This window comes from Actinosynnema sp. NPDC053489 (genome assembly GCF_044544865.1).
Classification (GTDB): domain Bacteria; phylum Actinomycetota; class Actinomycetes; order Mycobacteriales; family Pseudonocardiaceae; genus Actinosynnema.
Map to the genome: position 1 here is coordinate 430611 of NZ_JBITXT010000003.1, position 56893 is coordinate 487503.

The 56893-nt window shown below is 73.1% G+C and carries 52 protein-coding genes and 2 tRNA genes (1 of these 54 running past the window's edge); 31 read left to right on the forward strand and 23 right to left on the reverse strand.

Going from position 1 to position 56893, the window contains the following annotated elements; all coding sequences use genetic code 11:
* Positions 1-187: 187 nt before the first annotated feature.
* Genes ACIGNX_RS08810 through purH form a run of 3 tightly spaced genes read left to right on the forward strand, consistent with a single transcriptional unit; the run spans position 188 to position 4063 of the window.
* On the forward strand, positions 188-1792 hold the full coding sequence (locus tag ACIGNX_RS08810; RefSeq protein ID WP_396537815.1) for a DUF6350 family protein: 1605 nt from the start codon (positions 188-190) through the stop codon (positions 1790-1792).
* A 55-nt stretch (positions 1793-1847) separates the two neighbouring features.
* Positions 1848-2483 (forward strand): phosphoribosylglycinamide formyltransferase, encoded by a 636-nt coding sequence (gene purN / locus ACIGNX_RS08815; RefSeq protein ID WP_396538194.1) that lies wholly within the window; start codon positions 1848-1850, stop codon positions 2481-2483.
* Positions 2480-4063, forward strand: coding sequence for a bifunctional phosphoribosylaminoimidazolecarboxamide formyltransferase/IMP cyclohydrolase (purH, locus tag ACIGNX_RS08820; RefSeq protein ID WP_396537817.1), 1584 nt, complete (start codon positions 2480-2482; stop codon positions 4061-4063). Before purN ends, purH begins: the two co-directional genes overlap by 4 nt.
* Before the next feature lie 58 nt (positions 4064-4121).
* On the opposite strand, the gene ACIGNX_RS08825 is transcribed toward purH, so the two are convergent.
* Positions 4122-4838 carry a hypothetical protein gene (locus ACIGNX_RS08825; protein ID WP_396537819.1) on the reverse strand — a complete coding sequence of 239 codons (717 nt, stop codon included), beginning with the start codon at positions 4836-4838 and terminating at the stop codon, positions 4122-4124.
* Positions 4839-6372: 1534 nt separating this feature from the next.
* Here ACIGNX_RS08825 and ACIGNX_RS08830 point away from each other — a divergent pair.
* The 3 genes from ACIGNX_RS08830 (at position 6373) to ACIGNX_RS08840 (ending at position 11728) form a co-directional block, all read left to right on the forward strand.
* Positions 6373-7992 (forward strand): DNA polymerase Y family protein, encoded by a 1620-nt coding sequence (locus tag ACIGNX_RS08830; protein WP_396537821.1) that lies wholly within the window; start codon positions 6373-6375, stop codon positions 7990-7992.
* Positions 7993-8091: 99 nt separating this feature from the next.
* On the forward strand, positions 8092-8322 hold the full coding sequence (locus tag ACIGNX_RS08835) for a hypothetical protein (RefSeq protein ID WP_396537823.1): 231 nt from the start codon (positions 8092-8094) through the stop codon (positions 8320-8322).
* 106 nt (positions 8323-8428) lie between these two features.
* Entirely contained in the window at positions 8429-11728 is a 3300-nt protein-coding gene (locus ACIGNX_RS08840; RefSeq protein ID WP_396537825.1) for an error-prone DNA polymerase, read from the forward strand.
* A 190-nt stretch (positions 11729-11918) separates the two neighbouring features.
* Here the strand turns inward: ACIGNX_RS08840 and ACIGNX_RS08845 are convergent, their stop codons facing one another.
* Positions 11919-12482 carry a dihydrofolate reductase family protein gene (locus tag ACIGNX_RS08845; protein ID WP_396537827.1) on the reverse strand — a complete coding sequence of 188 codons (564 nt, stop codon included), beginning with the start codon at positions 12480-12482 and terminating at the stop codon, positions 11919-11921.
* A 76-nt stretch (positions 12483-12558) separates the two neighbouring features.
* Here ACIGNX_RS08845 and ACIGNX_RS08850 point away from each other — a divergent pair, with 76 nt between their 5' ends.
* On the forward strand, positions 12559-13122 hold the full coding sequence (locus ACIGNX_RS08850) for a TetR/AcrR family transcriptional regulator (protein WP_396537829.1): 564 nt from the start codon (positions 12559-12561) through the stop codon (positions 13120-13122).
* On the opposite strand, the gene ACIGNX_RS08855 is transcribed toward ACIGNX_RS08850, so the two are convergent.
* From ACIGNX_RS08855 to ACIGNX_RS08870, 4 genes are read right to left on the reverse strand one after another with little or no spacing between them, the layout of a single operon-like run.
* Positions 13123-13416, reverse strand: a complete 294-nt coding sequence (locus ACIGNX_RS08855; RefSeq protein ID WP_396538196.1) for a DUF3017 domain-containing protein — start codon at positions 13414-13416, stop codon at positions 13123-13125.
* 19 nt (positions 13417-13435) lie between these two features.
* Positions 13436-14284, reverse strand: coding sequence for a bifunctional methylenetetrahydrofolate dehydrogenase/methenyltetrahydrofolate cyclohydrolase (locus ACIGNX_RS08860; RefSeq protein WP_396537831.1), 849 nt, complete (start codon positions 14282-14284; stop codon positions 13436-13438).
* A 16-nt stretch (positions 14285-14300) separates the two neighbouring features.
* Positions 14301-15218 carry a DMT family transporter gene (locus tag ACIGNX_RS08865; RefSeq protein WP_396537833.1) on the reverse strand — a complete coding sequence of 306 codons (918 nt, stop codon included), beginning with the start codon at positions 15216-15218 and terminating at the stop codon, positions 14301-14303.
* Positions 15219-15222: 4 nt separating this feature from the next.
* The gene (locus tag ACIGNX_RS08870; protein ID WP_396537835.1) at positions 15223-16422 is read right to left on the reverse strand and encodes an MFS transporter; all 1200 of its coding nucleotides are present in this window, start codon (positions 16420-16422) and stop codon (positions 15223-15225) included.
* Positions 16423-16533: 111 nt separating this feature from the next.
* Between ACIGNX_RS08870 and ACIGNX_RS08875 the strand changes: the two genes are divergently transcribed.
* From ACIGNX_RS08875 to ACIGNX_RS08900, 6 genes are all read left to right on the forward strand, one after another.
* Entirely contained in the window at positions 16534-17037 is a 504-nt protein-coding gene (locus tag ACIGNX_RS08875; protein ID WP_396537837.1) for a YbaB/EbfC family nucleoid-associated protein, read from the forward strand.
* Positions 17034-17345 carry a WXG100 family type VII secretion target gene (locus tag ACIGNX_RS08880; protein ID WP_396537839.1) on the forward strand — a complete coding sequence of 104 codons (312 nt, stop codon included), beginning with the start codon at positions 17034-17036 and terminating at the stop codon, positions 17343-17345. The genes ACIGNX_RS08875 and ACIGNX_RS08880 overlap by 4 nt, the downstream gene beginning before the upstream one ends.
* 11 nt (positions 17346-17356) lie before the next feature.
* Entirely contained in the window at positions 17357-23572 is a 6216-nt protein-coding gene (locus tag ACIGNX_RS08885) for a glycohydrolase toxin TNT-related protein (RefSeq protein WP_396537841.1), read from the forward strand.
* The gene (locus ACIGNX_RS08890; RefSeq protein WP_396537843.1) at positions 23535-24026 is read left to right on the forward strand and encodes a hypothetical protein; all 492 of its coding nucleotides are present in this window, start codon (positions 23535-23537) and stop codon (positions 24024-24026) included. Before ACIGNX_RS08885 ends, ACIGNX_RS08890 begins: the two co-directional genes overlap by 38 nt.
* On the forward strand, positions 24023-25540 hold the full coding sequence (locus tag ACIGNX_RS08895) for a TNT domain-containing protein (protein ID WP_396537845.1): 1518 nt from the start codon (positions 24023-24025) through the stop codon (positions 25538-25540). Before ACIGNX_RS08890 ends, ACIGNX_RS08895 begins: the two co-directional genes overlap by 4 nt.
* Positions 25541-25623: 83 nt before the next feature.
* Positions 25624-28368 (forward strand): TNT domain-containing protein, encoded by a 2745-nt coding sequence (locus tag ACIGNX_RS08900; RefSeq protein WP_396537847.1) that lies wholly within the window; start codon positions 25624-25626, stop codon positions 28366-28368.
* On the opposite strand, the gene ACIGNX_RS08905 is transcribed toward ACIGNX_RS08900, so the two are convergent.
* On the reverse strand, positions 28365-28916 hold the full coding sequence (locus ACIGNX_RS08905) for a pentapeptide repeat-containing protein (protein ID WP_396538198.1): 552 nt from the start codon (positions 28914-28916) through the stop codon (positions 28365-28367). The two genes, ACIGNX_RS08900 and ACIGNX_RS08905, sit on opposite strands and share 4 nt — an antisense overlap.
* Before the next feature lie 191 nt (positions 28917-29107).
* Here ACIGNX_RS08905 and ACIGNX_RS08910 point away from each other — a divergent pair, with 191 nt between their 5' ends.
* Both ACIGNX_RS08910 and ACIGNX_RS08915 read left to right on the forward strand, forming a co-directional pair.
* Positions 29108-30097, forward strand: a complete 990-nt coding sequence (locus ACIGNX_RS08910) for a malate dehydrogenase (protein ID WP_396537849.1) — start codon at positions 29108-29110, stop codon at positions 30095-30097.
* Positions 30098-30163: 66 nt separating this feature from the next.
* Positions 30164-30973 carry an inositol monophosphatase family protein gene (locus ACIGNX_RS08915; protein ID WP_396537851.1) on the forward strand — a complete coding sequence of 270 codons (810 nt, stop codon included), beginning with the start codon at positions 30164-30166 and terminating at the stop codon, positions 30971-30973.
* A 228-nt stretch (positions 30974-31201) separates the two neighbouring features.
* On the opposite strand, the gene ACIGNX_RS08920 is transcribed toward ACIGNX_RS08915, so the two are convergent.
* The 7 genes from ACIGNX_RS08920 to ACIGNX_RS08950 all read right to left on the reverse strand — a co-directional run bounded on the left by ACIGNX_RS08920 (position 31202) and on the right by ACIGNX_RS08950 (position 35192).
* Positions 31202-31426: a DUF1918 domain-containing protein gene (locus tag ACIGNX_RS08920; RefSeq protein ID WP_396537853.1), complete on the reverse strand. Its 225-nt coding sequence runs from the start codon at positions 31424-31426 to the stop codon at positions 31202-31204.
* Positions 31427-31493: 67 nt separating this feature from the next.
* Entirely contained in the window at positions 31494-31889 is a 396-nt protein-coding gene (locus ACIGNX_RS08925) for a bacteriophage spanin2 family protein (protein ID WP_396537855.1), read from the reverse strand.
* A gap of 39 nt (positions 31890-31928) precedes the next feature.
* On the reverse strand, positions 31929-32882 hold the full coding sequence (locus tag ACIGNX_RS08930) for an ATP-binding cassette domain-containing protein (RefSeq protein WP_396537857.1): 954 nt from the start codon (positions 32880-32882) through the stop codon (positions 31929-31931).
* On the reverse strand, positions 32879-33676 hold the full coding sequence (locus ACIGNX_RS08935) for an ABC transporter permease (RefSeq protein ID WP_396537859.1): 798 nt from the start codon (positions 33674-33676) through the stop codon (positions 32879-32881). The genes ACIGNX_RS08930 and ACIGNX_RS08935 overlap by 4 nt, the downstream gene beginning before the upstream one ends.
* Positions 33669-34382 carry an ABC transporter permease gene (locus tag ACIGNX_RS08940; RefSeq protein WP_396537861.1) on the reverse strand — a complete coding sequence of 238 codons (714 nt, stop codon included), beginning with the start codon at positions 34380-34382 and terminating at the stop codon, positions 33669-33671. The genes ACIGNX_RS08935 and ACIGNX_RS08940 overlap by 8 nt, the downstream gene beginning before the upstream one ends.
* A gap of 124 nt (positions 34383-34506) precedes the next feature.
* The gene (locus ACIGNX_RS08945; protein ID WP_396537863.1) at positions 34507-34878 is read right to left on the reverse strand and encodes a hypothetical protein; all 372 of its coding nucleotides are present in this window, start codon (positions 34876-34878) and stop codon (positions 34507-34509) included.
* Positions 34875-35192 carry an ArsR/SmtB family transcription factor gene (locus ACIGNX_RS08950; protein ID WP_396537865.1) on the reverse strand — a complete coding sequence of 106 codons (318 nt, stop codon included), beginning with the start codon at positions 35190-35192 and terminating at the stop codon, positions 34875-34877. The genes ACIGNX_RS08945 and ACIGNX_RS08950 overlap by 4 nt, the downstream gene beginning before the upstream one ends.
* Before the next feature lie 75 nt (positions 35193-35267).
* Here ACIGNX_RS08950 and ACIGNX_RS08955 point away from each other — a divergent pair, with 75 nt between their 5' ends.
* A complete protein-coding gene (locus tag ACIGNX_RS08955) occupies positions 35268-36458 on the forward strand; it encodes an MFS transporter (protein WP_396537867.1) in 1191 nt (396 codons plus the stop codon).
* A gap of 64 nt (positions 36459-36522) precedes the next feature.
* Here ACIGNX_RS08955 and ACIGNX_RS08960 read toward each other — a convergent pair whose 3' ends face one another.
* From ACIGNX_RS08960 to ACIGNX_RS08970, 3 genes are all read right to left on the reverse strand, one after another.
* Positions 36523-37104, reverse strand: coding sequence for an HhH-GPD-type base excision DNA repair protein (locus ACIGNX_RS08960; protein WP_396537869.1), 582 nt, complete (start codon positions 37102-37104; stop codon positions 36523-36525).
* Positions 37105-37231: 127 nt separating this feature from the next.
* The gene (locus tag ACIGNX_RS08965) at positions 37232-38410 is read right to left on the reverse strand and encodes an LLM class flavin-dependent oxidoreductase (protein ID WP_396537871.1); all 1179 of its coding nucleotides are present in this window, start codon (positions 38408-38410) and stop codon (positions 37232-37234) included.
* Positions 38411-38501: 91 nt separating this feature from the next.
* Positions 38502-39611, reverse strand: a complete 1110-nt coding sequence (locus ACIGNX_RS08970; RefSeq protein ID WP_396537873.1) for a DnaJ domain-containing protein — start codon at positions 39609-39611, stop codon at positions 38502-38504.
* A gap of 58 nt (positions 39612-39669) precedes the next feature.
* Here ACIGNX_RS08970 and ACIGNX_RS08975 point away from each other — a divergent pair.
* The 3 genes from ACIGNX_RS08975 to ACIGNX_RS08985 all read left to right on the forward strand — a co-directional run bounded on the left by ACIGNX_RS08975 (position 39670) and on the right by ACIGNX_RS08985 (position 40144).
* Positions 39670-39741 (forward strand) — tRNA-Ser (locus tag ACIGNX_RS08975).
* A tRNA-Pro gene (locus ACIGNX_RS08980) sits at positions 39742-39815 on the forward strand.
* A gap of 71 nt (positions 39816-39886) precedes the next feature.
* Positions 39887-40144, forward strand: a complete 258-nt coding sequence (locus ACIGNX_RS08985) for a Prokaryotic metallothionein (protein ID WP_396537875.1) — start codon at positions 39887-39889, stop codon at positions 40142-40144.
* Positions 40145-40208: 64 nt separating this feature from the next.
* Here ACIGNX_RS08985 and ACIGNX_RS08990 read toward each other — a convergent pair whose 3' ends face one another.
* Together ACIGNX_RS08990 and ACIGNX_RS08995 are read right to left on the reverse strand one after the other, a co-directional pair.
* Entirely contained in the window at positions 40209-40688 is a 480-nt protein-coding gene (locus tag ACIGNX_RS08990) for a hypothetical protein (protein ID WP_396537877.1), read from the reverse strand.
* A gap of 140 nt (positions 40689-40828) precedes the next feature.
* On the reverse strand, positions 40829-41635 hold the full coding sequence (locus ACIGNX_RS08995) for a metal-dependent hydrolase (RefSeq protein ID WP_396538200.1): 807 nt from the start codon (positions 41633-41635) through the stop codon (positions 40829-40831).
* A gap of 280 nt (positions 41636-41915) precedes the next feature.
* Between ACIGNX_RS08995 and ACIGNX_RS09000 the strand changes: the two genes are divergently transcribed.
* The 11 genes from ACIGNX_RS09000 to yhjD all read left to right on the forward strand — a co-directional run bounded on the left by ACIGNX_RS09000 (position 41916) and on the right by yhjD (position 52264).
* A complete protein-coding gene (locus ACIGNX_RS09000; protein ID WP_396537878.1) occupies positions 41916-43136 on the forward strand; it encodes an NADP-dependent isocitrate dehydrogenase in 1221 nt (406 codons plus the stop codon).
* Between the two features lie 174 nt (positions 43137-43310).
* Entirely contained in the window at positions 43311-43628 is a 318-nt protein-coding gene (locus ACIGNX_RS09005) for an SH3 domain-containing protein (protein WP_396537880.1), read from the forward strand.
* Positions 43629-43640: 12 nt separating this feature from the next.
* Complete coding sequence (locus ACIGNX_RS09010) at positions 43641-43859, forward strand: hypothetical protein (protein WP_396537881.1); 219 nt, start codon at positions 43641-43643, stop codon at positions 43857-43859.
* A gap of 9 nt (positions 43860-43868) precedes the next feature.
* The gene (locus tag ACIGNX_RS09015; RefSeq protein ID WP_396537883.1) at positions 43869-44675 is read left to right on the forward strand and encodes an exodeoxyribonuclease III; all 807 of its coding nucleotides are present in this window, start codon (positions 43869-43871) and stop codon (positions 44673-44675) included.
* Positions 44676-44708: 33 nt separating this feature from the next.
* A complete protein-coding gene (locus ACIGNX_RS09020) occupies positions 44709-45017 on the forward strand; it encodes a nucleotidyltransferase family protein (RefSeq protein WP_396537885.1) in 309 nt (102 codons plus the stop codon).
* Between the two features lie 42 nt (positions 45018-45059).
* Complete coding sequence (locus tag ACIGNX_RS09025; protein ID WP_396537887.1) at positions 45060-45182, forward strand: hypothetical protein; 123 nt, start codon at positions 45060-45062, stop codon at positions 45180-45182.
* A gap of 223 nt (positions 45183-45405) precedes the next feature.
* Positions 45406-47085, forward strand: coding sequence for a TIGR03767 family metallophosphoesterase (locus ACIGNX_RS09030; protein ID WP_396537889.1), 1680 nt, complete (start codon positions 45406-45408; stop codon positions 47083-47085).
* A gap of 81 nt (positions 47086-47166) precedes the next feature.
* Positions 47167-49686 (forward strand): bifunctional FO biosynthesis protein CofGH, encoded by a 2520-nt coding sequence (locus ACIGNX_RS09035; RefSeq protein WP_396537891.1) that lies wholly within the window; start codon positions 47167-47169, stop codon positions 49684-49686.
* Between the two features lie 162 nt (positions 49687-49848).
* Positions 49849-50136, forward strand: coding sequence for a hypothetical protein (locus ACIGNX_RS09040; RefSeq protein ID WP_396537893.1), 288 nt, complete (start codon positions 49849-49851; stop codon positions 50134-50136).
* Between the two features lie 69 nt (positions 50137-50205).
* Positions 50206-51228, forward strand: a complete 1023-nt coding sequence (gene trpS / locus ACIGNX_RS09045) for a tryptophan--tRNA ligase (protein WP_396538202.1) — start codon at positions 50206-50208, stop codon at positions 51226-51228.
* A 25-nt stretch (positions 51229-51253) separates the two neighbouring features.
* Entirely contained in the window at positions 51254-52264 is a 1011-nt protein-coding gene (gene yhjD / locus ACIGNX_RS09050) for an inner membrane protein YhjD (RefSeq protein ID WP_396537895.1), read from the forward strand.
* A gap of 3 nt (positions 52265-52267) precedes the next feature.
* Here yhjD and ACIGNX_RS09055 read toward each other — a convergent pair whose 3' ends face one another.
* Both ACIGNX_RS09055 and ACIGNX_RS09060 read right to left on the reverse strand, forming a co-directional pair.
* Complete coding sequence (locus ACIGNX_RS09055; protein WP_396537897.1) at positions 52268-52612, reverse strand: hypothetical protein; 345 nt, start codon at positions 52610-52612, stop codon at positions 52268-52270.
* A 27-nt stretch (positions 52613-52639) separates the two neighbouring features.
* The gene (locus ACIGNX_RS09060) at positions 52640-52876 is read right to left on the reverse strand and encodes an SCO4848 family membrane protein (RefSeq protein WP_396537899.1); all 237 of its coding nucleotides are present in this window, start codon (positions 52874-52876) and stop codon (positions 52640-52642) included.
* A gap of 60 nt (positions 52877-52936) precedes the next feature.
* Here ACIGNX_RS09060 and ACIGNX_RS09065 point away from each other — a divergent pair, with 60 nt between their 5' ends.
* Positions 52937-54226 (forward strand): D-alanyl-D-alanine carboxypeptidase family protein, encoded by a 1290-nt coding sequence (locus ACIGNX_RS09065; protein WP_396537901.1) that lies wholly within the window; start codon positions 52937-52939, stop codon positions 54224-54226.
* Between the two features lie 213 nt (positions 54227-54439).
* Here ACIGNX_RS09065 and ACIGNX_RS09070 read toward each other — a convergent pair whose 3' ends face one another.
* Both ACIGNX_RS09070 and sdhA read right to left on the reverse strand, forming a co-directional pair.
* On the reverse strand, positions 54440-55222 hold the full coding sequence (locus ACIGNX_RS09070) for a succinate dehydrogenase iron-sulfur subunit (RefSeq protein WP_396537902.1): 783 nt from the start codon (positions 55220-55222) through the stop codon (positions 54440-54442).
* Positions 55222-56893: the 3' portion of a succinate dehydrogenase flavoprotein subunit gene (gene sdhA, locus ACIGNX_RS09075; protein WP_396537904.1), read on the reverse strand. Its footprint extends 80 nt past the window's final position; the window shows 1672 of its 1752 coding nt (coding positions 81-1752); its start codon lies off the right edge, out of view; its stop codon occupies positions 55222-55224. Before sdhA ends, ACIGNX_RS09070 begins: the two co-directional genes overlap by 1 nt.

Sequence of the window (56893 nt, forward strand, 5' to 3'; positions counted from 1 at the left end):
TCGCTCTCGCGCGCCTCCCCCCCCCCCCCCCCCCCCCCCGCCGGCGCCCGGGGGGGGGGGGGGGGCCCCCCCCCCGGGGGCGGCGCCGGGGGGGGGGGGGGGGCCGCGGGCCCCCCCCCCCCCACCCCTCTTCGCGTGTCCGGCGCGTCTCGCCCGGACGGCTCACCGCTACTGGGACAGTGGGAGGATGTCGGTGCAGCAAACGACCTCGCACGGCGTCGTGACGGACTCCGTGCGCCCGCCCGAGTTCTCCCGCGCCGAACACGTGCGGGTGCTCACGATGACGGCCGCCGGTTCGGTGGTCATCGGCTACGCGGGCGTGGCCGCGCTGCTCGCGCTGATCTCCTCGACGGCCGCGCACGCGTCGTTCTCCACGACCGGCGTGCTGACCGCCGCCGCGCCGGGCTGGCTGGCCGCGCACCACGTGCCGCTGCGCTTCGACGGCGGCCAGCTCGGCCTGCTGCCGCTGCTGCCGACGGCGCTGGTGATGCTGCTGGTGTACCGGGCGGCGGCCGGCGCGGCGGACCGGCTGGGGCTGTTCGAGCCGTTGCAGGCGCGGTCGGTGGTGTTCGGCATCGCCGGGGCGCACGCCGGGGTCGGTGGGCTGATCGCGTTCCTGATGGGTGACGAGGGCCCGGTCCGGGCCACGCCCGCGGTGGCGTTCTTCGGCTGCGCCGCGGTGTCGGGGGTGGCGGCGGTCGCCGGTGTGGCACAGCGCTGCGGCCTGGTGGAGGTCGTGTTCGAGCGGATCGACCCGGTGGCGCGGCGCGGGTTGCGCGCGGGGGCGGCGGCGTTGTTCGCGCTGGCCGCGACGGGCGCGCTGGTGCTGGCGCTGGGGCTGTTGTCCTCGTGGTCGACCACGGCGTCGCTGTTCGACCAGACGGGCGGCACGATCGGCACCGGCCTGGGCATCTGGCTGCTGTGCCTGGCGTACCTGCCCAACGCGGTGATCGGCGCGCTGTCGTACGTGGTCGGCTCCGGGTTCTCGATCGGCGCGGTGCTGGTCGGCCCGCTGGAGTTCACCGGCGGCCCGGTGCCCGCCGTGCCGCTGCTGGCGGCGCTGCCCGAGCAGCAGGCGGGCTGGCTGCCGCTCGTGCTGGTGCTGCCGGGCGTGATCGCGGTGCTGGTCGGGTTCTCGCTGCGCGACGCGGCGGAGACGCCCCGGGCCCGGGTGCGCGCGGTGCTGGTCGCGGCGGTCACCGCGGGCGTCGGCACGCTCGTGCTGGCGGCGGTGGCCGGCGGCGCGCTGGGCGGCGGGGTGTTCAGCCCGGTCACGATCCCGGCGGGCCTGCTGGCCGTGCTCACGTTCGGTTGGCTCGCCGTGCCGGGCGCCGCAGTGGCCTGGTTCGCCGGCCCCCGGCCGCCCCGCGCGGTGCCGCCCGCGCCCGTCGCGGAGGAGGACGCCGCCGAGGACGCCGCCGAGGACGACGCCGCCGGGGAAGACGCCGCGGTGGACGACCCCGACGAGGACTACGACGACGAGGATTACGACGACGAGGACGACGAGGACGACGAGGTCCGGTACGACGAGGACGACGAGGAGTACGAGGACGAGGCCGAGGAGGAAGAGGACGACGAGGAGGACGAGGAGGACGACGGGGAGTTCGACCACGAGTTGGACGAGTACGACGACCTCGAGGAGTTCGACGCGTTCGAGGACGAGGCCGACGTCGACCCCGCGGACGACCCCTCCGACGATCCCGCGGCCGAGTCCCCGGACGATCCCGGGTCCGGCGGCGACCCGGGTCCCGGTGGCGACGCGGACCCGGACCTGGCCGACAAGCCCCGCTAGGCAACGCCTAGGCTGCTCTTGAGCTGCTGTGACAGTCCCCAGCAAGGAGAGCACGCTGAGCGCCGCGACCACACTCCGGCTTCCCGTCCCCGCCAGGGTCGTCGTCCTCGTCTCCGGTTCCGGCACCCTGATGCAGGCGTTGCTGGACGCGGCGGCCGACCCCGGATACCCGGTCGAGGTGGTCGCCGTCGGCGCGGACCGCGACGGCATCGAGGGGCTCGACCGCGCCGCCCGCGCCGGCGTCCCCTCCTTCTCGGTGAAGCTGCGCGACCACGCCGACCGCGAGGCGTGGGACACCGCGCTGGCCGACGCCGTCGAGGCCCACGAACCCGACCTGGTGGTCTCCGCCGGGTTCATGAAGATCCTCGGACCCGCCTTCCTGGCCCGCTTCGGCGGCCGGATGGTCAACACCCACCCCGCGCTGCTGCCCGCCTTCCCCGGCGCGCACGGCGTCCGCGACGCCGTCGACTACGGCGTGAAGGTGACCGGTGCGACCGTGCACCTGGTGGACGGTGGCGTGGACACCGGGCCGATCCTGGCCCAGGAGGCGGTCGTCGTCGCCGATGACGACGACGTCGAGAGCCTGCACGAGCGCATCAAGGTGGTGGAGCGGCGGCTGCTGGTCGACGTGGTCGCCCGACTGGCCCGCGAGGGCTGCACCGTGAACGGACGAAAGGTGAGCATCCCGTGACCACTCCTGCCGAGAGGCGACCGGTCCGCCGGGCCCTGATCGGGGTTTCCGACAAGTCGGGGCTGGTGGAACTGGCCACCGGCCTGCACGCGGCCGGGGTCGAGATCGTCTCGACCGGCGGCACGGCGCGCGCGCTGGCCGACGCGGGCGTGCCCGTCACGCCGGTGGAGCGGATCACCGGGTTCCCGGAGGCGCTCGACGGCCGGGTGAAGACGCTGCACCCCGGCGTGCACGCGGGCCTGCTCGCCGACACCCGCCGCCCGGAGCACGTGGAGGAGCTGCGCGGGCTGGGCATCGAGCCGTTCGACCTGCTCGTGGTGAACCTGTACCCGTTCGCGCGGACGGTGGCGTCCGGCGCGTCGGCCGACGAGTGCGTCGAGCAGATCGACATCGGCGGTCCGGCGATGGTGCGCGCGTCGGCGAAGAACCACGCCAGCGTCGCCGTCGTCGTGGACCCGGACCGGTACGCGTGGGTGCTGGAGCAGGTGCGGGCCGGCGGCTTCACGCTCGCCGACCGGCAGGGGCTGGCCGTGGACGCGTTCCGGCACACCGCGTCCTACGACGTGGCCGTGGCGTCGTGGCTGGGCAACGTCGTCGCGCCCGACGACGAGGGCTCCGGCTTCCCGGGCTGGGTCGGCGCGACCTGGAACCGCAAGCAGGTGCTGCGCTACGGCGAGAACCCGCACCAGCGGGCGGCGCTGTACACGCAGGGCGACGGCCGGACCGGGCTGGCGACGGCGGAGCAGCTGCACGGCAAGGAGATGTCCTACAACAACTTCGTCGACGCCGACGCGGCGTGGCGGGCGGCGTGGGACCACGAGCTGCCGTGCGTGGCGATCATCAAGCACGCCAACCCGTGCGGCATCGCGGTGTCCCGGGTGGACGGTCCCGGCGCGATCGCCGAGGCGCACCGCAACGCGCACGCGTGCGACCCGGTCAGCGCGTTCGGCGGCGTGATCGCGGCGAACCGCGAGGTGACCGTGGAGATGGCCGAGCAGGTGGCGGAGATCTTCACCGAGGTCGTCATCGCGCCCTCCTACGCCGACGGCGCGGTGGACGTGCTGACGCGCAAGAAGAACGTGCGCATCCTGGTCGCGCCGGAGCCGGTGCGCGGCGGCGTGGAGACGCGCGCGGTGTCCGGCGGGTTGCTGGTGCAGACCTCGGACACCATCGAGGCCGAGGGCGACGACCCGGCCAAGTGGACGCTGGCGTGCGGCACGCCGCTGGACGAGGACGGCCTGGCCGACCTGGCGTTCGCGTGGCGGGCCTGCCGGGCGGTGAAGTCCAACGCCATCCTGCTCGCGTCCGGCGGTGCGACCGTCGGCGCGGGCATGGGCCAGGTCAACCGGGTCGACGCGGCCCGGCTGGCGGTGGCCCGCGCCGGTGACCGCGCGCGGGGCTCGGTGGCGGCGTCGGACGCGTTCTTCCCGTTCCCGGACGGGTTGGAGGTGCTGCTGGAGGCCGGTGTGCGCGCCGTCGTGCAGCCGGGTGGGTCGGTGCGCGACGCCGAGGTGATCGCGGCGGCCGAGGCGGCCGGGGTGACGGTGTACCTGACGGGCACGCGGCACTTCGCGCACTAGGGTTCGCCGGTCCGGGGGCTCCTCGCCGCGCGCGGGGAGCCCCCGGACCGTTCCCGGGCTACTCCGTCAGCTCCTCGGCCGTTCGGACGGCCACGGCCTCGGCGTCGGCGAGCGGGAAGGCCGAGTCGGTGAAGAAGCCCTTGTCGTGGCCCTGGTAGCGGATGTTCCACACCACCGTGCCCTTGCGGACCAGCAGGTTGACCTCGGTGAGGTCGGCGGGCGAGGACGGGATGACGATCATCGCCTCGTCGCCGACGTCGAGGGGCTTGGCCTGGTCGCCGGTGGCGTAGGAGGTGAGGCTCGCGTAGTTGCCGCGCGCCTGCTCGGCGTTGCGGTCCGGCTTGTCGGAGAACGTCGTGAAGTCGTAGACGAGGAAGCTGAGGCGGCGCGGGTCGCGGCCGTCCCTGCCCTTGGTCTGCTCCCAGGCGCAGTGCGCCTGCTTCATGCCCTTCCTGGCGTCGGTGGGCGCCTGGATGAGGCGGAAGCTGCTGACGTGCGCCTGCGACTTGAGGTCGTCGCTCAGCCGGCACTGGGCGATCGGGTCGGTGCCGGGGCCGCCGCCGGGTTCGTCGACGTAGGCGAGGTAGCGCGCACCGAGGACGCCGGCGGCGGCGAGCGCGATCACGGCGATGACGATGCCGGCGACGAGGCCGCCCCGCTTCTTGCGCCGCGGTGCGGGCTGCCGGAGCCCGGGGCCGCCGGGTGCCGGGCCGGTGTGCTGCGGCCAGTGCTGCGGGTACCGGGGCTGGTGTTGGTGCGGTTGCGGCGAGTTCACGGTTCCCCCCGTGGTGCGGTCGGTGCGCGCGGAGCAGTCTGCCGGCCACTCGATCGGGGACACGTCCGCCATTGACAGCGGGTGGCCGGTCCGCGATAAGATCATGCTGTCGTTCGAACACGTGTTCGACAGACAGGTCGCCGAACTTCCCACGGCGGTCCGCGCACAGGGGTGCGCGCGGATCAGTGGGAGGAGGGCGGGTGTCCAGGTCGGCAACGGCGACGCTGACCGCGCTCGGGGTAGGCGCGGCGAGCGAGCTGACCGCGGCACCGGCTCGGGCCCTGCCGGTTCGCGGGGAACTGGCAGGGCTCCTCCCGTGGGGTGGCCTGCGGCGGGGCAGCACGGTGTCGGTGCGAGGGTCGACGTCGTTGCTGCTCGCGCTGATGGCCGAGGCGACGGGTGAAGGATGCTGGGCGGCCGTGGTCGGCCTGCCGGGGTGTGGGGCACTCGCGGCGGCCGAGCTCGGCGTGGCCGTCCACCGGCTCGCCCTGGTCCCCCGACCTGGCCGGGACCAGGGCGAGGTCCAGAAGACGGTGGCCGCGCTGCTGGACGGGTTCGACCTCGTGGCGCTGGCCGGCCCGGTCTCGCCCGCGACGGCGCGCAAGCTCTCGTCCCGGGCGCGCCACCGCGAGTCGGTCCTGCTGCCGTTCGCGACCCCGTGGCCGGGCGCGGACGTGGAGCTGGAGGTCACCTCGGCGAGGTGGGCGGGCCTGGGAGCGGGCCACGGCCTGCTGACCACGCGGACCGCGACCGTCCGGGCGACGGGCCGGGGAGCCGCCGCCCGGCCGCGGCACACGACCCTGGCACTGCCCGGCCCGGCCGAAGCGCCGCGGAAGCGCCTGTTCCCCTTGACGACCGCCGAACTCGCGAGCCAACCGCTCCCGACCGCCACCGCCTCGGCCGGCCGCGTCGCCGACGCCCGGTTATCCACCGCACCCACCACCCGTTCACGGGCGGCCGATCTGCCGCCCGGCGCGCTCTCGGCGGCGGGTGACGCTCCGGGTGAAGGTGCGCCTGCCGAGCGCCCGCTGGTCGTGCTCTCCGATTCGCCAACCGGCGTCGGTGTCGTCCTGGTCGCGCTCGCTCCGGTCGCCGGTGCGCCTGCCGGGTGTTCCTTGGCCGGGTGTTCGCCGGCCGGGTGTTCGCCGGTCGGGTGTTCGCCGGTCGGGTGTTCGCCGGTCGGGTGTTCGCCGGTCGGGTGTTCGCCGGTCGGGTGTTCGCCGGTCGAGTGTTCGCCTGCCGGGTGTTCCCTGGTTGGGCGCGGGCCTGTCGGGAGTTGGCCTGTCGGGAGTGGACCTGTCGGGAGTGGACCTGTCGGGTGTGCCTCAGTCGGGTGGGCGGCGCCCGACCTGCCTGCCGCGGGGTCGTCGCGCTCGGCCGACCTGTCCGCCGGCGAGGTGCCCGTCGGTCCGGTGCCGCGGGTCGGCTCGGTCCCGCTCACCGCGAGGCGTTCCTGCGGCGTCGGCCGCCGATCGCGGCGTGCGGCGCTGTCGTCGCGGGGTGAGCCGTGCCCGTCCCGAATTCGATCGAAGAGGTGAATCCGCTGTACACGCTCGCCGTGTGGTGCCCGGACTGGCCGGTGGTGGCCGCTTCCGCCGAGGCGTCGTTGGCGCCGCACCTGCCTGCCGCCGTCGTCGCGGCGGGCGAGGTCGTCGCCTGTTCGGCGGTCGCGCGGGCGGAAGGGGTGCGGCGGGGGATGCGTCGGCGCGCGGCCCAGGCGCAGTGCCCGGAGTTGGCCGTCTTCGAGCACGACGAGGTGCGCGACGCGCGGTTCTTCGAGCCGGTCGCGGCGGCGGTGGAGGAGCTCGCGACGGGGATCGAGGTGGTGCGACCAGGGCTGGTGGTGGTCGCCGCCCAGGGCCCCGTCGGGTACTTCAAGTCCCCCGAGTCGGCCGCCGAACGCCTGGTCGACCACGTCGCGGTCCGCGCCGGCGTCGAGGCGCAGGTCGGGTTCGCCGACGGGCTGTTCGCGTCGACGCTGGCCGCGCACCGCGGGGTGGTCGTGCCGCCCGGTCGGGCCCGCGACTTCCTCGCGCCACTGGGCGTCCACGAACTCGACCAACCCGCCGAGCACCGGGCCGACCGAGCCGCGCTGGTCGACCTGCTGCGCCGCCTCGGCCTGCGCACGCTGGGCGCGTTCGCCGCCGTCCCCGAGCGGGACGTCGCCACCCGCTTCGGCCGTGCCGGGGTGATGGCGCACCGACTGGCCGCGGGTCTGGAGGAACGTCCGAGGTCACGCCGCCGCCCGCCGGCCGACCTGTCGGTCACCCGGGAGCTGGACCCGCCGGTCGACCGGGTCGACGCGGCCGCGTTCGCCGCCAAGGGCCTCGCCGAACACCTGCACGCCGGCCTCGCCGGCCGCGGCCTGGCGTGCACCCGGCTGGGCATCCGGGCCACCACCGAGAACGGCGAGGAGCTGCACCGCGTGTGGCGCTGCGCCGACCCGCTCATCCCGCAGGGCATCGCGGACCGGGTCCGGTGGCAGCTCGACGGCTGGCTCACCAGGGCCAACCTCGCCGGGGCCGACCTCACCAGGGCCGGTCTCACCGGGACCGGACCCACCGCCGGCATCCGGCAGCTCCACCTCGACCCCGAGGAGGTGGTCGACGCCACCGCGCTGCAACCGGGTCTGTGGCCGGGCGCGGGGCAGGACCAGGGCGAGGCGGCCGAACGCGCGGCGCGCGCGATGGTGCACGTCCAGGGCCTGCTCGGACCGGACGCCGTGCTCACGCCCGTGCTCGGCGGCGGGCGCGGACCGGTGGAGCGGGTGCGGCTGGTGCCGTGGGGCGACGAGCGCACCCCGGCGACGAACCCGGACCAGCCGTGGCCGGGACGACTGCCCGCGCCGTCGCCCGCGACCGTGTTCCCCGAACCGGAGCCGGTCGCGCTGCTGGACGAGTCGGGCGCGGACGTCGTGGTCACCGGCTACGCCGAGCTGGTCGTGCGACCGCACCGGATCGTGCACGGCGGGCGGGCGCGGCAGGTCGTGGCCTGGTCGGGGCCGTGGCCGGTGGACGAGCGCTGGTGGGACGCGGAGACCGCGCTGCGCGGTGCCCGACTGCAGGTGCTGGGAACCGCGGCGGACGGTGAGGAGCAGGCCTTCCTCCTGATCCGCTCGGGTGGCAAGTGGGCGGTGGAAGGGGTGTACGACTGATGAGCGGTGACTTCTTCGAGCAGGATCGCGATCGCCGTGGTCTGGCCGAGTGGTTGAACGCCCGGGCTGTCGAGGGCCCGGACGGGGACGCCTGGAGCGGTGGTCGCGCTGCGGGTGGCGGGCCTGAGAGAGACGAGGCTGCGGGTGGTGGCGCTGCGGGGAGCCGTGCTGTGGACGACCGCGCTGCGGATGACCGTGCCGCGGATGCCCGTGCTGCGGGTGATCAGACCGCGGGCGATCAAGCCGCGGATGCCCGTGCGGCGGGCGAACGGGCGGCGCGTGAGCGGCGTGATGCGGCCGATCGCGTCGGCGGGCCGGCGTACGTGGTGAGCTTCGGTTGGTTGCCGTCGTGGTTGCCCCCGGAGGAGCCGGCGTTGGCCATCCCGGTACCTCGGCGCCCGCAGGACGACCTGCCCCGCTGGCGCGAACCGCGCTGATGGGCTGGAACAACCCACCGGTCCGGTGGACCGAGCTGGAGCGCGCGCTGTCGGGGAAGCCCCCGGTACCCGACGGCGGCGACAGCCCGGCGTGGACGTACCGCCGCGACCGGTACGAGGCACCGCCCGACTTCACGGTCAAGGTGGACGACCTCGGCGCGACCCGCGCCCGCGTGCCGTACGTCGAGCTGCACTGCCACTCCAACTTCAGCTTCCTCGACGGCGCGAGCCACCCGGAGGAACTGGTGGAGGGCGCGCAGCAGCTCGGGCTGGACGGCCTGGCGCTGACCGACCACGACGGCATGTACGGCGTGGTGCGGTTCGCCGAGGCCGCCAAGGAACTCGGGGTGCGCACGGTGTTCGGCGCGGAACTGAGCCTCGGGCTGTCCGCGCCGCAGAACGGCGTGCCCGACCCCGAGGGCGAGCACCTGCTCCTGCTCGCCACCGACCGCGCCGGCTACCACGCGTTGTGCCGCACGATCACCACCGGCCAGCTCGCCGACGGCAGCGAGAAGGGCCGCCCGGTCTACCGGTTGGAGGAGGTGGTCGCCGACACCCGGGACGACTGCGTCGTGCTCACCGGCTGCCGCAAGGGCGCGGTGCGCCGGGCGTTGGCGCGGGAGGGACCGGAGGCGGCGTTCGCGCAGCTGCGCAGGCTCGTGGACCTGTACGGCGCGGACCGGGTGTTCGTCGAGCTGACCGACCACGGCTACCCCGAGGACGGCCCGCGCAACGACCTGCTGTGGGGCATGGCCCACGACCTGGGGCTGCCGGCCGTGGCGACGAACGCCGTGCACTACGCGGTGCCCGCCCGCGGCCGGTTGGCGGCGGCGATGGCGGCGGTGCGGGCCCGGCGCAGCCTGGACGAGCTGGCCGGGTGGCTGCCGCCCGGCCGCACGGCGTGCCTGCGGTCCGGCGAGGAGATGGCCCGCCGGTTCGCCCGGTTCCCCGGCGCGGTGCACCGCTCGGCCGTGCTCGGCCTGCAGTGCCAGTTCGACCTCAAGCTGATCGCGCCGCAACTGCCGCCGTTCGACGTGCCCGCCGGGCACGACGAGAACAGCTACCTGCGGCACCTCACCTACGAGGGCGCCGCCCGCCGCTACCGCTCCATCGGCGAGAACCCCAGGGCCTACCAGCAGGTCGAACACGAGCTGAAGATCATCGAGAAGTTGGACTTCCCCGGTTACTTCCTCGTCGTGCACGACATCGTCTCGTTCTGCCGGCGCAACGACATCCTCTGCCAGGGCCGCGGCTCGGCCGCGAACTCCGCGGTCTGCTACGCCCTCGGCATCACCAACGTCGACGCCGTCCGCTTCGACCTCCTCTTCGAACGATTCCTGGCACCGGCCCGCGACGGGCCTCCCGACATCGACCTCGACATCGAGTCCGACCGCCGCGAGGAGGTCATCCAGTACGTCTACCGCAAGTACGGACGACGCCACGCCGCCCAGGTCGCCAACGTCATCAGCTACCGCGGCCGGTCGGCGATCCGGGACGTCGCACGGGCTCTCGGCCACTCGGTCGGCCGGCAGGACGCGTGGAGCAAGCAGATCGACCGCTGGGGACCGCTGAGGTCCACGGTGGAGGAAGGCGGCATACCGCGCCCGGTGCTGGAGCTGGCCGCCGAGCTGGAGAACTTCCCGCGCCACCTCGGCATCCACTCCGGCGGCATGGTCATCTGCGACCGGCCGGTCAGCGAGGTGTGCCCGGTCGAGAAGGGCCGGATGACCGACCGCACGGTGTTGCAGTGGGACAAGGACGATTGCGCCTCCATCGGGTTGGTGAAGTTCGACCTGCTCGGCCTGGGCATGCTGTCGGCGTTGCACTACGCCATCGACCTGGTGCGCGAGCACGAGGGCGTCGAAGTCGACATCGGCAACCTCGACCTGAACGACGCGAACGTCTACGAGATGTTGCGGCGCGCCGACTCGGTGGGCGTGTTCCAGGTGGAGAGCCGCGCCCAGATGGCGACCCTGCCCCGGCTCAAGCCGCGGACGTTCTACGACCTGGTGGTGGAGGTGGCGCTGATCCGCCCCGGCCCGATCCAGGGCGGCTCGGTGCACCCCTACATCCGCCGCCGCAACGGCGAGGAGAAGTGGGACTACGACCACCCCCTGCTGGAGGGCGCGCTCAAGAAGACCCTCGGCGTGCCGCTGTTCCAGGAACAGCTCATGCAGATCGCCGTCGACGTGGCCGACTTCAGCCCCGCCGAGGCCGACGAACTGCGGCGCGCCATGGGCGCCAAGCGCTCCACTCACCGCATGGAACGCCTCCGTGAACGTTTCCACGAGGGAGCCAAGGCCAACGGCATCGGTCACGAGCTGTCCGGGAAGATCTACGCGAAGCTCTTGGCCTTCGCCAATTTCGGCTTCCCCGAGAGCCACGCGCTCAGCTTCGCGCACCTCGTGTTCGTCAGCGCCTGGTTCAAGCTCTACCACCCGGCCGCGTTCTGCGCGGCGTTGCTGCGTGCTCAGCCCATGGGCTTCTACTCCCCTCAATCGTTGGTCGCGGACGCCCGCCGCCACGGCGTGCGCGTGCTCGGTCCGGACGTGAACGCCGGCCTCGCCCACGCCACCCTGGAACTGGTGGACGGTGCCCAGGCCGTGCGCATCGGCCTGGGCGGCATCCGCACCATCGGTCGGCAGGTCGCCGAGGACGTCGTCGCGCAACGGGAGTCGGGCGGCCCGTTCCGCGACATGGCGGACTTCGGCGCGCGGGTCCGCCTGACCACGGCGCAGGTGGAAGCCATGGCCACGGCGGGCGCGTTCGGGTGCTTCGGGGTGGACCGGCGCGCCGCCCTGTGGTCGGCCGGTGCCGTGGCGAGGAACCGACCTGACCGCCTGCCCGGCACCGCTGTCGGCACCGAGGCACCCGCCCTGCCCGGGATGGACGACATCGAGCTGGCCGTCGCCGACGTCTGGGCGATGGGCCTGTCACCGGACAGCTTCCCGACCGAGTTCATCCGGGACCGCCTGACGGCGCTGGGGGCCCTGACCACCGCGGACCTGGCCGAGGTCCCCAACGGCACCAGGGTGTTGATCGGCGGCGCGGTGACCCACCGGCAACGACCCGGTACCGCGGGCGGGGTCACGTTCCTCAACATCGAGGACGAGACCGGGATGGTCAACGTCGTGTGCACCAAGGGCTTGTGGGCCCGCTATCGGAAGGTCGCCCGGACCAGCCCCGCCTTGCTGATCCGGGGGGTGGTGGAGTCGGCGGAAGGGGTGATCAGCGTTCGGGCGGAGCGGTTGCAGCGGTTGGACTTGCGCATTCCTTCGCGGTCGCGGGATTTCCGGTGATCGAGGTGTTGGTTTTGGGTTGAGGTCAGGTTGAGGTGGGTGGTTGCGTTCCGACTCCGACCAGCCTGAGGAACCCGAACCCGGTCAAGTCGGGGCTTGGTGGGCGGTTCCGGTTTTGCGATTGGCGGGTGGGTTCGCGAACTGTCGTGGGGTGGCGGGGACGGTGCAGTGGTGGACAGGTTGTGGGTGGTTAGGGGTCGGGTTTGGTGTAGGTGGTGAAGGTGACGCCCGTGTCGAAGGTTCTCGTGGTGGATTTCGTGAAGCGGGTGGTGGGGGAGTCGCCGGCAAAGAGGGGGATTCCCCTCCCGAGCACGATCGGGTGGGTTTTCAGGATCAGTTCGTCGATCTCCGGCAGGAGGGTGGCGGCCAGGCGGCCACCACCGCGCAGCCAGATCCCCAGACCCGGCTCTTCCTTCAGTTCGCGGACCTTCGGCAGCGGGTCGGCGATCACTTCGACGTCGGGTGGGGTGGTGGTCAGCCTGGTGGACACGACGTATTGGCGCAGGTGTGGGTAGGGGCTCGGCGGGCCGCCCGGGACTTGGTAGGTGGCGCGGCCCATCAGGACCGTGTCGAAGTCCTTGGTGGGGGTGTCGATGCCCATCGCCTCGCGGACCTGGGCGGGCAAGGTGTCGGGGTACTCCTCGACCACGGCGGTCATGTGGTCGCCTTCGAGGAGGAAGTCGCCGGAGCCGCCCTTCGGGTCGGCGATGAAGCCGTCGAGCGAGGTGGCGACGAAGTAGGTCAGGGTCCGCATTTCCTTCTCCTTCGGAGGTTGGGTGACCACTACGAATGTAGTACTATGGCTGTAGTGGTTGTCAAGGAGGGATCTTGTGCGTAACCCGAACAGGCGTGTCGCGCTCGTCAACGCGGCAATCGAGGTGCTCGCGCGCGAAGGGGCGCGAGGGCTGACGTTCCGGGCCGTCGACCAGGAGGCCGAGGTCCCCAACGGGACGGCTTCGAACTACTTCGCCAGTCGTGACGACCTGTTGCGGCAGGTCGGGGAGCACGTCCACGTGCGGTTGTCACCGGATGCGCGGAGGTTGGCCGAGGTGGCGGCCGGGCCGCCCGACCGGAGCGTCGCGGTGCGGCTGTTGCAGGAGCTGCTGGAACAACGCCTCCAGGTCGACCGCACGGGTTACCTGGCGCTGCTGGAACTCCGGCTGGAGGCGACGAGGCGGCCGGAGCTCCAGGCCGCGCTGACCAGGACGATCAGCGAGAGCCTGGAGCGGAACGTCCGGTTCCACCTGGACGCGGGGTTGCCGGGCGACCGCACGACGGCGGTGTCGCTCTACCTCGCCCTGAGCGGGCTCGTGGTGGAGCGGTTGACGTTGCCCGACGTGCTGCCCGAGGCCGAGGTGGCGGAGGTGATCAAGGCACTCGTCGAACGGGCGTAGTCAGCGGTCCAGGGGGCCGCCGATGATGGTCATTGCCACGAAGATCACGGCGACGCCCAGTCCTGAGTAGAGCATCGCGTCCACGCTGCGACCCCGGATGGCGATCAGGCCCGCCTGCTCGTCGGTCACCAGGACCCGCAGCAGCGCCGCGACGAGCAGGGCGAGGCCGATCAGCACCGCGCCCTGCCGCCAGTGGTACTGCACGATCCGGAGCAGGCCCAGACCGACGACCGCGAGCACCAGCGCGAACGGCAGGTGCTTGCCCGCCGCGGACCGCCAGCGCTGTTCCGGCAACAACTCCACCGCTTCCGCCTCAGGCCGTGCGCTCGGCTGCCTCGACCGTGTTGGTCAGCAGCATCGCAATGGTCATCGGACCCGCGCCACCCGGGATCGGCGCGAGGAAGCCCGCCACCTCCGCCACGGCCGGGTGAACGTCGCCCACCAGGCCGGCCTCGGTGCGGGTGATGCCGACGTCGACCACGGCGGCACCGGGCTTGACCATGTCCGCGGTGATCAGGCCGGGGCTGCCGGCGCCGGCGACCACGATGTCCGCCCGGCGCACCTCGGCGGCCAGGTCCTTCGTGCCCGTGTGGCACAGCGTGACGGTGGCGTTCTCGGACCGCCGGGTCAGCAGCAACCCGATCGGGCGGCCGACCGTCACGCCGCGGCCGACGACGGTGACGTTCGCGCCGGACAGCGGCACGTCGTAGCGGCGCAGCAGCTCCACCACGCCGCGCGGGGTGGCGGGCAGCGGGGCCTCGTCGCCCAGCACCAGCTTGCCCAGGTTGACGGGGTGCAGTCCGTCGCCGTCCTTGCGCGGGTCGATGCGCTCCAGGACGGGGTTCGGGTCGAGGTGCCCGGGCAGCGGCAGCTGCACGATGTACGCGGTGCACGCCGGGTCGGCGTTCAGCTCGTCGATGACCTCTTCGAGCTGTGCCTGCGTGGTGTTCGCGGGCAGGTCGCGGCGGATCGAGGTGATGCCGACCTTCTCGCACGCCAGGTGCTTGCCCCGGACGTACGAGTGCGAGCCCGGGTCGTCCCCGACCAGCACGGTCGCCAGCCCCGGCGCCACCCCCCGCTCGCGCAACGCGCCGACCCGCGCCCGCAGGTCTTCGAAGATCGCGTCCCGGGTGGCCCTGCCGTTGAGGATCGTCGCAGTCACGTGCCTCATCCTCTCATCACCGCCGGCCGGGCAGCGCGGCGACCACCACCGCGATCAGCGTCAACGCCGTGCCGACCAACGCGTACGCGGACACGTACCCACCTGCGGCGGGAGCGACGACGTCCACCAGCAGCGCGCCGACGAGCTGCCCCGCCACCTGGCACAGCCCGACCAGCAGCACGCCCAGCCACCGCACCGCCAGCACGGCCGAGCCGATGGTGCAGATCCCGAGCGCGCCACCGGCGTAGAACCACGGCTCCGCGGGCGCGGCGGTGGGCAACCCGCGCACGGCCACGTCGATCGCGCACACGACGAGCAGCACGGCGGTCCCGGTGCCGAAGTTGACCAACGTCGTCACGCGCGTGCTCCGCGCCGCCTCGCGCACCAGCCCGTTCACCGCCTGCTGCCAGCCCAGCCCGACCCCGGCGAGCGCGGGCAGCAGCGCGAGCCACAGCGCCGACGGGTCGCCCAGCTCGTCCCACACGGCCACCGCGACCGCCACCACGGCCAGCGCCGCGCCGGCCACCCGCGGCCCGGTCAGCGGCACCCGCCCGGCCGGGCCCAACCCCGCCCGGTCGACCGCGAGGCTGCTGACCGCCTGCGCCCCCACGGCCGCGACGGTGAACACCGCCACGCCCAGCGCCGCGATCGTCAACCCCTGCGTGGACACGAAGAACGCGCCGGACGCCCCGCCGACGCACTGCCACCAGCGGATCCGCCCGTCCCGCAACGACGAGCGGAGCCGACCCAGCGCGGCCCGCCCGGCGGCCGTCGTCGGCACCCCGAGCAGCAGCAGCGCGAACCCGCCGCCGAACGACACCAGCGCGGCCAGGAACCCGTCGCCGAACACGTGCCCCAGCTCGCCGTTCAACCGGCCCTGGACGGCCAGGAAGGCGCCGCCGACGAACGCGAGCAGCCCGCCGACCAGCCGCACCCGGCTACCCAACGGGCACCGCCGAACGCTCCCGCACCCGGCTCGCCAGCAACGCGCCGAGCAGCGCCACCGCCGTGCTCGCCCCGGCCGCCGCGGCGGGCCCGAAGTGGTCCAACAGCGTCCCCGCCACGGGCAGCGCCGACGCCGAGCCCGCCGTGGTGAACGTGCCCATCCAGCCGAACGCCTCGGCCTTGCGGTCGTCCGGCGCGAGCGCGCTGATCCGCTGGTTGTTGGCCGCGATGGCGGGCGCGATCGCCAACCCACCCACCCCCAGGACCGCGGCGACCAACCACACCGACGACGGGTCGAGCACCGGTGGCAGCACGAGCACCAGCGGCGCGACGCCCAGCGCGACCAACAGCATCCGCCGGCTGAACGACGCCCGCCCGGTGAACCCGCCCGCGACCAGCCCGCCGACCACCGAGCCGACGCCCCACACGGCGGTCAGCACCCCGGCCATCCCGGGCCGGCCGAGGTCGCGCGCCCAGGCGATGATCACCATGTCGATCGACACCAGCGACGCCACCAGGAACAGCGCCGTCACCAGGGCCAGCACCAGCGACCCGTCGCGCAGCAGCGTCCGCCCGCCGGGCGCGCCCTCCCGGGCCACCGGCCGGTCCAGGTCCGCCCGCCGCAGCGCCCGGCCGAAGCCGACCGCGCCCAGCACCGCCAGCGCCCCGCACAGCCACAGCGCCACCTGCGCGTTCCACACCGCCACCACGGTCGCCGCCAGCGCCGGCCCGACGATGTACATGACCTCCTGCATGGACGCCTCGACGGTGAACACCGCCTGCCCCGCGGCCAGCCGGGGGAACGCCGCCCGGCTCATCGCCGTCACCGGAGGCGTGGACAGGCCGGTCAGGAACGCCACCACCACCGCCAACGGCCAAGCACCACCGGGCAGCACCGCGGGCAGCACGCCCAGCGCCGCGATGCCCAGGCCGTAACCCGACGCCGTGACCAGCAGCAACCGCCCCGCCGGGCTCCGGTCCGCCGCACGTCCCCGCAGCGGACCCGCGACGCCCATGCCCAGCGTCAACGCCCCGCCGACCACGCCGGCGATCGCGTAGGACCCCGTCCACCCGGCTATCAGGAACGACACCGCCAAGGGCGTTCCCGGCAGGTGCACGCGGCCGACCATCGACCACAGCAGCAGCGAGGGCAGGTGGGGTATCGCGGCGAGTTCCCGGTACGGACGCAGCACGGTGTGACACTCTGCCCTCCCGAACCGACAACCCGGTGCCGAATATCCGCGGGAACCCGCGGGCCTCGGTTAGCGTCAGCACCTCTGGAGAGCGCTCACGAGGGGACCGCTGTGACCGATCCGACAGGACGACGGGCCGAGCTGGAGGCGCGCAACGCGGCCATGCGCGAGCAGGTCGACTCGCTCCTGGGCGAGTTGCGCAAGAAGACCGAGGAGCTGCGCGAGACGCAGGCGCGTGCCATGGCGATCACGGCCACCGCGGTGTCCAAGGACGGGGCCGTGCGCGCGACCGTCGACTCCGCCGGCGCGCTGACGTCCCTGGAGTTCTCCGCGAACGCCTTCGAGCGCACCACCCCCGACAAGCTGGCCCGGGTGGCGACCGAGACCGTGCGGCAGGCGGTCGCCAAGGCGCGGACCGAGCTGAACGACGTGCTGGCGCCCGCGCAGCAGGGCGCGAGCGTCGACCTGTCGGAGATGCTGCCCGGCGTGCCGTCCCTGGCCGATCTCATCCCCCAACCGCCCGTGGTGCCGCAGCCGTCGACGCAGCCGCGTCGGCCCGCGCCGCCCTCGGACGACGACGAAGGCGGCAGCATCATGGACAGGAGTGGCTGGTGAGCGGGTTCGATGTCAGCGTGTCCGGCCTGCGCCGGGGCGCGGGCCAGTTCGGTGCGGCGGGCGACTCGCTCGACGGCGTGCTGCAGGCGTTGAACTCGGCGCTGCAGGCCGAGGGGCAGTGCTGGGGCGGCGACGAGTCCGGCCAGGCGTTCGCCAAGCAGTACGTGCCCAATTCGCAGGCGACGTTGGAGGCTTTCGGCAACCTCGCCAAAGCCCTTGCCGACATCCGCACCGGCGTGCAGCAGACCGCCGATGCCTATGAGGGTTCCGACCAGGGCAACGCGACCGGGATCTCCCGGACTTACTGAGGGGCACTGCGGTGGGCATCGAGATCCCGAGCGAGGTCACCTGGCTCTTCCCGATCGTGGTCGGGCAGAGCTGGCCGGAGGGTGACGAGACGGCGTTGCGGCGGATGGCCGACGCCTACCGCACGGCCGCGCAGGGCGTGAAGTCGGTCATCGACGAGGGCAACAGCGCCGCGTCGACGGTGTACGCGAGCCAGACCGGCGAGGCCGTCAAGGCGTTCGAGGAGTACTGGAAGAAGTTCACCGACGGTGACGACTCCTACCTGCCGAAGCTGCAGAAGATCTGCGAGCAGTTGGCGGAGAGCTGCGACAACACCGCGCTGGAGGTGGAGTACACCAAGCTGTCGATCATCGCGTCGCTGATCGCGCTGGCGATCGAGATCGCCGCGCTGATCGCCGCGGCGTTCGGCACGTTCGGCGCGTCGACGGCGGGCATCCCGATCGCGCAGCAGGCGACGCGGATGATCGTGCAGTTCACGTTCCGGCAGTTGATCATCGCGATCCTCAAGGAGGTCGCGATCTCGGTCGGCATCGACGTGGCCATCCAGGCGGTGCAGGTCGCGCGCGGCGACCGCGAGTCGTGGGACTGGGGCAAGACGACCGAGGCGGCGGTCTCGGGCGCGGTGTCCGGCCTGGTCGGCGGTGTGTCGGGTGGCGTGAAGTTCCAGGGCGGCGGGCTGGCCGGGCAGGTGGCCGTCGGCGCGACCCGCGGCGCGGTCGAGGGCGCGGTGTCCACGGTGGGCACGGCCGCCGCGCTGGGGCAGGACATCTCCGCGCGGGACGTGCTGATGGGCGCGTCGGCCGGTGCGGTGTCCGGCGGGATCGGTGGCGCGAAGGAGGGGATCTCCGTCGAGCCGCCGCGGGTGAACGCCGGTGGGCCGGACGGCGGTCCGCCGACCCTCGGGCCGACGCCGGGTGGCGTTCCGGGTACCGGTGGTCCGGCCGGTGCGGCAGGTCCGGCCGGTGGGGGTGCGCCGGCGGGTCCCGCGGTGAGCCGTGAGGGGTTGAACCGGCAGCCGGGGGCGACGGGGACGACGACGGCGGCTTCGGTGGCCGCGCCTCCCGCGCCCGGGCCGGGTGTGAGCGCGCCGCCCTCGGTCGGTGGTGGTGGCGGGGACTCGTCGCCGGGTGGGTCTTCGGCTCCTTCGGCCCTGGGCGGTGTTCCCGGTGGGCGCTCGCTGCCGACGTCGCCGGGTGGCGGTGGGACCACGTCGTCGATCGGCAGTCGGCTGGGGACCGGTGGGCCCGCTCCGGCCGGTGCGCCCGGTGGTGCGCCCGGTGGTGCGGCGCACCCGGCCGCGGGTGGTTCCGGTGGGCGGGTGCCCGCCGGCGGTCTTCCCGGTGCTGCTCCCAGTGGTGCTCCCAGCGGGTTGAGCACGGCCGGGGGTGCGACGCCTGCCGGTGGGCCGGGTGTCCGGTCGGGCGGTGTGCCGGGGGCGACTTCGTTCAGCGGGGGCGCGGCCGGTGGCTCGACGCACGGCGGCTCGACCACGGGTGGTGCGACGCCGCACGGGACCACGTCGGGTGGCTCGACGCCTGGCGGTGCTACGCCGCATGGTTCGACGCCGCATGGGGCGACTCCGGCTGGCTCCACGCCTAATGGTTCGACGCCGCATGGGGCGACGCCGCATGGGGCGACGCCCGGTGGGCCTGTCCCGGGTGGGACTCCGCACGGTGGTTCGACGCCTGGGGGTTCGACGCCTGGTGGGTCGGTGCCTGGCGGTACTGCTCCGGGCGGGTCTTCGCCCGGTGGGGTGCACGGTGGTGGGGTTCCCGGTGGGGCGACCGCGGGCTCGGCGCACGCCGGGTCCACGCCCGGTGCTGTGACCACCGGTGGTGCCGTGCCCAGTGGGACCGCTCACGGTGGGACCACTCCTGGTGGGAGCGCTCCTGGCGGGTCCACGCCCGGTGGGTCGGCGCTCGGTGTGCCTGCGCACGCCGGTTCGACGCCCGCCGGCTCGACGCCCGGTGGTGCCGTGCCCGGTGGTTCGACGCCGGGTGGGGCCGTCCCGGGTGGTGCCGTGCCCGCCGGTTCGACGCCGGGTGGGGCTGTGTCCGGCGGGGCTGTGCCCGGCGGGGCAGGGCATGCCGCGGTGCCCGGTGGTGCCGTGCCCGCCGGTTCGACGCCGGGTGGTGCGGTGCCTGGTGGGCACGTGACCGGTGGGCCGGCGGCCGGTGGGGCTGTGCCCGGCGGCGGTGCTGTGCCCGGTGCGGCGCACGGTTCGCCGGTCGGTGGCACGCCCAACGGGCCGGTGGCCGGTGGGGCGATGCCGGCCGGGGCTCCGATGGGTGGCGCCCCGATGGGCGGCACCGGTGGTACCGGTGGCGGGCGTGGGCCTGTCGCGCCCGCTCAGGGGTTCACCCCGGAACCCGCACCCGCCGGCCGCGAGGGCACCCGCGGGCACGACGCGGTCAGTGCCAGCTCCCTGACCGGGATGCCGGTGCAGCCCGTGCCGGCGACCGGTCCCATCTCGATGCCCGAGCAGCGCGGTCCCGTTTCCGCGCCGCCGCAGACGCCCATGTCCGCGCCGCACCCCGGTGGGTTCGGGCCCCAGCCCGGTGGCTTCGGGCCCCAGCCCGGCGGGTTCGGCCCGCAGCCCGGAGCGCCCGCGGGTCCGCCCGCCGCGGGTCCGCCCGCCGCCGGTCCGGCCACCACGCCCGTCCGACCGGAGGCGTCGGCACCCACGCGCGCCCCGGAACCGGTCGCGCGGCCGGCCGCGCCGGCACCCGCGGCACCGGTCCGCACCGACGGCCCCGCGCCCGCCGCACGTGGCGGTGACGGGCCGACGCCCGGTGACGGTCCTTCCCACCCCGGTGGCACCCCGGCGCACGACGGTCCCGGGCCCGACGCCACGCCGACCCCGGACAGCACCCCGCCGGTCGACCTGGTCGGCGAGCCCGGTGACGCGCACACGCCCGCGTCCAGCCACGAGTGGCCCGCCGACACCACCCCCGACGTCAACACCCCCGACGCCAACACCCCCGACACCACCGCGACCGCCCCCGGCACCACGACCGGCACGGACCCGGGCACCGGCACCGCGACGGGCACCGACCCCTTCCCCCACAAGAACGTCTGGAACCAGCCGGCGGGTGTCGTCCCGGGCTTCTCCCACGACGGCCCGTACGTCTCCGTCCACGACAGCACCGGCCCCACCGACCAGGCCGTCGGCACGTACGACCAGCGCGCCGCCGCCCTCATCGAGCCGACCTACCAGCCCTACGGCCCCTACGGCGACTACCAGTCCTTCCGCGACGCCCACTCCAAGCCCGACGGCAGCATCGACTGGCCGCCGAACCAGGGCGCGGACGGCCCGCGGGTCGTCGTGGAGCTGCCCGCGGGCACCGTGCTGGACCGGTTCGGCAGCCCCAACGGCGACTTCCTCTCCCCGCTGCGCCCGGACGGCCAGGCGTACGGGTTCGGCGAGCGCGCGATCATGCCGGACAGCCTCGGCAAGGGCTACCACGTCTACGTCCTGGACGCGCCGCTCACCGTGGAGCTGGCCCAGGTCGCGCCCGCGTTCGACCAGAACGGCGGCGCGCGGCAGCTCCAGCCCGTCCTCGACGCGAACCTCGCGGACCCGAACACGGACAGGATGAGCGTCCAGCGCCTGATCGACCTGGGCGTCCTGCACGAGGTGGACGTGCCGCCCGCCGACGGCCGCGTGCTGGCCCCGGACTTCGGCACGTTCGACGCCGACGGCAACGTCCGCACGCCCGACCCGGTCTCGGTCGCCGACGCGCGGGACGGCGCGTTCGACGGTCACACCCCGTCCGACGCGCCGGCGAACCTGACGCCCAACCCCGACCTGGGCCCGGTCGCGCACAACGGCCCCATCCCGATCGGCGAGGTGTCGCAGCGCGTCGACCAGGCGATCCGCAACAGCCAGGTCACCGACGCGGGCGTGGCGCTGCACACCGAGAGCACCCTGCGGGACCTGTCCAGCCGCATCCCGGCCAACGCCGACCACGCCGTCCTCGACATCCACACCGACGGCGACGGCGTCCGCATCGGCGACACGCACTACACCCGCGCCGAGCTGGTACAGCTGATCAACAACCACCCGGACCTCGCCGGCAGGCCGATCATGCTGGTCGGCTGCGACGCGGGCGCGGGCGGCGAGAACAGCCTGGCCGCGCACGTCGCCCGCGAGACCGGCCAGCGGGTCATCGCGCCGGACAGCCTCGCCTGGTCCGACCGCGACGGCAACGTCTACAGCAGCTCGCCCAACGAGTCCGGCACGGGCCCCAAGCTCCCGCCGGACGGCGGCTGGCACGCGTTCGAGCCCGACGGCACGCACGCGCCGACCGGTGAGAACGGCATGCCGCCCGGCCACGAGCCCCGCGGCGACCTCGCCGGCGACGGCCAGGAGCACCGCGGCCGGCTCGACATCGAGCCGCAGGTCCAGCAGCCGTGGACGGCACCGGAGACCCGGCACGAGCAGCAGGTCCGGCTGCGCGACGACCAGTCGTTCTTCCAGGGCCAGGACCTGCCGAGGGACACCCGGATCACGGTCCTGGGCGAGAACGGCGAACCCCGCACCGTGGTGCACGTCGACGCCGACGGCAGGGTGTTCGTCGACGCCGTCGCGCCCAACACCCGCCACGGCGACAACCCCGAGGTCAAGCACCCCGCGCCGAACGCGCACTACCGCGTGGAGCTGGGCCACCGGCACGACGTCTTCGTCGCCAACGCCGACGGCACCCGCCAGACCGCGCAGGACACCCTCAAGATCGGGGACCGGGTCGTCCCGATCGAGCGCGCGGTCATGATCGAGCCGATCCCCGAGCCCGCGAACGGCCGCCTCGTGGTGGACCGCGACCACCCGCTCGCGCCGAGGCCGGACGAGGCGTTCACCGCCCGCACCGACCTCCCGCCGAACACGCGGATGGAGGTCCACGACACCGACGGCACGTACCGCGGCACGGTGCAGACCGACGCCGACGGCAAGCCGAGGTGGGTCGCCGCGCCGGACTACCTGTCCACCGACGTGCGCAACCCCGAGGTGCAGCACACCTCGCAGGGCACGAACTACAACATCGACCGCGGACCCCTGCACCAGGAGTTCACGACCAACGCCGACGGCCACCCGCAGGACGCGGTCGAGCGCACCGAGCCCGTGACGTCCAGGCAGACGCCGGTCGCCGACCTCGGGCAGGGCGAGCCGTTCAGCAGGCCCGGCCAGGTGCACGACCCCAACACCGAGTACGTGGTCAGCGACGAGCACGGCCAGCGCCGCGGCCGGTTCCTCACCGACGACGCCGGCCACGTGGTGTTCGAGGACACGTACTCCGGCCAGCGCAGCCGGGTCAACACCGAGATCACCCGGGCACCGGAGGGCGCGCACGTCACGTCGGACGGCTTCTACGGCCTGGGCAAGGCCGAGCACCCGGCGCGGACCTGGCCCGCGCCCGCCAACGGCGAGGTCGAGCTGGCCATGCGCCGCACCAAGGTCGGCGACGGCTACGTGTACTCGGTGGAGGTCGTCAGCGGCGACACCAGCGGGTGGACGCCGGAGCAGCGGGCCGCGGTCACCAGGCCGTTCTCCAACGCCGACCCGTTCGCCGCCCGCGCCGACCTGCCGCCGGGCACCCGGTTCGTGCTGGACGACCACAAGGGGCAGGGCTACGGCACGTTCCAGACGGGCCCGGACGGCACGACCTCGCACCTGCACACGTTCCGGCCGTTCAGCCCGGACCTGAACAACCCGCTGCCCAACGCCGTGCTGGTCGCGGACAACGACGCGTGGCGCGGTCGCACGAACGGCGACGGCGAGACGGTCGCGACGACCGGCCGGCCGGACCTGTCCTCCGGTGGCGCGATCCGCCGTGACAGCAGCGCGCAGATCGAGGTCGGCAACCACGGCGAGGTCGACTCGAACGGCAAGAAGCTGTCCGACGGCGGCCACCACCAGGGCAACGAGACCGGCGGCCCCGGCGAGGCGGCCAACCAGTCGAGCCAGCAGCGCGACCAGAACCAGGGCAACGAGCGCCCCGCGTTCGTGACCGCCGAGACGTGGCACCGGATGGAGCGCGACCGCGCGAAGTTCCTGAAGGACGGCGGTACGGTCGAGATGATCGACACGTTCGCCCTGCGCGACCCGCTGCAACGCCACCCCCACACCTACCAGACGCGGTGGCGTGTGACGCTCGCCGACGGCACGACCGAGATCTACGTCAGGAGCTACCCGAATGAGCACAACGCAGCCCTCTGGCCGGCCGACTTCTGAGCAGCGCCACGACGAGCTGCTCCAGCAGATCGGCGGCATGCTGCTGGACGCTGCTCCGGACGGCTTCCGGCGGATCGACGTGCTGGTGCGGATGACCGTGGCGGTGCAGGACGTGGCGCTGAAGGTGTACCTGCCCGACGGCGGCACGCCCGACGTGCTGCCGCCGGACGGCCTGGTGCCCGCGTTCCAGGAGATGCGGCAGGTGCTGTACCAGCCCGGTCGGGGCACCTGGTTCTCGGCGCGGTGCGTGGTCAACGCGCCGGTCCGGATCGACATCACCTACAACTTCGACCACGACCCGCGGTTCGAGCCGCCCGTGCCCGCCGAGGACTTCGCCCGCGACCTCCAGGTCTTCCCCCGCGACGAGGCGTTCGTCCCCGACTGGCTGCGGTCCCGGCTGGTCGAGGCGAGCGCCGGCCCGAAGGACACCCGCACCGAGGAGCAGAACGCATGACCGCGCCGCAGCTGGACGTCGAGGACCAGAACGCGATCCTCGGCTCCGTCACCACCCTGCTGGTGCAGCGCCTGCCGGGCGACTGGGAGCAGTTGTGGGTCGACTTCCGCATGGTCGGCGGGTATCTGGAGACGCAGGTGTCCGGGCTGACCATGTACGGCTCGTCGTTCGACTGGGAGCTGCCGGCGGAGGCGCTGCCGTTCTTCGCGCAGCTGCGCGACGGCATGGCGCGGCCGGGCCGCGGCACGTGGTTCACGCTGAAGTTCCACCTCGTGCACCCGGACACGTACTCGGCGGAGTTCGACCGGGACGCCGAGCCGGACTGGACCCAGCCGCCCCCGGCGGAGCACTACGCGCGGGAGCTGGAGCTCTACCCGCGTGACGAGGACGCCGTCCCGGCGTGGCTGCGGGAGCGGGCGGGCCTGCGGGAGGGCGCGGAAGCCGCGCCCGGCGCCGTCGTGATCGCCGCGCCGCTGTTCGACGGCCCGGCGCCGACGGTGACCGACCGGCCCGCCGTGCACCCGCAGGAGCTGGACGACGTGCTGGCCTACCTGGAGAACGCGCCGGTCGTGCTGGCCGCGCGCTCCTACGGCACCGACGCCTTCAAGCCGGACGCCACGCCGTCCGTGCCGCTGTCCTTCCACACCGACGGCACCTGGGTGTGGCCCGGCGGGGTGGCCTACTACCTGCGCCACCACCACGTGCCGCCGGTGCCGCAGCTCGTGCAGCACATCCGGGACAACGGCTACGCCGTGCCGCCGGTGGCGCCCGAGGCGGAGCAGGCGGCCTCCGCCGTCGCCACCGGGCAGGCCGAGGGCGCGCCACTGCCCGAGCACCGGCCCCGCGTGATCACCGAGGCCGACCAGCGCGCCCTGGAGCACCTCGGGCAGCGGCTGCGGCACTTCGGGGTCCCCGAGTCCGAGTACGGGATCGTGGAGCCGAAGCCGGACGCGTTCGTCGTCGAACCGGCCCCCGGGCCGTCCGGCTGGCAGGTCCAGTTCTGGGACGCCAGCCGCGGCCCGCACGGCCACCCGCGCGTGTACGAGCACGCCGTGGACGCGGCGAAGGTGCTGCTGGCCGAGCTGCTGTGGAACGCGGACCTGGACCGGACGCCGCCGGCGGCCGACACGGGCGCGCTGGTGCTGCCGGTGGCGGACATCCAGCCGCTGCCCGACGAGCCGCCGCTGTCGCTGTTCCGGGACCGGGAGAACCTGGTCGTCCCCGCCGGGGTCGAGCTGGACCGGTTCGGCGCGGAGACGGGCAACCTCGTCTACGCGGCCGGGACGATGTTCGGCCACCGGTCGCTGCCACCGGATTGGCTGAACCGCCGCTACCACGTGTACCGGGTGCAGAAACCGGTGCCCGCGCTGAGGGGTGTGGCGGTGCCGTGGTTCGGGCAGCCGGGCGGTGGCACGGGCTACTTCCTGGCGCGCTCGGTGGGCGACCTGCTGGCCGACGGGAGCCTCGTCGAGGTGCCCGCGGCGTCGGTCGGGCAACCGCAACCGGGCGTCTAGGCACGGTCGCGCGGCGTCATTACTCCGTTCGGCTCAGCGGGGTCCCGTGCGGGCACGGGGAGTCGCGGGGGAAGATGATGCACGTGTCCGAGCTGAAGCCGCTGAACCCGACCGAGCAGGATGCGCTGGTCAAGCAGATCGGCCTGACGCTGATGCGGGCCGCGCCGGAGGAGTGGCGGCACGTGACCGCGGAGTACCGCGCGACCGGCCGGTACTTCGAGCTGGCCGCGGAGGCGCGCACCGCCGACGGAGGGGTGCGCGCCTGGTCGCCGCCGCAGGAGGTGGCCGGGCTGTTCTCGCGGTTGCGCGCGGGCATGTACCGCGACGGTCGTGGGAGCTGGTCGAACGCCCGGTACCAGCTCGACCACCCGTCGAGCTACAACCTGGACTTCGACCGCGCCGAGCCGAACTGGACGACGCCACCGCCCCCGCAGGCGTACCTGGACGAGATGCGGTTCTTCCCGCGCACGGACGAGAACGTGCCGGACTGGCTGCGCCGCCGCCTCCAGCAGGTCCCCCCGCCGCCACCGCCGGTCGACCCGCCCCAGCCGCCGCGGGCGTTCCGCACGGCCCGCGTGTTCGACGGCGCGGGCCCGGGCGGTCGGCCGTCGGTGAACCGGCCGCCGGTCGCCGAGGCCGACCACGACCTGCTGCTGAGCTACCTGGACCGCGCGCCGGTCGCGGTGATCGGCCGCGGGTTCGACGCCGACGTGCTCAACCCGGACGCGCCGGCCGTGGTGCCGGTGGCGTTCCAGACCGACGGGCACTGGATCTGGCCCGCCGCCGTCGGCTACTACCTGCGCGCCTACGGCGTGCCGCCGGAGCCGGAGCTGGTGGAGCGGGCCAAGGCGCAGGACTTCGTGCTGCCCGAGGTGACCGAGGAGGCGCGGGTCGCCGCCGCGGCGAACCTGGGCGCGCCCGCCGCGCCGCAGGGCACCGCGCTGCCGGCGGCCGCCCTGCCGCCGACGCCGGCCGAGCCGTCCGCCGAGGTGGGCGCGACCGTGGTGGCACCGCTGCCCGGTCCGGTGGCCGACGACGAGCCGCGCCCGGCCCGGGAGGCCGGTGGTCCCGCGGGTGTCGAGCGGACCCCGGGCGTCGGCGACGTGCGGCCGAACGTGATCGAGTACGCGCAGGAGGGCCCGCCGTACCGGGTGCGGTTCGAGGAGGACGGCCCGGTCATCGACGAGCGGTACCGGCGCGAGTCGTACGTGGAGGGCATGGACCTGTTCGCGCCCGCCGCCTACGAGCGGGAGCTGAACGACACCCAGACCTGGAACCCGTTCGCCGACGAGGAGCCGGAGGACAAGCCCGCCGAGGCCGGGCCGACCGGGGCCGAGCGCGCTCACGGCGAGCACCCCCACGGCGAGCAGCACCATCACGAGCAGCACCACGATGAGCACCACGGCGGCGAGCAGTCCGCAGACGACGAGCACCGCGACGAGCACCTCCACGACGACCAGCTCCACGACGACCAGCACCGGGACGAGCAGCACCACGAGCCGCCGCACGAGCTGCCGGCCGAACCCGAGGCGGTACCGACCGCGGAGCGGTCCCCGGACACCGGCTCGCGGCACCCCGCCGACGAGGCCGAGGTCACCGCGGAGTTCGAGGTCGACCAGGCCCGCCTCTACCCGCCCGGCCGCGGCGACGAGCCGTTCGACGGGCACGAGGACGCGCGGTTCCGCGACCACGCCGAGCAGTCGTACGCGGAGCCGGACGAGCCGCTGTTCGCCGACCGGGCCCACGACGACGAGCCCGAGCACCGGTTCGCCGACCACGCCGACCACGACGCCGGCGACCACCGCGACGACCGTGACCACCGCGACGAGCACGACACCCGCGACGAGCACGACGACCGCGAGGCGCACGACGAGCACGACGAGCACGCGGCCGACCGGGCGCAGTTCGCGGAGCAGGTGCCGCCGCCCTTCGCCGACCAGGCCACGCAGTTCGCCGAGGCCGTGCGGCCGTTCGACGACGTGAGCCCGGCCGCACCGCCGGCCCCGCCCCTGACGCCGCCCGCGCCGCCGAAGCCGGTCGAGCCGCGCCAGGTCACGCCGGAGGAGGAGCGCGAGCTGTCCGGCGTCCGCCGCGCACTGGACGAGCTGGACGTGCCGCCCGCCGCCTACCGGTTCGGCGAGCCCGCCGACCGCACGTGGCTGCTGCGCACCGAGGGCCCGGACTGGGAGGTGTCGTGGTTCGACCGCGGCCCGACCAACCCGGTGCGCTTCGACCGCCTCGACGAGGCCGCCGCGTACCTGGTGGGCAAGCTGGTGCTGACCAACCGGCGGGTGCCGCGCCCCGCGCCGCTGCCGCCACCGCCCCCGCCGCAGCGGCCCCGACCGCCGATGAACAACGGGTTCCGCGACGAGCCGCCGCGCCGTCCCGCCCCGCCGCCGCGGCCGGTCGAACCGCCCGTCGCCGCGCAGCCGTCGGGTGTCGCCACGTCCGCGCAGGAGCCCAAGCCCCAGCGCACGTGGCCGATCAACCCGGTGAACGGCGAGCCGCCGCTCACCCTGTTCCGGCACAAGAAGATGGTCGAGCTGCCGCCGGGAGTGGAGCTGGACCGCTTCGGCGAGGGCGAGGGCAACCTGGTCTACGCCGCCGGCACGCCGTTCCCGCAGCGCTCGCTGGTGCCGTCGTGGATCAACCGGCCCTACCACGTGTACCGGCTGCGTCGCCCGATCGAGGTGCTGACCGGGGTGGCGGTGCCGTGGTTCGAGCAGCCGGGTGGCGGCACCGCCTACCTGATGCCGAAGACGATCGACGAGCTGGTCGCCGACGGCGTGCTGGTCGAGGTCGCGGGCCAGGAGCCCCCGGGCCACTAGCCGACGCGCAGCCCGTGCGCCGCGGCGAACGCGACGGCCGTGTCCAGGTCCACCCGTGCCCCGCGCAGGGTGGCCTGGGCCAGCCCGTCCGCGTCCAGCCGCGCGCCGCGCAGGTCCGCGCCCTCCAGCCGGCACCCGCGCAGCCGCGCGCCGGTGAGGTCCGCGTCACGCAGGTCCGCCGCGCGCAGGTCGGCGTCCTCGAGGTTCGCCTCGCGCAGCCGCAGGCCGCGCAGGGACGCCTTGGGCAGCACGGCGCCGGACAGCCCGGCGAGCGTGAGATCCGTCTCGGTCAGCGCGATCGGCCGCATCGCGCAGTCCGCGAACACCGAGCCGAGCCACGAGCACGACGTGAACTCCGCCGAGGCGAGCACGGCCCGCTCGAACCGGCACGAGCGGAACGCGGTGGCCCGGTGCGCCGACTCGCCCAGGTCGGTGCGGTCGAACCGGCAGTCGGTGAACGTGCAGTTGGCCGTCTCCAGGCCGCGCAGGTCGGCCTCGGTGAAGTCGCACCGGACGAACGACCGCCCCTCCCACTTCTGCCCGTACATGACCGCGTCGGAGTAGTCCTCGCCGATGATGTCCACTGTCACACCTTGTCATCGTTGCCCAGTTGGTAACCTCCGACCTGCCGGGCAACCCGCCCGGTGCGCGGTCCCGGAGTAGAGACCGCCGCTGACAGGTCGTCAGCCTGCCTAGTGGTCGTGCCCGAGGACTGAAGCCACAACATTCGGGAAGGCACATGACCCGCACGCCCGTGAACGTCACCGTCACCGGTGCGGCCGGCCAGATCGGCTACGCACTGCTGTTCCGCATCGCCTCCGGCCACCTCCTCGGCCCCGACGTCCCGGTGCGCCTGCGCCTGCTGGAGATCCCGCAGGCCGTCAAGGCCGCCGAGGGCACCGCGATGGAGCTGGACGACTGCGCGTTCCCCCTGCTGTCCGGCATCGACATCACCGACGACGCCAAGACCGCGTTCGACGGCGTCAACGTGGCCCTGCTGGTCGGCGCCCGCCCGCGCACGAAGGGCATGGAGCGCGGCGACCTGCTGGAGGCCAACGGCGGCATCTTCAAGCCGCAGGGCGAGGCGATCAACGCGGGCGCGGCCGAGGACGTGCGCGTGCTGGTCGTCGGCAACCCGGCCAACACCAACGCCCTGATCGCCCAGCGGCACGCGCCCGACGTGCCCGCCGAGCGGTTCACGGCGATGACCCGCCTGGACCACAACCGGGCGCTGTCGCAGCTGGCCAAGAAGCTCGGGGTGTCGGTCACCGACATCAAGAAGCTGACCATCTGGGGCAACCACTCGGCCACCCAGTACCCCGACCTGTTCCACGCCGAGGTCCAGGGCCGGAACGCCGCCGAGGTCGTGAACGACCAGTCGTGGCTCGAGAACGACTTCATCCCGACCGTCGCCAAGCGCGGCGCGGCGATCATCGAAGCGCGGGGCGCGTCCTCGGCGGCGTCGGCGGCGAACGCGGCCATCGACCACGTGCACGACTGGGTCAACGGCACGGCCGAGGGCGACTGGGTGTCCATGGCGGTCCCGTCGGACGGCTCCTACGGCGTGCCGGAGGGCCTGATCTCGTCGTTCCCGGTGACGGTGACCGACGGTCGGTACTCGATCGTGCAGGGCCTGGAGATCGACGACTTCTCCCGCGCCCGCATCGACGCCTCCGTGGCCGAGCTGGTCGAGGAGCGCGACGCGGTCAAGGCGCTCGGCCTGATCTGAGCCCCGTCCGAGTCGTTCACCACGGGAGGGCCGCCGCCGGTGGCCCTCCCGTGGCATGTTGTGCGCATGGACTCCTGGCCCGTGCCCGCCCCGAACCTGCCCTCCGACGTGCACCCGGCGCTCGCCGCCACCGCGATCGCCGCGTCCGCCGCCTTCGACCGGGCCCGGCGCGAGTTCACCCGCGCCCAGCTGCGCGAGGAGATCGCCGATGGCGCGGACGGCACGCCGACCATGCGCGTGGACGCGATCGTGGAGGCGGCGATCGCCGAGGCCGCCGCGGCGGCGGGCGCGAACCTGCTGTCGGAGGAGGCCGGGTTCCTCGACAACGGCTCGGCGGCCACGCTCGTGGTCGACCCGGTGGACGGCTCGGCGAACGCCGCGATGGGCGTGCCGCTCTCGTGCTTCGCCGGCGCGCTGGTGCTCGACGACCAGCCCGTCGAGGCCCTCACCGTCTGGTTCGACACCGGGCGCGCCTGGTCGGCGCACGCGGGCAGGCCGACGCCCTACCGCACGACCGGCCGCACCCGGTTGGCCGGCGCGTCGATCTGCATGATGCGGCCCAAGCGCGGGACCGAGGACGCCTGGCTGCGCGTGGCCAACCAGGTCGAGCGGGTCCGCATCCTGTCCACCACGTGCCTGGAGGCGGTCCTGGTGGCGGAGGGCGCGGTGGACGCGTTCGCCGACCCGGGCTCGGACACCCACCGCCTGATGGACCTGATCGCCGCGCTCGTCACCGTCCCGGCCGCCGGGGGAGCGCTGCTGGACGTGCGCGGCCGCCCGCTCACGTTCGACCTCGACCTGTCCCGGCGCTGGTCGGGCATCGCCGCCGCCACCCCGGCCCTGGCCGACGAGCTGATCGCCACCGTCCTGGGCTGAGGGTCCCGTGCTGAGGGTCCCGTGCTGGTAGTCCTCGGCTGGGAGTCCTGGGCTGAGACCGCTCCCAGGCGGCCGTGGCGCGCAAGGGCGATGTCGGCCGGGCGGTCTCTCAACCGCCCGGTCGAGTGACGGTCTCGACCGCCGCTCCACCACCCGATCGGGCGCCCGCCGCCGCGGCCGGGTCGTCCACACCGGACGCCCGGTTCGCGGCGTGCCGCCCGCCGCGCGTTACCGCGCCGAGGTCGAGTCCTTGATCCTGGGTGATTCCGAGGCCCGCGGTTCGACGAGGCTGTCGGGACCGGGGTAGACCAGCCCCTCGTGGCCGTCGTTGAAGCGGACCCGGTACGGGGGCGCACCCTCCGGGCCGCGCACCTCGAGGATCTCGCCGACCGCCTCGTCGAGACCCACCGCGCGGCTGTGGATGTGCAACCGGTCGCCTACTGTCGCGTGCATCTGCAACACCTCCGGTGCGTCACAGCGTAGGACTGTTCCGAAGGTACCGACAGCCCGGCATTTCCGCTCAGGCGCAGGCGTTGGACAGCTTCGCCACCTGGTCCAGCTTCTCCTGCGACCAGCTCGCGATGTTGGCCGGGTTGAGGTCCTCCACCGTCACCTTGCCCATGGTGTCGGAAACGCCGTTGATGGCGTCCCTCAGCGTGGCGTCGCCCGCCTTCGCGGCGAGGCCCTCCAGCTCCTTCGCCTTCTGCTGCGTCTCCTCCAGCGCCTTCTGCGGGTCGGTGGCGTCCGGCGTGAAACCGGCCAGCTTCAACGCGTCGATGCACAGCTGCGCCTTGTCCGCGGCCTGGCCGACTTGGTTGGCCGTGTCCGACGCCTGCTGCACGGCCTCGCAGCCGGACACGGCGGCGGCGAGCCCCATCGCCAGCAGGAAGGTGGCTACCGGACGACCTGCGCGCATGAGGTGCTCCCGTTTGTCGGTTGACCGTTTCGTCCGACTCTACCGACGCGCGTACAGCCGACGCACCACGTCGTCGATTTCCGGTTCCACGACCACCAGGTCGTGCACCCGCGCCCGGCCGGCCACCGCGGAGATCAGCGCCGCGGCCGTGGTGTCGGCGCGGCGGAACGTGAGGTGGTGTCGCAAACCGTTGGCCTCGCTGCGGGTCGACGTGACCCCGGGCAGGTCCGCCAGCTCGGCCGGCTCCTCCAGGTCCACCACCAGCACGCGCTCCGGGGCGACCTCCGCGCGCAGCACGTCCAGCGGCCCGTCGGCGAGCACCGCGCCGCGGTCGATCACCACGAGCCGCGGGCACAACCGCTCGATGTCGTCCAGGTCGTGCGTGGTGAGCAGGAGGGTGGTGCCGCGCCGCCGGTTCAGGTCGGCCAGGAACTCCCGCAACCGCTCCTTGGACTCCAGGTCCAGCCCGATCGTCGGCTCGTCCAGCACCAGCAGCTCCGGCCCGTGCAGCAGGGACGCGGTGACCTCGCCCCGCATCCGCTGCCCCAGCGACAGCTGCCGCACCGGCGTGTCGAGGAACGGGCCGAGGTCCAGCAGCTCCGCGCACTCCCGCAACCGCCCCCGGTGGTCGTCGGCGGGCACGCGGTAGATGGCGCGCAGCAACTCGAAGCTGTCGCGCAGGGGCAGGTCCCACCACAACTGGCTGCGCTGCCCGAACACGACGCCGATGCGCCGCGCCAACTCCCGCCGGGCGCGCGACGGGTCCACTCCGCACACCCGCACGTGACCGGAGGTGGGCACCAGGATGCCGGTGAGCACCTTGATCGTCGTGGACTTGCCCGCGCCGTTCGGCCCGACGTACCCGACGGCCTCGCCGGCCGCCACGTCGAACGCGACCCCGTCGACCGCCCGCACGACCCGCCGCCCGCGCCGGAACCGGCCGAGCCTGGTCGTCACCGCGAACTCCCGGCGCAGGTCCCGGACCTCGATCACGACCCCGTCCCCCGGTAGTGCCGGACCGCCGTGCGCCAGACCAGCCCGGCGACGGCCGCCGCGGCGACGGCGACCAGCGGTGAGACCCAGCCCAGGAACGCGGGCCCGCCCAGCGGGTCGGGCCGGTCGAGCAGCGCCAGGGCGGGGTAGTAGGCGACGAACGCGCCCGGGACGACGAACGCGAAGAACCGTCGCAACCACGGCCCGTACACCGTGATGGGGTACGAGGTGAACGCGCTGCCGCCGTACGTCACGGCGTTGGCGAATTCCTGGCCGTCCACGATCCAGAAGCACAGCGCGTTGGCCGCGACCCAGACGGCCGAGAAGATCACCGCCCCGCTCGCGGGCGCGACGACGGCGAGCGCCGCGGTGCCGGCCGACCACGCGATGTCGTTGTGGCCCAAGGCGTAGGTCAACGTGCCCAGGCCCGCGACGATCCTGCCGACCTTGCGCAGGTGCAGGTCCGAGGCCATCATCTGGGCCAGCGTCCCCAGGGGGCGCAGCAGGAGCACGTCGAACGCCCCGGTGCGGATGAGGGCGGGCAGCTCGTCCAGCTGCCCGGCCACGAGGTCGGCGATCCCGAACGCCGTGCCCGCGATCGCGTACATCAGCACGACCTCGGACACGGCGAAGCCGCCCAGCGCGTCGACCCGGTCGAACAGCACCAGGATGATGGCCAACTCGGCGAGCTGGTTGACGGCCTGCGCCAGGCACTGCAGGGCGAACGAGGTGCGGTAGGACATCTGCCCGCGCAGCCGCGCGCCGACCAGCTTCAGGTAGACGCCCTCAGCCACCCTGGACCACCACCTTGCGCTCCGCGCGCCGCAGGACCAGGTGGCCGGCGAGCAGCACGGCGGCGGCCCAGGACGCCTGCCCGGCCAGCAGGGGCCACGGCGAACCGCGTTCGAGGAACACGTCGACGGGCGCCTGGAGCATGGCCGCGAACGGCGTCGACCACACGATCGGCACCGCCCAGTCGGGGAAGAAGGAGAGCGGCACGGCCAGGCCGCACAGCACCCAGGTGGCGGCCGTGTAGAGCGCCTGGACGCCCCGGTTGTCCAGCAGCCAGAACGTGGTCGCGTTGAGCAGGAACCGCATCCCGAAGCTCACCGCCACCGCGAGGGCGACGCTCACCGCGAACGCGGGCCAGGCGGCGGGCGAGGGCCACCGGAAGGGGAACAGCACCGCGCCGAAGGCGACCGGCGGGGCCAACCGCACCAGCACGGCGTACCCGGCGCGGCCCACGTCCTCGGCGAGCAGCGCCGATTGCAGGTGCCAGGGCCGGTAGAGGTCGACCACGACGTCGCCGCTGCGCACGCGGTCGGCGAGCTGCCGGTCGCCCCAGAGCACGACCACGGTGATGAGGCCCTGCGCGAGCCACACGTAGGTCGTCGTGGCGGCGACGTCGTAGCCCGCGATGGGCGTCTGCCCCACGGCCGCGGTCAGCACGGCCATCCTGAGCAGGCCGAACGCGACGTTCGTCGCCAGTCCGGCGACCATCGCCTGTCGATAGGTGGAATACCTTCGGAATCCGGCCAGCGCTAAGGAGACGTAAGCGCGCACGTCTGTTCACATTAGGTAGCGCCGCAACCGATTAACGCCGACCGCCCACATCGGACCCGGGTCAGGTGCGGGCCGCGACCCACCGCCCGGCCGACTCGCGCAACCGGTCGTCGCGGACCAGCGGCACGACGGGTTCGACCGCCCGGGCGACCGCCTTCCCGAACCGGTCGGGCAGGTCGTCCGCGCCCAGCACGTCCGCCAGCAGCGCGTCCGGTGCCTCGGCCCAGTCGCCCAACGACCGCGCCACCCGCGCCCGCAACGCGAACCGGTCCGCCACCGCGCGGGCCCGCCGCACCCCGGACCGCTCGCCGCCGCGCGAGGCCGCGAGCGCCACTGCCGCCCAGGCCAACCGGTTCGCCGCGGTGCGGTCCTCGTCGTACACGCGGCCCTGCGCGAGCACGCGGACCCACTCCCAGTCGTTCGCGTCGCTCACCGCCGGGCCGCCAGGATGCCGTCCAGCAGGCCGGGGAACAGGGAGTCCAGGTCGTCCCGCCGCAGTGAGCTGATCCGGGACGTGCCCTGCGGCCGGACGTGCACCACGCCGGCCTCGCGCAGCGTCCGCACGTGGTGCGTCAGGGTCGAGGCCGTCACGCCCAGGGGGAGTAGCCCGCAGGAGATGCCCTCCTCGTGCACCGCCAACGCGCGCACGATCTCCAGGCGCACCGGGTCGGCCAGCGCCTGGAGCACCGTCGTTATCCGGATCTCGTCCCGCTGGGGGTGGGCGAGCGTGGTGGTCATGGCGCCCATACTACGAGATCCATCAAATTTTGATGGACGCCGTAGTACGATCCCCATCGAAACACCACTCGACTGGGGGAACTCATGTCAGCCCGGACCTACCTCCTCGCGGGCGGCGCGTTCGCGATCGGCACGAGCGGCTACATCGTCTCCGGCGTGCTGCCGGCCGTGAGCGAGGAACTGCACGTCTCGCACGCCACCGCCGGCCAGCTGCTCACCGCGTTCGCCATCGCCTACGCCCTCTCGTCACCGCTGCTGGCCGCGCTCACCGGCCGCTGGGAACGCCGCACGCTGCTGGTCGTCGCCCTCGGCGTCGCCGCCCTGGGCAACCTGCTCGCCGCGCTCGCCCCGAACTACCCGCTGCTCCTGGTCGCGCGCGTGGTGAGCGCCCTCGGCGCGGCGGTCTACACGCCGGCCGCGACCCTCGTCGCCACCGTGCTGAGCCCGCCGGAGCACCGCGGCCGCGCCGTCGCGCTCGTGTTCGGCGGCCTGACGTTCTCCCTGGTGCTGGGCGTCCCGGCGGGCAACGTGCTCGGCGGCCCGCTCGGCTACCAGGGCGTGTTCGCGCTGATCGCCGCCGTGTCCGCGGTCGCCGCGGTGGCCGTGCGCCTGTGGCTGCCGCGCGTGGACGCACCGCCCGCCATCGGCCTGCGGCAGCGCTTCGCACCCGCCGCGGACCGGCGCGTCGTCATGGTGCTCGGCCTGACCGTGCTCGCGTGCCTGGCGGTGTTCACCGTCTTCAACTACATCGCCCCGCTGCTCGCCGAGACCGCGCACGTCGGAGGCGCCACGATCGGCGTCCTGCTCGTCACCTACGGCCTGGGCTCGGTGCTGGGCAACTGGGCCGCCGGCCGCCTCACCGACCGCTTCGACACCCGCAAGCTGCTCGTCGTCCTGTTCAGCTGCTTCACCGTCGTCCTGGCCACCCTGCCGCTCACCACGGCGACACCGGTGACGGCCGGGATCGCGCTGTTCACCTGGGGTGCCCTCACCTGGTCGGCGAACCCGCCCATCCAGAGCTGGCTGATCGAGCTGGCGCCGGCCAACAGCGGCCTGCTGCTGTCCCTGAACGCGTCCGCGATCTACCTCGGCGTCGGCCTGTCCGGTGTGGTCGGCGGGCTGGTGATCAGCTGGGTGGGGTTGCTGCCGCTGGCTCCGATCGCCGCGCTGCTCGCGCTGGGGGCGCTGGTGATGCTGGTGTTCGCGCTGAAGCCGGAACGCCCGCCGGTCGCACCGGCCCCGCCGCCCGCCCCGGCCTCCGCCGGCACCAAGTAGTCCCGGGGGTGGCGTCGCGCACCGGCACGACGCCGCCCGTTCAGCCGGACCCGACAGGGCTCTTCTAGGCGGGGCTCTCCTTGGCGGACGCCTTCGCCGCCTTCTTGAACGCCCGCACCTCGGCCAACGTCTCGGGACTGGTCACGTCCGCGATGGACCGCCGCGACCCTTCCTCCCCGTAAGCGCCCGCCGCCTCGCGCCACCCCTCCGGCGTCACGCCGAGCTGCTTGCCCAGCAGGGCGACGAGGATGCGGGCCTTCTGGTCGCCGAACCCGGGCAGCGCCTTCACCCGCCGGAGCACCTCCCGGCCGTCCGGCTTGCCGCGCTTCCAGATGTTCGCCGCCTTGCCGTCGTAGTGCTCGACGACGTGCAGGGCCAACGCGTGGACCCGCCGCGCCATCGACCCGCCGTACCGGTGGATGGCCGGCGGCTGCACGCACAGCTCGACGAACCGGTCCACCTCCGCGGCCGCGATCTTGTCGATGCCGAACCCGTCCATCCGGTCCGCGATCTTGCGCGGCCCGGCGAAGGCGTGCTCCATCGGGAACTGCTGGTCCAGGAGCAACCCGGTGAGCAGGGCGAAGGGGTCCTCGCTGAGCAACTTGTCGGCGGCCGGGTCACCGGTCAGGCGCAGCTTCTTCGGCATGGCCCCATCCTCGCACCAGACCGCGCCCGCGTGCTCCAGGTCGAGCGGTCGCCGGGCGGCGGTGCCGGTTTCCGCCGGTGATCGTCGACCCGGTTCTCGCTGCTGCGCCACAGACCGTCGTCGCCCGTTACTTGTCGAACTCGCCGATCAGGTCGCCGACCAGGCGCAGGCTCGTCATCACGTCCTCGTGCCGGATGCCGCCCACCTGGTGGAAGGTCATCAACCGGTCGATGCCCAGGTCCGCGTAGACGCGCAGCTTCTCCCGGCACGTCTCAGGGCTGCCGACGATCAGCGAGTCCTGCTCGTTCAGCGCGTCGAAGATCTCCTCCGGCGGCACGTCCTCGCCCTGCAGCACCCGACCGATGACGACCTGGGCCCGGTTCGGGCCGGTGGACCGCGCGGCTTCCTCCCGGAGGAACTCGCCGGTCAGGCCGCCGCCCGAGGGGTCGTCCAGGAACTGCTGCTGGTGCCGCACGGTCTCGACGAAGCTGTCCGCGGCCTCGAAGAACGTCAGCGCCTTGACCGTGTACCACGCCGCCGCGGCCACCGCGCCGTTGCGGATCGCCTGCTCGTCGGTCTCCGCGCAGTGCACGAACGTGAAGAACGCGACCTGGTTGTTGACGAACGCGCCGACCGGCGACGTGCACGCCTCGGCCGCCGCCCGGTACAGCGACACCATCCGGCGCACCCGTTCGACGGACTCCCAGATCGTCGTCCCGAGCACCCCGACCCCGCGCCGCCCGGCCTCCTCGAACGACGCCGGGCTGCCCGCCGCCTGCCACAGCGGCGGGTGGGGCCGTTGCAGCGGCTTCGGCACGATCGGCACGTCGCGGATCTCGAAGTCCTCGCTGGAGTGCGAGAACCGGTCCGAGGTCCACATCCGCGGGATCATCTCGAACGCCTGCTGCGTCTGCCGCCGCACGTCCGCCGGGTCGATGTTGAACAGCCGCCACTCCGGGGCGGTGGACCTGGTCAGCCCGAACTCCAGCCGCCCGCCGCTGAGGTGGTCCAGCATCGCGGCGCGTTCGGCGGCCCTGACCGGGTGGTTGAACCGGGCCGGCGCCAGCACGGCGGCGTGCCCCAGCCTCATCCGCGACGTCAACTGGGAGATCGCCGCCAGCATCAGCTCCGGCGCGGACGAGAGGCTGAACTCCTCGGCGCCGTGGTGCTCGACCTGCCACCAGCACCCGTAGCCCAGCTCGTCGGCTAACCGGGCCTGCTCCAGCGACTCGGTGATGCGCGCGTGCTGGTGGCCCTCCTGCCACGGGCGCGGGTCCTGGACCTCGTTGAAGACGTCGATCTTCACTACCCGGCTCCTCCCGTGGGCTGGCCGAAACCTAGCCCGCGGGCACCCGTCGCGACATGCGCCATTCGGTTGATCGCCGCCGCGGACCGGCCTAGCCCCGCCCGACCGGCACGACCCGGTCGACCAGCAGCCGCAGCGCCTCCCGGTCCACCGTGGCCGGGTCCTCGGCCAGCCACTCGCCGACCTCGGCGATGAACTGGGCGGGCGTCATCGGCGGCACGATGGCCTCCGCCGGCTCCTCCACGGTCACCACGCCGTCCCGGCTGGGGTAGACCAGCAGCGCGGTCCGGATGTCCAGCCACGGCAGCAGCTTGCGGTACACCGCGAGGCTGCGCGGCATCCGCGTGCCGCCGCCCCGGAACGGGTGGCCGTTGCGCCACACCGTGCCGTCGTCCTCGGCCTCGTAGTGCCCGGGCAGCCAGGACTTCGACTCGATGAGCACGAGCCTGCGCCCGCACAGCACGGCGTGGTCGACGTCGGCGAACACCGAGTCCGGCCAGGCCAGGCCGTGGAAGATCCGCGCGCCGGGCAGCCGGGTCAGGTACCGGCCGAGCAGGTCGGCGGTGAGCCGCTCGCACGGCCGGTCGTCCGTGGTCCCGTGCACCACGCCGGTGTCGTGGTCCCGGGTGAACGCCCGGTCCGCGCGCAGCGCCGCCAGGTAGCGCCGCACCAGCCGGAACGCCACCGCCGCGGCGGCGGCCACCAGCACCAGCCACACGGCCAGCGCCAGCGGCGAGAAGTCGACCACGACCACGGGCAGCAGCAGGAAGAACCACCCGCACAGGGCGATCAGCGCCGGCGCGTGGCCCGGACCGGCGGCGGGCACGTACCGGACCCGCTGCCCGACGTCGACCAGGTGCCACCACGCGAGGTCGTCGAGGTCCACGACCGGCTTCGGGGGTACGAAGTCGGGGTCCTCGCCGAAGTTGCGCACCCTGCCAGTCCGGCCGGAGCGGGGCGGGCGGGTCGGGGACGTCGGCCGGGCGCCCGGACGGGTGAACGTCCACCCCCGGTCGTAGTCGCGCCGGCGGGCCGGGTCCCGCAGGGTGTCATATGCCTCTTGCAGCATGCGGAACGTGCCGGAGGACCCGCCCGCGTCCGGGTGCATGACCTTGGCCAGGGAGCGGTAGGCGGACTTGATCTCCGCCTCGGACGCGTAGCGGCCGACCCCGAGGAGCTCGTAGTAGTCGACTCCGCGCACGGGGCCAGACCTTAGCGGCCCTGTCCTCCGGGGCGGGGTCGTGGTTAGTGTTGTCCGCGAGCCCGGTAGCGCAGTGGTTGTCGCGCCCCCTGCTCGGGGGAGGACGCCGGTTCGAATCCGGCCCGGCTCGGGACCATGTAGCGCAGTGGTTGTCGCGCCCTCCCCCGGGGAGGGAGGACGCCGGTTCGAGTCCGGCCTGGTCCGCCGGCCGAACCCGGGCACCCGGACGGGGAGGTCGAGTTGCCGGCGCCCGGCGGGCGGCGCACCCTTCGGCCATGGCGACTTGCGACGTCTGCGGCAACGACTACTGGATGGCCTTCGAGGTGCGCACGGTCGGCGGCGGGGTGCACACGTTCGACAGCTTCGAGTGCGCGGCCCAGCTCCTCGCCCCGCGCTGCGAGCACTGCGACTGCCGCATCCTCGGCCACGGCGTCGAGGTCGAGGGCCGCTTCTTCTGCTGCGCCCACTGCGCCCGCAGCGCCGACCGGCTGGGCGCCGAGATCAGGGACACCGTCGGCGCGCACCCGGGCTGACCGCCAACCGCCGTGCCACCCGGCCGCCGTGCCGTTGGCCGCGGTGCCGTCAGCCGCGGTGCCGCTAGCCGCAATGCAGCACCAGCCTGCCGTTGACGAACGTCGGTTGCAGGTCGCCCCGCGCGTCGACGCTCTTCACCCCGTGCGGCAGGACCTCCTCGATCGCGCTGAACGCGATGATGTCCGACACCCCGTACCGGCCGCGCAGCGTGCGCTGGCCGGGGAACCGCAGCGCCCGCCCCTCCCGCCGGTCGCGGTGGGCCAGCGCCGCCCGCAGCGCCCCGCGCGCCAGCTCCCCGGGCCCGGCGAGCCGTTGCAGCGAACCGGTGTGCACGGCCACCCCGTAGCCGCGTTCGATCAACGTCGACACGGTGTTCTCGGACGGCCGGTCGGCCAGCCGGAACGAGATCGCGTGCCGGCCCTCCACCTCGTGCACGCACACGACCTGCGCGTGGAACAGCAACGTCTCGTAGAGCGACACGGCGACGGCGTCCGCGGTCGCCCGGTCCTCGTGACCGGCGTTGAGGCCGAGCCAGGTGGTCATCCGACGGTCTCGACAACGTTGTCGTGCGGTGGGTGGGGCACGAAGTCCTCCTCGGCGCGGTCGGCGCGGGACAGGATTTCGTGGAGGCTAGTCCGATCGGGTGATGCAGGGGTAGCCGCCGAATGGCCGCCATCCGAAATCTAGATCGGCAGCAGGTCGAAGCCCGCCAGGAACGGCAGCGCACCCGCCCGTTGCAGGGCGGCGGCGGACAGCCAGACGCTCAGGACCGTGATCAGCGGGCCGACGACCGCCATCTCGACCGTGCCGCCGGTCTTCATCCGCAGGACCTTCGGCGGGGCGACCGGGAACCACGTCTTGCCCATCAGCGGCACCGGCCACAGGATCGGGCAGCCCTGCTCGGTGATCGCGTCGCCGAGGTAGTGGGCCACGCAGCCGACGCCGACCGCCACGCCGCACGCCGCCGCGCTGGCCGGTGTCTGCGCCGTCCAGGCGACGCAGGCGACCGTGACGGCGGCCGAGACGCCCGTGATCAGCAGCGCGTCCTTCTGCGGGCACCAGTCGTTCATGATCCCGCGCACGGCCAGGCCGGCGAACACGAACATCAGCGCGGGCAGCGCCCACTTCTGCGACTGCTGCACCACGGCCGTCGTGCCGAGCGCGGCGGCCAGCGCGAACACCAGCGTGTGCGTCAGGCCGCGGTGCCCGCCGTCGCGGTTGGAGTCCTTGCGGGTCCGGGTGGTGCGGTAGACGAACGAGCTGACCGTGTTGATCAGGGCCGACGCGCCCGCGCTGATCGGCCCGAACGTGCGGGAGATCGTGGACGAGGGGTGGTCGAGGTCGGGCAGCAGGGCCGCGCCGGTGGCGAGCACCGCGCCGACCGCCCAGCTCTGCGGGGTGAGCTGGCCGATGGGGTGCTGCTCGGCGAGCGCGGTCACCGCCGCCCAGGCCAGCAGACCGCTCATGGCGTGGGTCGGACCCGTCGACAACGCTGCCCCCTTGATCACTCGTCCGGGTTCGAGGTTACGGGGCGGACGGGGGAGGCGGGCGCATTCCGCGAACGCGTGTTCGAGTGTCGCGCCGGACCGTCCCCGTGCGGCGGCCCGGCGGCGCGACTGGTTGTATTGGGCCCGAGGACACCCGTGCCACCGGCGGGCGGCGTCCCCGCGGTGTGACGCCGTTCCCTTTTTCCGCCCTGGTGGAGGCAAGCGAACCGACATAGCAGTACGCTTGTCTTGCTTGCATTGTCGCGAGAGGAGCGCCCGGAGTATGGGCAAGATCAAGGTTCAGGGGACCGTCGTCGAACTCGACGGCGACGAGATGACGCGGATCATCTGGCAGTTCATCAAGGACAAGCTGATCCACCCGTACCTGGACGTCAACCTCGAGTACTACGACCTGGGGATCGAGTACCGGGACGCGACCGACGACCAGGTGACGATCGACGCCGCGCACGCCATCAAGAAGCACGGCGTCGGCGTCAAGTGCGCCACCATCACGCCCGACGAGGCGCGGGTGGAGGAGTTCGGCCTGAAGAAGATGTGGGTCTCGCCCAACGGCACGATCCGCAACATCCTCGGCGGCGTGGTGTTCCGCGAGCCGATCATCATCTCCAACATCCCGCGGCTGGTGCCGGGCTGGACCAAGCCGATCATCATCGGCCGCCACGCCCACGGCGACCAGTACAAGGCGACCAACTTCAAGGTCCCCGGCGCGGGCGAGCTGACCATCACGTTCACGCCCGAGGACGGCTCCGAGCCGATCAAGCACGTGGTCGCCAACTACGGCGCCGACGGCGGCGTGGCCATGGGCATGTACAACTTCAACAAGTCCATCGAGGACTTCGCGCGCGCCTCGTTCTCCTACGGGTTGCAGCGCAACTACCCGGTGTACATGTCCACCAAGAACACCATCCTCAAGGCGTACGACGGCGCCTTCAAGGACATCTTCCAGAGGGTGTTCGAGGAGGAGTTCAAGGCGCAGTTCGACGCCGCGGGCCTGACCTACGAGCACCGCCTGATCGACGACATGGTGGCCGCCGCGATGAAGTGGGAGGGCGGCTACGTCTGGGCGTGCAAGAACTACGACGGCGACGTGCAGTCCGACACGGTCGCGCAGGGCTTCGGCTCGCTCGGCCTGATGACGTCGGTGCTGATGACGCCGGACGGCAAGACCGTCGAGGCCGAGGCCGCGCACGGCACCGTGACCCGGCACTACCGCCAGCACCAGGCGGGCAAGCCGACGTCCACCAACCCGATCGCCTCGATCTTCGCGTGGACCGGCGGCCTCAAGCACCGCGGCAAGCTGGACGGCACGCCGGAGGTGACCGGCTTCGCGGAGACGCTGGAGCAGGTCATCGTCGAGACCGTCGAGAGCGGCCGGATGACCAAGGACCTCGCCGTGCTCGTCGGCAAGGACCAGGAGTGGCTGACCACCGAGGACTTCCTCGGCGCGCTGGACGAGAACCTGCAGAAGAAGATGGCCGGCTGACGCCCGTCGCCCGACCCGCGTGATCAGGGGACCACCTCCGGGTGGTCCCCTGATCCGTTTCCGTGACCGCGTCACCCGTCCGGTTCCCCGGTGGTGTGGATTGCGGTCCGGCCACCCGCACGGGGTGCCCCGGCGCGCTATATCTGCACTTCGGGACAGGTGTCGGGAGGCGTGATGTTCGGGATTCCGGTGCGCGGCCTGGTCGTCGTCGGCGTGCTCGCCGCGGCCGGGTTGATGTACGTCGTCAACGACGGGAAGAAGATCGGGGTGGTGGAGGAGGTCGCCGCCCACGAGTGCAAGGTGACGGTGGTCGCGGACATCCTCAACGTGCGCTCCGGGCCCGCCGACACCCAGCCGATCGTGGCCACGATGCGGCGCGACGCCGTGGTGCGGGCCGAGCCCCGGGTCGAGAACGGCTTCCGGCTGCTGTCGGACGGGCGGTGGGTGAAGGAGGAGTTCGTGGTGCCCACCTCCGACAGCGGCTGCCCGTGATGTGATGGGCGGGTGTTCTTCAAGTGGCGGTGGTCCCGGCGTGACGTGGTGACCTGCGCGTGCGCGCCGGAGTGGCCGGGGTTGCGCGCGGTGGTGGACGGGCACGAGGTGGCGGGCGTGCCGTCGCCGGAGGGCAGCAGCCCGCTCGTGCTGATGATGGGCCTGTCGGCCTCCTGCACGGGCTGCGGCGCGCGGTACCCGTACGGCTGGGCGGTCGCGGATCGCCGTTAGGCTGGCCGGGTGCTGACTGTCTCCACGATCAACGTCAACGGGCTGCGCGCCGCCGCGAAGAAGGGCTACCTGGAGTGGCTCGCCGCGACGTCCGCCGACGTGGTCTGCCTGCAGGAGGTGCGGGCGGAGCCGGGGCAGCTGCCGGAGGAGGTCCGCTCGCCGGCGGGGTGGCACGTGGCGCACGCGTACTCCGAGGTCAAGGGTCGCAACGGGGTCGCGGTGCTGACGCGGGAGTCGCCGCTGGCGGTGCGGATCGGGTTCGGGGCGGCCGAGTTCGAGCACTCGGGCCGGTACGTCGAGGTCGAGCTGGCCGACGTGGTCGTGGCGTCGCTGTACCTGCCCAGCGGTGACGTCGGCACGCCGCGGCAGGACGAGAAGGACCGGTTCCTGGCCGCGTTCCTGCCCCACCTGGTGGAGCTGCGCGACAAGGCCGCCGCCGACGGGCGCGAGGTGCTGGTGTGCGGCGACTGGAACATCGCGCACCGGGCGGCGGACCTGAAGGCGTGGAAGGCGAACCAGAAGTCGTCCGGCTTCCTGCCGGAGGAGCGGGCGTGGATGGACCGCGTGTTCGGCGAGGCCCGGTACGTCGACGTGGTCCGCTCCCTGCACCCGGACGTGGCGGGCCCGTACACCTGGTGGTCCTACCGGGGGAAGGCGTTCGACAACGACTCGGGCTGGCGGATCGACTACCAGGTGGCGACGCCGGCCCTGGCGGCCTCGGCGACGTCCGCGGTGGTCGAGCGGGCCGCGACGTACGCCGAGCGCTGGTCGGACCACGCCCCCGTCACCGTAAGTTTTGACTGGCCGAGGGCTTGAGGTCGGGTCCGGTCGTGGCCGTGAGGTGACGTCGTGCACGAGATCATCGCGGCCAAGCGGTCCGAGGTCGAGGAGCTGTGCCGCGTGGTGGGCGTCCGCCGTCTCGACGTGTTCGGGTCCGCTGTCGGCGACTCGTTCGACGTGGCGTCCTCCGACGTGGATGTCCTCGTGGAGTTCGACGCCGGTCCGGGCTTCGACTACTTCGGCAGCTACTTCGCCCTGAAGGAAGGGCTGGAGCGGATATTCGGCCGGCCGGTCGACCTCGTGAGCGGTTCCGGCATCCGCAACCCGTACTTCCGGCAGCGCGTGATGGAAACCCGGGAACAGTTGTACGCGGCCTGATCGCGCGCCCACCCCTGGGACGCGGCGCAAGCCGTCGACCTGTTGCGCCCGTTCAGCGCCGGCAAGTCGTTCGCGGACCACGAGGCGGACGCCATGCTGAGGTCGGTGGTCGAGCGGGCCGCGACGTACGCCGAGCGCTGGTCGGACCACGCCCCGTCACCGTGAGCTTTGACTGGCCGAGGGCTTGAGATCGGGTCCGGTCGTGGCCATGAGGTGACGTCGTGCACGAGGCCATCGCGGCCGCGGCACCCGCCCGAGATCGTCGCGCGGCACCGTGAACGATCAACCCGACGATCGACTTCGCTCGTTCGGCCGCACTTCACCGCGAGTTCGTGACGCGCTTCCCAGTTCGTGAGAAATTTTCACCAACCGAGGCGAGGAGCGTTCGATGGGGATCAGCCGGCGGCGGTTCTTGCGGGCGACGGGTGCGGCGGGCGCGGTGGTGGCGTGGGGCGGGCCCGCTTGGGCGGACACCACCGGCACGACGTTGGACGTCGCGGCGACGCCGGTCGGCGCGGCCGGTTACCGCAGGTTGCAGGCCGGACCGGGGTGGCCCGCGGTGGTGCGGTCCGAGCTGGCGCCGCCCGCCGCCGGGCGGGCCGACCGGCGCACCGCCCTGGCCTGCTTCGTCCAGTTCACCGACATGCACGTGGTCGACGCGCAGAGCCCCGCCCGCTTCGAGTACACGCACCCGCTGATCGGGGCCGGCGCCTTCCGCGCCCACGAGACGCTCGCCCAGCACACGTCGACGGCGCTGGTGGACCGGGTCAACGCCCTGCGCGCCGGGCCGTTCACCCACCGCCCGATCGACTTCGTGGTCACCACGGGCGACAACACCGACAACCACGAGCTGGTCGAGCTGGACTGGTTCCTCACCGTCCTCAACGGCGGCCGGGTCACCGCCAACACCGGTGACCCGACCCGCTACGAGGGCGTGCAGGACTCCGGCGCCACCACCTACTGGAACCCCCACTCGACCGCCCTCGACGACTACAAGGCCAAGGGCTTCCCGCACGTACCCGGCCTGCTCGACGCCGCCATCCGCCCGTTCGACAGCCCCGGCCTGCGCGTCCCGTGGTACTGCACGTTCGGCAACCACGACGACAGCGTGGTCGGCACCCTGCCCGACGGCATCCTCGACGCCCTCTACACGTCCGACCGCAAGGTCATCGGCTTCTCCGACGCGCAGACGCGCCGCCTCGCCCGCGCCCTGACCGACCCCGCCCACGCGCTGGACGCGGCGGCCGTGCTCGCCGAGGGCGGCCTGGTCCGCACCGTCACCCCGGACGCCCGGCGCCGCCCGTTCACCACGGCCGAGTTCGTCCGGGCGCACCTCGACCCCCGCCACACCGGCCCCGGGCCGCACGGCCACGGCTTCACCGAGAACAACGCCGACGGCGTGGACGTCTTCTACGCGTTCCCGATCGCGCCCGGCGTCACCGGCATCAGCCTCGACACCACGACCACCGCGGGCTTCGCCGACGGCTCGATCGGCCTGCGCCAGTACCTCTGGCTGGAGCGGACCCTCAAGCGCGGCAGCTCCCGCTACTACGACGCGTTCGGCCTGCCCCACCGGCAGGACGTCACCGACGAGCTGTTCGTCGTGTTCAGCCACCACACGAGCTGGACGATGGGCAACGTCCTGCCCGACCGCCGCCGCCCGCTGGACCCGCGGCTGGACGGCCCCGCCCTGGTCGACCTCCTCGGCCGCTTCCCCAACGTCGTCGCCTGGGTCAACGGCCACACCCACGAGAACCGGATCGTGCCGCACGGCACCGGCGAGCGGGCGTTCTGGGAGATCAACACCGCCGCGCACGTCGACCACCCGCAGCACGCCCGGATCATCGAGCTGGCCGACAACGGCGACGGCACGTTGTCGCTGTTCACGACGTTGGTCGAGGTCGACGCACCCTACCGGGCCGACTACTCCGACACCTCGCCGCGCGGCCTGGCGTCGCTGGCGCGCGAGTTCGCGTTCAACGACCCGCACGCGAACCCCGCCGCCGTCGGCGCGGTGACCGACCGCAACACCGAGCTGCTGGTCGCCGGGAGGTCGCCGGCCCGCTGAGCCGGGCCCGCCCCGATTGCGCTTCGTGTTGGATATCACACTGGGCGTGATCAGGAATTTTCCGCACCTAATGTCGTTGTCGTGGCCGTGGACATCTCGATCACCCCGCCGGAACCGACGCCGGGTGCGTCGGCGATGCGACGCGCGCTGCGCCGTGCCGCCGACGGCGCGGTGCTGGACGTCACCGAGGCGGCGGTGCTGCTGCACGCCCGCGGTGACGACCTGGAGGCGTTGCTGGACGCCGCGGGTCGGGTCCGGGACGCCCACCTGCTGGCGGAGGGGCGGCCGGGCGTCGTCACCTACAGCCGCAACGCGTTCATCCCGCTGACCCGCCTGTGCCGGGACCGCTGCCACTACTGCACGTTCGCCACGGTCCCGCACAAGCTGCCGGCCGCGTTCCTGGAGCGCGACGAGGTGCTGGACATCGCGCGCCGCGCCGCCGCGCAGGGCTGCAAGGAAGCCCTCTTCACGTTGGGCGACCGGCCCGAGGAGCGGTGGCCGCAGGCCCGGGAGTGGCTGGAGGCGCGCGGCTACTCCTCGACGCTGGACTACGTGCGGGCGAGCGCGATCGCCGTGCTGGAGGAGACCGGCCTGCTGCCGCACCTCAACCCCGGCGTGCTGAGCTGGGAGGAGTTGCAGCGGCTGCGGCCGGTCGCGGCCAGCATGGGGATGATGCTGGAGACGACCTCCGAGCGGTTGTGGTCGACCCGGGGTGGCCCGCACTACGGCAGCCCGGACAAGGAGCCCGCGGTCCGGCTGCGCGTGCTCACCGACGCGGGCCGGGTGAACGTGCCGTTCACCACCGGCATCCTCATCGGCATCGGCGAGACGATCACCGAGCGCGCCGAGTCCCTGCTGGCCATGCGCGGCGTCGCGCGCCAGTACGGGCACGTGCAGGAAGTGATCATCCAGAACTTCCGCGCCAAGCCGGACACCGCGATGCGCGGCATGCCCGACGCCGACCTGCACGAGCTGGCCGCCACGATCGCCGTGGCCCGGCTGGTCATGCCGTCGTCCACGAGCGTGCAGGCCCCGCCGAACCTGGTCGGCGGCGAGTTCGACCTGATGCTGCGCGCCGGCGTCGACGACTGGGGCGGCGTGTCGCCCGTGACGCCCGACCACGTCAACCCCGAGCGGCCGTGGCCGCAGGTCGACGCGCTGGCGGAGCACACCCGCGCCGCGGGCTTCGAGCTGGCCGAGCGGCTCGCCGTCTACCCGCGCTACGTCACCGCGCCCGCCGGGCAGTGGATCGACACCCGCCTCACGGCGCACGTGTCGGCGCTGGCCCGTCCCGACGGCCTGGCGGAGCCGGGCGCACCGGTCGTCGGCCGCGAGTGGCAGGAGCCCGACGGCGGCCTCGACACCTACGGCCGCGCCGACCTCAACACCGCCATCGACACCGAGGGCCGCACCGGCGACCGCCGCGGCGACTTCGACAGCGTCTACGGCGACTGGGCGTCGCTGAACGTCCCCAAGGCCGTCGAACGGCTGCCGGAGGACACCGCGCGGGCGCTCCGGCTGGCCGCCGACGACCCGGCGGGGTTGCTGGACGACACGGACGCGGCCATGGCCCTGCTGACCGCGGACGGCCAGGCCCTGGAGACCATGGCGCGGCTCGCGGACGAGCTGCGCGCCGAGGTGGTCGGCGACGACGTCACCTACGTGGTCAACCGCAACATCAACTTCTCGAACGTCTGCTACGTCGGCTGCCGGTTCTGCGCGTTCGCCCAGCGGGAGCGCGACGCCGACGCGTTCCGGCTGTCCGTGGCCGAGGTAGCCGACCGCGCCCAGGAGGCGTGGGACGCGGGCGCGACCGAGGTGTGCATGCAGGGCGGCATCGACCCGAAGCTGCCGGTCACCTACTACGCCGACGTCGTGCGCGCGATCAAGGCCCGGGTGCCGGGCATGCACGTGCACGCGTTCAGCCCGATGGAGGTCGTCAGCGCGGCGGCCAAGGCGGGCGTGAGCGTGCGCGAGTGGCTGACCGAGCTGCGCGACGCGGGCCTGGACACCATCCCGGGCACCGCCGCCGAGATCCTGGACGACGACGTGCGCTGGGTGCTGACCAAGGGCAAGCTGCCCGCCGCCACCTGGCTCGACGTCGTCGCCACGGCCCACGAGCTGGGCATCCGATCCTCGTCCACGATGATGTACGGCCACGTCGACCACCCCGGCCACTGGCTGGGGCACTTCCGGGCCCTGGCGGCGCTGCAGGACCGCACGGGCGGGCTCACGGAGTTCGTCGGGCTGCCGTTCGTGCACCGCAACGCGCCGATCTACCTGGCGGGCGTGGCCCGGCCCGGCCCGACGCGGCGCGACAACCGGGCCGTGCACGCGTTCGCCCGCCTGGCCCTGCACGGCCGGGTGGACAACGTGCAGTGCTCGTGGGTGAAGCTGGGCGACGAGGGCACCGCCGAGGTGCTCCGCGGCGGCGCGAACGACCTGGGCGGCACGCTCATGGAGGAGACCATCAGCCGCATGGCGGGCTCCGAGCACGGTTCCGCGCGCACCGCCGAGCAGTTGCGCGCCACGGCGGCCCTGGCGGGTCGGCCGGCCCGGCAGCGCACTACGACATATGGCCGAGTCGACGTGGTGGGATAGCCCCCTGCGAACGGCGCCGCCGGCGGGTGTGGTTAGTCTGCCGCCGGTCGCGTTCACCGGAACGGAACACGCCAGTCCCACAGCTTCGGTAGGTTCGCGGCCGTCCGTCAACAAGGTTCACTCTCCCGTGGAGTGGCACGGTGTTGGTCAGGAGGCTGGGCGGTGCGCGGTCGCGGTGCGGTCCTGGGTGTGGTCCTGGGCGCGGCGTCTTCCCTGGTCGTCGACGGTGTCGCCGAGGCGGCCGACGGCGCGGTGGCGGCTCCGGTCACCATCGAGGCGCCGGTCGGCATCGCCGCGGTGTCGTTCGGCGCGATCGGCTTGGTCGCGGGCCTGATCCGGCGCCGCCGGACCGCCGTGGTGCGCACGGCGGCCAACCAGTTCGTCGTCCCCCAGGCGGGCGCGGGCGGCGACGGCGCCCCCGAGGTGCGGCCCGCCGCCACCGGGGTCTGATCGGCCTGGGAGAATCCTCCCGTGGTCGTCGAAAACTCCGCTGAGAACGCCGCGGGCGAGCCCGCCGGCCTGCCCGCCGAGACCCCGGCCCCGGTGAGCCGCCCCCGCGTGCTGTCGGGCATCCAGTCGACCGCGGGCTCCTTCCACCTCGGCAACTACCTCGGCGCGCTGCGCCAGTGGGTCGCCCTGCAGGAGACGCACGACGCGTTCTACTTCGTCGCGGACCTGCACGCGATCACCGTCGAGCAGGAGCCGAAGGTGCTGCGGCAGAACACCAGGGCGGCGGCAGCGCAGCTGCTCGCCCTCGGCGTCGACCCCGACCGCTCGGTGCTGTTCGTGCAGTCGCACGTCCCCGAGCACGCCCAGCTCGCGTGGGTGCTGCAGTGCCTGACCGGGTTCGGCGAGGCCAGCCGGATGACCCAGTTCAAGGACAAGTCCGCGCGGCAGGAGGCGGGGGTCGGCGTCGGCCTGTTCACCTACCCGATCCTGCAGGCCGCCGACATCCTGCTCTACCAGGCGCACCACGTGCCGGTCGGCGAGGACCAGCGCCAGCACCTGGAGCTGACCCGCGACCTGGCCCAGCGGTTCAACACCCGCTACGGCAAGACGTTCCGGCTGCCCGAGCCGTACATCGTCAAGGACACCGCCAAGATCTACGACCTGCAGGACCCGACGTCGAAGATGTCGAAGTCCGTGCCCGCGGGCGTGGTGGAGCTGCTGGAGGACCCCAAGCGGTCGGCCAAGAAGATCCGCTCGGCGGTCACCGACACCGGCCGCGAGATCGCCTACGACCCGCAGAACAAGGCCGGCGTGAGCAACCTGCTGGTGATCTACTCGGCGTTGACCGGCCGCTCGGTGGAGTCCCTGGTCGCCGACTACGAGGGCAAGGGCTACGGCGACCTGAAGAAGGACCTCGGCGAGGTGTTCACCGAGTTCGCCACGCCGGTGCGGGCGCGCGTCGCCGAGTACCTGGACGACCCGGCCGAGCTGGACAAGGTGCTGGCGCGGGGCGCGGAACGGGCGCGCGAGGTGGCGGGCAGGACGCTCGCGCGGGCCTACGACCGGATCGGTTTCCTCCCGACTGGCGGGTGATCACCCGGCGCACTAGCTTTTGCGTGTGGCGGACACGGGCGGGGCCGAGTCGAAGATCGATCGCTTGCGCCGGGAACGGCCGTGGCTGGACCACCTGTTCCGCGCCGCCGCGCGGTACACGGAGAGCTACGGCGCGCACTACGCGGCGGCGGTGACGTACTTCAGCGTCCTGTCGCTCGTGCCGATGCTGATGATCGGCTTCGCGGTCGCCGGCTTCGTGCTCGTCTCCGAGCCCGGCCTGATCGAGGAGCTGAAGGCGAGCATCGCCGAGGCCGTGCCCGGCTCGCTCGGCGACACGATCAACAAGGTGGTCGAGCAGGCCATCGACTCCAAGGGCACGGTCGGCGTGCTGGGCCTGCTGACCGCCGCCTACTCGGGCCTCGGCTGGATGAGCAACCTGCGTGACGCGCTGACCGCCCAGTGGGGCCACCCCAAGGAAGACCTGCCGATCTTCAAGACGGCGTTGAAGGACCTGCTGGCGCTCGTGACGCTCGGCCTGGCGCTCGTGGTGTCGTTCGGGATCACCGCGGCGGGCAGCGGGCTCGGCGCGGTGGTGCTGCGGTGGGTCGACCTGGACGGCGTCGGGTGGGCCGAGGCGCTGCTCAAGGTCGGCACGATCGTGCTGGGGCTCGTCGCGAACTGGCTGGTGTTCCTGTGGGTGCTGGCCAAGCTGCCGCGCAAGCCGTTCAGCCTGCGCAGCGCGGCGAAGGGCGCGGCGGCCGCGGCGATCGTGTTCGAGGTGCTCAAGCAGGGCGGGACGCTCTACCTGAGCACCGTCACGGCCTCGCCCGCCGGCGCGGCGTTCGGCCCGATCATCGGCGTGCTGTTCTTCGCGAACCTGGTGGCCCAGTCGCTGCTGTTCATCACCGCCTGGACGGCGACCGCGCGGGAGAACCTGCTGCGCGACCCGCCCGTGCCGCCGCCGCCCGCCGTGATCCGGCCCGTCGTGGAGGTGCGGTCGGGCCCGAGCCCCCGCACCGCCGCCGGGCTGGTCGGCGCGGGGCTGCTGCTCGGCGCGCTGTTCCGGCGGCGGTGAGGCTCAGGTCCAGAAGACCGCGATGCCGACGTTCAGCACGACCAGGCCGGCCAGCACGGGCGTGAGCCAGGCCGGGGGCCGCTTCTTCAGGTTGACCGCGACCAGCGCCGCGATGACGACCAGGACCAGCAGCTTCACGCCGATCTTGATGTGGTCGTAGTCCTTGTCCGTCAGCGGGGCCAGGCCGACCAGCGCGACGCCGGTGAGCAGCTGCAACGCGCTGCCGTGCAGCCAGCCTCGGTTCAGCGGCGCGTCGGAGCCGGCCCGGCGCTGGACGAAGAACATCGCGATCAGCATGCCCATGCCGAGCAGGTGCAGGAACACCAGCAGTAGGCGCACGAACTCCACGGCGGAGCCTCCAGGTGTGGTGGGTCGTCAGTCGGTCTTGTCGGTCCGGGCCGCCCGCAAGCCGCGCACGCCCAGCACGCCGATGACCGTGCCGAACGTGAGCGACGCGACGACGAGCAGCAGGTGGACGGTGAAGAACGCGGTCGGGCCGCCGTCCCACGAGCGCGGGTCGTTCCAGATGTTGCGCAGGAAGGTCGGCCAGATCACCCAGGACCACACCCCGAAGGCAAGCAGGAACACGGACATGCCGCGGGAGAGCTTCACCAGGGCAGTATCCGACGTGGTGCTTGCAGGTCACTCATCCGGGGTGGCTAGCCTGGTCGGGTGCCTTCCTCCGCGTTCCGACGGCCCGTTGCCCTGGTCCTGGCTGCTTGCGCGCTGATGACCGGCGCGTCCGCGGCGGCCGCACCGCTCGCGGCGGCTCAGCCGGCCTGCGAGAACAAGGTGTCACCGCCCCCGCCGGTCGACACGTCCGAAGAGGTGGCCCCGGGCGAGAAGCCCCCGCCGCCCATCGAGGTGCCCGAGAGCCCGGTCGGGGGGCAGCGCCTCGGCGAGTGCGGCCTCGTGCTGCCGCCGAACGCGCCCGCGCCGCCGGACGGCATCACCGCAGCGAGCTGGCTGCTGGCCGACATGGACAGCGGCGCCGTGCTCGCGGCCGTCGACCCGCACGGCAGGCAGCGGCCCGCGTCGGTGATCAAGGTGCTGCTGGCGGTGGTGGTGGCCAAGGAGCTGGCGCCCAACGCCACCGTCGTGGCGACGCCGGAGGACATCGCGCAGGAGTGCACGTGCGTCGGGCTGCGCGACGGCGCGGAGTACACCGTCGAGCAGATGCTCCAGGCGCTGGTGATGGCGTCGGGCAACGACGTGGCGCACGCGCTGGCCCGCAGGCTGGGCGGGGTGCCGTCGGCGATCCGGAAGATGAACGCCCTGGCCGCCGAGCTGGGCGCGCTGGACACGCGGGCCGTGACGCCGTCCGGGCTGGACGCGCCGGGCACGTCGACGTCGGCGTACGACGTGGCGTTGATCTACCGGGAGGCGTTGAAGTACCCGGACTTCGTCAAGGCCGTGCTGACGCAGCGGATCGACTTCCCGGCCGCGGACGGCGGCGGGACCGTGGCCGTGGTCAACGACAACCGGCTGCTGACCACGTACGAGGGGTCGTTGGGCGGCAAGTCGGGGTTCACCGACGACGCCCAGCACACCTACGTCGGTGCGGCGCAGCGCAACGGCAAGCGGCTCGTCGTCGTGCTGCTGCGGGGCCAGCAGCAGCCGACCCGGATGACCGACCAGGCGGCCCGCCTGCTCGACTACGGCTTCGACCTGGGGCCCTCCGCGGCGGGCAACCCGGTCGGCCGGCTGGTCGAGGGCGCGCCGCAGGCGAAGAAGAAGACCACCGACGCCCGGCCGACGCCGACCAGCGCGGGTGTGGGCGAGGTCGCCAACACCACGCCGGCGGCCTCCCAGTCGGCGATGCACACGGCGTTCGGCAACGTGGGCGGCCCGATCACCGCCGTCGCCGGCCTGGGCCTGCTGCTGGGCCTGCTGATGTACCTGCGCAACCGCCGCGCCAAAGCCGCCCGCGCCGCCCGCGCCGCCGCCGCCCAACAACCCTGACCCGCGAGAGTCCAACGCCCAACCTCCGAGAGTCCTACGTTGGGCTCGCGTGAGTCCTACGCTCAACGCGCGAGAGTCCTACGTTCAGAGACCCCGAGTTCAACACTCAGGCCCGCCGAGGCGTGCTCCGAGCGTTGAACTCAGGTGTTCCGAACGTAGGACTCTCGCGTCTTGAACGTAGGACTCTCGAGGGCTGGAGGTAGGACTCTCGGATTAGACGCGCTTGAAGAGGAGGGCGCGCTTGACCTCTTGGATCGCCTTGGTCACCTGGATGCCGCGGGGGCACGCGTCGGTGCAGTTGAACGTCGTGCGGCAGCGCCACACGCCGTCCACGTCGTTCAGGATGTCCAGGCGCTCCTCGGAGCCCTCGTCACGGCTGTCGAAGATGAACCGGTGCGCGTTCACGATCGCCGCCGGGCCGAAGTACGAGCCCTCGGTCCAGTACACCGGGCACGACGTGGTGCACGCGGCGCACAGGATGCACTTGGTGGTGTCGTCGAACCGCTCGCGGTCGGCGATGGACTGGACCCGCTCGCGCGTCGGCTCGTTGCCGTACGTGATGAGGTACGGCTTGACCGCCCGGTACGCCTCGAAGAACGGCTCCATGTCGACCAGCAGGTCCTTGTGGACCGGCAGCCCCTTGATGGGCTCGATGGTGATCGTGGTCGCCTTGCCGCCACCGGCGAGCAGGTCCTTCAGCAGCACCTTGCACGCGAGCCGGTTGACGCCGTTGATGCGCATGGCGTCCGAGCCGCAGATGCCGTGCGCGCACGACCGGCGGAACGTCAGCGTCCCGTCGATGTACCACTTCACGTAGTGCAGCAGGTTCAGCACGCGGTCCGACGGCAGGGCCGGGATCTCGAACGTGTCCCAGCGGGGCTCGTCGTCGAACTCCGGGTTGAACCGGCGCACCTTCAGGGTGACGGTGATCGCGCCGTCCGGCACCGGCGGCTGGTTCCCGCGCGAGCCGGTGGACACTTCAGCGGTAGCGGTCATCAGTACTTGCGCTCCATCGGCTGGTACCGGGTGAACGTCACGGGCTTGTAGTCGAGCCGGATGTCGGCCAGCAAGCCGTCGCCCTGCTTGTAGTACATGCTGTGGCGCATGAAGTTCGTGTCGTCGCGGTTGGGGTAGTCCTCGCGCGCGTGACCGCCGCGGGACTCCTTGCGCGCCAGCGCGCCGACGACCAGGACTTCGGCCAGCTCCAGGAGGAAGCCCAGCTCGACCGCTTCCAGCAGGTCGGTGTTGAAGCGCTTCCCCTTGTCCTGCACGGTGATCCGCTGGTACCGCTCCTTCAACGCCTGCACGTCGTGCAGCGCCTGCTTGAGCGTGTCCTCGGTGCGGTACACCGACGCGTTGGCGTCCATCGTGGCCTGCAGCTCGGTGCGGATGTCGGCCACCCGCTCCTGCCCGTGCTCGGACAGCACGAGCGCCACCTGCGCCTCGACGGCCGCGGCCGGGTTCTCCGGCAGCTCCACGTGCTCGTGCGCCAGCGCGTACTCGGCGGCGGCGATGCCCGCGCGGCGGCCGAACACGTTGATGTCCAGCAACGAGTTCGTGCCGAGCCGGTTCGCGCCGTGCACCGACACGCACGCGCACTCGCCGGCGGCGTAGAGGCCGGGCACGACGTTGTCGTTGTCCCGCAGCACCTCGCCGTGCACGTTGGTGGGGATGCCGCCCATCGCGTAGTGCGCGGTCGGGTACACCGGCACCGGCTCCTTCACCGGGTCGACCGCGAGGTACGTGCGGGCGAACTCGGTGATGTCGGGCAGCTTGCTCTCCAGCACCTCCGCGCCCAGGTGCGTGCAGTCGAGCAGCACGTAGTCCTTGTTCGGGCCCGCGCCGCGGCCTTCCAGCACCTCCAGCGCCATGGACCGGGCCACGATGTCGCGCGGCGCGAGGTCCTTGATCGTCGGCGCGTAGCGCTCCATGAACCGCTCGCCGGACGCGTTGCGCAGGATCGCGCCCTCGCCGCGCGCGCCCTCGGTGAGCAGGATGCCCAGGCCCGCGAGACCGGTCGGGTGGAACTGGTAGAACTCCATGTCCTCCAGCGGCAGGCCCTTGCGGAACACGATGCCCATGCCGTCGCCGGTCAGCGTGTGCGCGTTGGACGTGGTCTTGAAGACCTTGCCGAAGCCGCCGGTGGCGAACACCACGGACTTGGCCTGGAACACGTGGATCTCGCCGGTCGCCAGCTCGTAGGCCACCGCGCCGGTGCACACCGGGCCGTCGGCGGTCTCGGTCAGGCAGATGTCGAGGACGTAGAACTCGTTGAAGAACTCGATGCCGTGCTTGACGCAGTTCTGGTACAGCGTCTGCAGGATCATGTGACCGGTGCGGTCGGCCGCGTAGCAGGCCCGGCGCACGGCCGCCTCGCCGTGGTTGCGGGTGTGGCCGCCGAACCGCCGCTGGTCGATCTTGCCCTCGGGCGTGCGGTTGAACGGCAGGCCCATCTTCTCCAGGTCGAGGACCGCGTCGATGGCCTCCTTCGCCATGATCTCGGCGGCGTCCTGGTCGACCAGGTAGTCACCGCCCTTGATCGTGTCGAAGGTGTGCCACTCCCAGTTGTCCTCCTCCACGTTCGCCAGCGCGGCGCACATGCCGCCCTGCGCCGCGCCGGTGTGGGAACGCGTGGGGTAGAGCTTGGTGAGCACCGCCGTGCGGGCG

Coding starts and splice junctions, on each gene's coding strand:
- ACIGNX_RS08810 (WP_396537815.1), top strand. CDS start 188: ATGTCGGTGCAGCAAACGACCTCGCACGGCGTCGTGACGGACTCCGTG.
- ACIGNX_RS08840 (WP_396537825.1), top strand. CDS start 8,429: ATGGGCTGGAACAACCCACCGGTCCGGTGGACCGAGCTGGAGCGCGCG.
- ACIGNX_RS08845 (WP_396537827.1), bottom strand. CDS start 12,482: ATGCGGACCCTGACCTACTTCGTCGCCACCTCGCTCGACGGCTTCATC.
- ACIGNX_RS08890 (WP_396537843.1), top strand. CDS start 23,535: ATGAGCACAACGCAGCCCTCTGGCCGGCCGACTTCTGAGCAGCGCCAC.
- ACIGNX_RS08895 (WP_396537845.1), top strand. CDS start 24,023: ATGACCGCGCCGCAGCTGGACGTCGAGGACCAGAACGCGATCCTCGGC.
- ACIGNX_RS08905 (WP_396538198.1), bottom strand. CDS start 28,916: ATGTACGGGCAGAAGTGGGAGGGGCGGTCGTTCGTCCGGTGCGACTTC.
- ACIGNX_RS08910 (WP_396537849.1), top strand. CDS start 29,108: ATGACCCGCACGCCCGTGAACGTCACCGTCACCGGTGCGGCCGGCCAG.
- ACIGNX_RS08915 (WP_396537851.1), top strand. CDS start 30,164: ATGGACTCCTGGCCCGTGCCCGCCCCGAACCTGCCCTCCGACGTGCAC.
- ACIGNX_RS08920 (WP_396537853.1), bottom strand. CDS start 31,426: ATGCACGCGACAGTAGGCGACCGGTTGCACATCCACAGCCGCGCGGTG.
- ACIGNX_RS08925 (WP_396537855.1), bottom strand. CDS start 31,889: ATGCGCGCAGGTCGTCCGGTAGCCACCTTCCTGCTGGCGATGGGGCTC.
- ACIGNX_RS08940 (WP_396537861.1), bottom strand. CDS start 34,382: ATGGTCGCCGGACTGGCGACGAACGTCGCGTTCGGCCTGCTCAGGATG.
- ACIGNX_RS08950 (WP_396537865.1), bottom strand. CDS start 35,192: ATGGGCGCCATGACCACCACGCTCGCCCACCCCCAGCGGGACGAGATC.
- ACIGNX_RS08955 (WP_396537867.1), top strand. CDS start 35,268: ATGTCAGCCCGGACCTACCTCCTCGCGGGCGGCGCGTTCGCGATCGGC.
- ACIGNX_RS08960 (WP_396537869.1), bottom strand. CDS start 37,104: ATGCCGAAGAAGCTGCGCCTGACCGGTGACCCGGCCGCCGACAAGTTG.
- ACIGNX_RS08985 (WP_396537875.1), top strand. CDS start 39,887: ATGGCGACTTGCGACGTCTGCGGCAACGACTACTGGATGGCCTTCGAG.
- ACIGNX_RS08990 (WP_396537877.1), bottom strand. CDS start 40,688: ATGACCACCTGGCTCGGCCTCAACGCCGGTCACGAGGACCGGGCGACC.
- ACIGNX_RS09000 (WP_396537878.1), top strand. CDS start 41,916: ATGGGCAAGATCAAGGTTCAGGGGACCGTCGTCGAACTCGACGGCGAC.
- ACIGNX_RS09005 (WP_396537880.1), top strand. CDS start 43,311: ATGTTCGGGATTCCGGTGCGCGGCCTGGTCGTCGTCGGCGTGCTCGCC.
- ACIGNX_RS09030 (WP_396537889.1), top strand. CDS start 45,406: ATGGGGATCAGCCGGCGGCGGTTCTTGCGGGCGACGGGTGCGGCGGGC.
- ACIGNX_RS09070 (WP_396537902.1), bottom strand. CDS start 55,222: ATGACCGCTACCGCTGAAGTGTCCACCGGCTCGCGCGGGAACCAGCCG.